Annotated in this window: 58 protein-coding genes and 3 pseudogenes (2 of these 61 cut by a window edge); 35 read left to right on the forward strand and 26 right to left on the reverse strand. The window is 35.5% G+C overall.

Features of this window, described 5'->3' with window-relative positions; translation table 11 throughout:
- The 10 genes and pseudogenes from gltB to BHU68_RS05730 all read left to right on the forward strand — a co-directional run.
- Nucleotides 1-668, forward strand: the end of a protein-coding gene (gltB, locus tag BHU68_RS05695) for a glutamate synthase large subunit (RefSeq protein WP_069470616.1). The gene continues 3,799 nt to the left of window position 1, outside the view; 668 of the gene's 4,467 nt are visible here — the last part of the coding sequence; its start codon lies off the left edge, out of view; the stop codon is at nt 666-668.
- Nucleotides 669-671: 3 nt separating this feature from the next.
- The gene (locus BHU68_RS05700) at nt 672-2,084 is read left to right on the forward strand and encodes a glutamate synthase subunit beta (RefSeq protein ID WP_069470617.1); all 1,413 of its coding nucleotides are present in this window, start codon (nt 672-674) and stop codon (nt 2,082-2,084) included.
- A gap of 80 nt (nt 2,085-2,164) precedes the next feature.
- Nucleotides 2,165-3,205 (forward strand): ParA family protein, encoded by a 1,041-nt coding sequence (locus tag BHU68_RS05705; protein ID WP_069470618.1) that lies wholly within the window; start codon nt 2,165-2,167, stop codon nt 3,203-3,205.
- Between the two features lie 657 nt (nt 3,206-3,862).
- On the forward strand, nt 3,863-4,771 hold the full coding sequence (locus BHU68_RS05710) for an AAA family ATPase (protein WP_069470619.1): 909 nt from the start codon (nt 3,863-3,865) through the stop codon (nt 4,769-4,771).
- Nucleotides 4,772-4,801: 30 nt separating this feature from the next.
- A pseudogene (locus BHU68_RS18275) lies at nt 4,802-5,116 on the forward strand (hypothetical protein); the annotation flags it as partial.
- A gap of 520 nt (nt 5,117-5,636) precedes the next feature.
- The gene (locus BHU68_RS17530; protein ID WP_069470620.1) at nt 5,637-7,202 is read left to right on the forward strand and encodes an NACHT domain-containing protein; all 1,566 of its coding nucleotides are present in this window, start codon (nt 5,637-5,639) and stop codon (nt 7,200-7,202) included.
- A gap of 326 nt (nt 7,203-7,528) precedes the next feature.
- Nucleotides 7,529-7,753 (forward strand): annotated as a pseudogene (locus BHU68_RS18280) (HEAT repeat domain-containing protein); the annotation flags it as partial.
- Between the two features lie 443 nt (nt 7,754-8,196).
- Nucleotides 8,197-12,024, forward strand: coding sequence for an ATP-dependent RNA helicase HrpA (gene hrpA / locus BHU68_RS05720; RefSeq protein ID WP_216092869.1), 3,828 nt, complete (start codon nt 8,197-8,199; stop codon nt 12,022-12,024).
- Between the two features lie 21 nt (nt 12,025-12,045).
- Entirely contained in the window at nt 12,046-13,224 is a 1,179-nt protein-coding gene (locus BHU68_RS05725; RefSeq protein WP_069470622.1) for an AAA family ATPase, read from the forward strand.
- Nucleotides 13,217-13,954, forward strand: coding sequence for a hypothetical protein (locus BHU68_RS05730; RefSeq protein ID WP_069470623.1), 738 nt, complete (start codon nt 13,217-13,219; stop codon nt 13,952-13,954). The genes BHU68_RS05725 and BHU68_RS05730 overlap by 8 nt, the downstream gene beginning before the upstream one ends.
- A 104-nt stretch (nt 13,955-14,058) precedes the next feature.
- Here the strand turns inward: BHU68_RS05730 and BHU68_RS18285 are convergent, their stop codons facing one another.
- The 6 genes and pseudogenes from BHU68_RS18285 to BHU68_RS05755 form a co-directional block, all read right to left on the reverse strand.
- Entirely contained in the window at nt 14,059-14,202 is a 144-nt protein-coding gene (locus BHU68_RS18285; protein WP_445082168.1) for a DUF3394 domain-containing protein, read from the reverse strand.
- The gene (locus tag BHU68_RS17165) at nt 14,160-14,837 is read right to left on the reverse strand and encodes a DUF3394 domain-containing protein (protein WP_216092871.1); all 678 of its coding nucleotides are present in this window, start codon (nt 14,835-14,837) and stop codon (nt 14,160-14,162) included. Before BHU68_RS17165 ends, BHU68_RS18285 begins: the two co-directional genes overlap by 43 nt.
- Nucleotides 14,838-15,021: 184 nt before the next feature.
- Entirely contained in the window at nt 15,022-15,894 is an 873-nt protein-coding gene (locus tag BHU68_RS17170; RefSeq protein ID WP_069470625.1) for a TRAP transporter permease, read from the reverse strand.
- Nucleotides 15,887-16,465, reverse strand: a pseudogene (locus BHU68_RS17860) (TAXI family TRAP transporter solute-binding subunit); the annotation flags it as partial. The pseudogene BHU68_RS17860 and the gene BHU68_RS17170, both read right to left, overlap by 8 nt.
- 185 nt (nt 16,466-16,650) lie before the next feature.
- On the reverse strand, nt 16,651-17,772 hold the full coding sequence (locus BHU68_RS05750) for a TAXI family TRAP transporter solute-binding subunit (protein WP_069470626.1): 1,122 nt from the start codon (nt 17,770-17,772) through the stop codon (nt 16,651-16,653).
- 5 nt (nt 17,773-17,777) lie between these two features.
- Nucleotides 17,778-18,023 (reverse strand): hypothetical protein, encoded by a 246-nt coding sequence (locus BHU68_RS05755; protein WP_069470627.1) that lies wholly within the window; start codon nt 18,021-18,023, stop codon nt 17,778-17,780.
- Nucleotides 18,024-18,201: 178 nt separating this feature from the next.
- Here BHU68_RS05755 and BHU68_RS05760 point away from each other — a divergent pair, with 178 nt between their 5' ends.
- The 3 genes from BHU68_RS05760 to BHU68_RS05765 all read left to right on the forward strand — a co-directional run bounded on the left by BHU68_RS05760 (nt 18,202) and on the right by BHU68_RS05765 (nt 19,480).
- A complete protein-coding gene (locus tag BHU68_RS05760) occupies nt 18,202-18,489 on the forward strand; it encodes a DUF3418 domain-containing protein (RefSeq protein ID WP_069470628.1) in 288 nt (95 codons plus the stop codon).
- A gap of 5 nt (nt 18,490-18,494) precedes the next feature.
- On the forward strand, nt 18,495-18,587 hold the full coding sequence (locus tag BHU68_RS18290; RefSeq protein WP_141699471.1) for a hypothetical protein: 93 nt from the start codon (nt 18,495-18,497) through the stop codon (nt 18,585-18,587).
- Between the two features lie 68 nt (nt 18,588-18,655).
- The gene (locus tag BHU68_RS05765) at nt 18,656-19,480 is read left to right on the forward strand and encodes an Rpn family recombination-promoting nuclease/putative transposase (protein ID WP_069470629.1); all 825 of its coding nucleotides are present in this window, start codon (nt 18,656-18,658) and stop codon (nt 19,478-19,480) included.
- A gap of 24 nt (nt 19,481-19,504) precedes the next feature.
- Here BHU68_RS05765 and BHU68_RS05770 read toward each other — a convergent pair whose 3' ends face one another.
- A complete protein-coding gene (locus BHU68_RS05770; RefSeq protein ID WP_069470630.1) occupies nt 19,505-20,785 on the reverse strand; it encodes a TRAP transporter large permease in 1,281 nt (426 codons plus the stop codon).
- Nucleotides 20,786-20,950: 165 nt separating this feature from the next.
- On the opposite strand from BHU68_RS05770, the gene BHU68_RS05775 reads away from it, so the two are divergent.
- The 5 genes from BHU68_RS05775 (at nt 20,951) to BHU68_RS05785 (ending at nt 22,301) form a co-directional block, all read left to right on the forward strand.
- Nucleotides 20,951-21,202, forward strand: a complete 252-nt coding sequence (locus BHU68_RS05775; protein ID WP_069470631.1) for a type II toxin-antitoxin system Phd/YefM family antitoxin — start codon at nt 20,951-20,953, stop codon at nt 21,200-21,202.
- The gene (locus BHU68_RS05780; RefSeq protein ID WP_069470632.1) at nt 21,192-21,485 is read left to right on the forward strand and encodes a type II toxin-antitoxin system RelE family toxin; all 294 of its coding nucleotides are present in this window, start codon (nt 21,192-21,194) and stop codon (nt 21,483-21,485) included. The genes BHU68_RS05775 and BHU68_RS05780 overlap by 11 nt, the downstream gene beginning before the upstream one ends.
- A 6-nt stretch (nt 21,486-21,491) precedes the next feature.
- Complete coding sequence (locus BHU68_RS17175; protein WP_171899613.1) at nt 21,492-21,635, forward strand: hypothetical protein; 144 nt, start codon at nt 21,492-21,494, stop codon at nt 21,633-21,635.
- Between the two features lie 6 nt (nt 21,636-21,641).
- Nucleotides 21,642-21,725 (forward strand): ATPase, T2SS/T4P/T4SS family, encoded by an 84-nt coding sequence (locus BHU68_RS17865; protein ID WP_253181148.1) that lies wholly within the window; start codon nt 21,642-21,644, stop codon nt 21,723-21,725.
- A 180-nt stretch (nt 21,726-21,905) separates the two neighbouring features.
- Nucleotides 21,906-22,301, forward strand: coding sequence for a helix-turn-helix domain-containing protein (locus tag BHU68_RS05785; protein ID WP_083234941.1), 396 nt, complete (start codon nt 21,906-21,908; stop codon nt 22,299-22,301).
- Nucleotides 22,302-22,325: 24 nt separating this feature from the next.
- Here BHU68_RS05785 and BHU68_RS05790 read toward each other — a convergent pair whose 3' ends face one another.
- The 13 genes from BHU68_RS05790 to BHU68_RS05850 all read right to left on the reverse strand — a co-directional run bounded on the left by BHU68_RS05790 (nt 22,326) and on the right by BHU68_RS05850 (nt 36,339).
- A complete protein-coding gene (locus tag BHU68_RS05790; RefSeq protein ID WP_216092872.1) occupies nt 22,326-23,219 on the reverse strand; it encodes a sulfite exporter TauE/SafE family protein in 894 nt (297 codons plus the stop codon).
- Between the two features lie 90 nt (nt 23,220-23,309).
- Nucleotides 23,310-24,563, reverse strand: a complete 1,254-nt coding sequence (locus tag BHU68_RS05795) for an ATP-grasp domain-containing protein (RefSeq protein ID WP_069470633.1) — start codon at nt 24,561-24,563, stop codon at nt 23,310-23,312.
- Between the two features lie 17 nt (nt 24,564-24,580).
- The gene (locus BHU68_RS05800; RefSeq protein ID WP_069470634.1) at nt 24,581-25,462 is read right to left on the reverse strand and encodes a radical SAM protein; all 882 of its coding nucleotides are present in this window, start codon (nt 25,460-25,462) and stop codon (nt 24,581-24,583) included.
- Between the two features lie 14 nt (nt 25,463-25,476).
- Nucleotides 25,477-25,872 (reverse strand): amidohydrolase family protein, encoded by a 396-nt coding sequence (locus BHU68_RS16300; RefSeq protein ID WP_083234942.1) that lies wholly within the window; start codon nt 25,870-25,872, stop codon nt 25,477-25,479.
- Nucleotides 25,775-26,263, reverse strand: a complete 489-nt coding sequence (locus tag BHU68_RS05810) for an amidohydrolase family protein (RefSeq protein WP_069470636.1) — start codon at nt 26,261-26,263, stop codon at nt 25,775-25,777. The genes BHU68_RS16300 and BHU68_RS05810 overlap by 98 nt, the downstream gene beginning before the upstream one ends.
- A 3-nt stretch (nt 26,264-26,266) precedes the next feature.
- Nucleotides 26,267-27,874, reverse strand: coding sequence for an NAD(P)-binding domain-containing protein (locus BHU68_RS05815; RefSeq protein ID WP_171899614.1), 1,608 nt, complete (start codon nt 27,872-27,874; stop codon nt 26,267-26,269).
- 25 nt (nt 27,875-27,899) lie between these two features.
- A complete protein-coding gene (locus BHU68_RS05820; RefSeq protein ID WP_069470638.1) occupies nt 27,900-28,910 on the reverse strand; it encodes a methyltransferase in 1,011 nt (336 codons plus the stop codon).
- A complete protein-coding gene (locus BHU68_RS05825; RefSeq protein ID WP_069470639.1) occupies nt 28,900-30,312 on the reverse strand; it encodes a pyridoxal phosphate-dependent decarboxylase family protein in 1,413 nt (470 codons plus the stop codon). Before BHU68_RS05825 ends, BHU68_RS05820 begins: the two co-directional genes overlap by 11 nt.
- A complete protein-coding gene (locus tag BHU68_RS05830) occupies nt 30,305-31,429 on the reverse strand; it encodes a DNA alkylation repair protein (protein ID WP_069470640.1) in 1,125 nt (374 codons plus the stop codon). The genes BHU68_RS05825 and BHU68_RS05830 overlap by 8 nt, the downstream gene beginning before the upstream one ends.
- An 18-nt stretch (nt 31,430-31,447) precedes the next feature.
- Entirely contained in the window at nt 31,448-32,224 is a 777-nt protein-coding gene (locus BHU68_RS05835) for an outer membrane lipoprotein-sorting protein (RefSeq protein ID WP_069470641.1), read from the reverse strand.
- Nucleotides 32,221-34,503 (reverse strand): efflux RND transporter permease subunit, encoded by a 2,283-nt coding sequence (locus tag BHU68_RS05840; protein WP_069470642.1) that lies wholly within the window; start codon nt 34,501-34,503, stop codon nt 32,221-32,223. Before BHU68_RS05840 ends, BHU68_RS05835 begins: the two co-directional genes overlap by 4 nt.
- 13 nt (nt 34,504-34,516) lie before the next feature.
- The gene (locus BHU68_RS05845) at nt 34,517-35,848 is read right to left on the reverse strand and encodes a cytochrome P450 (RefSeq protein WP_069470643.1); all 1,332 of its coding nucleotides are present in this window, start codon (nt 35,846-35,848) and stop codon (nt 34,517-34,519) included.
- A gap of 137 nt (nt 35,849-35,985) precedes the next feature.
- Nucleotides 35,986-36,339 (reverse strand): hypothetical protein, encoded by a 354-nt coding sequence (locus tag BHU68_RS05850; protein ID WP_069470644.1) that lies wholly within the window; start codon nt 36,337-36,339, stop codon nt 35,986-35,988.
- A 408-nt stretch (nt 36,340-36,747) separates the two neighbouring features.
- On the opposite strand from BHU68_RS05850, the gene BHU68_RS17180 reads away from it, so the two are divergent.
- The 9 genes from BHU68_RS17180 to BHU68_RS05895 all read left to right on the forward strand — a co-directional run bounded on the left by BHU68_RS17180 (nt 36,748) and on the right by BHU68_RS05895 (nt 45,684).
- Entirely contained in the window at nt 36,748-36,984 is a 237-nt protein-coding gene (locus tag BHU68_RS17180) for a helix-turn-helix domain-containing protein (RefSeq protein WP_069470645.1), read from the forward strand.
- Between the two features lie 197 nt (nt 36,985-37,181).
- Nucleotides 37,182-38,846 carry a GspE/PulE family protein gene (locus BHU68_RS05860; RefSeq protein WP_069470646.1) on the forward strand — a complete coding sequence of 555 codons (1,665 nt, stop codon included), beginning with the start codon at nt 37,182-37,184 and terminating at the stop codon, nt 38,844-38,846.
- 67 nt (nt 38,847-38,913) lie between these two features.
- Nucleotides 38,914-39,741 carry an archaetidylserine decarboxylase gene (gene asd, locus BHU68_RS05865; RefSeq protein ID WP_069470647.1) on the forward strand — a complete coding sequence of 276 codons (828 nt, stop codon included), beginning with the start codon at nt 38,914-38,916 and terminating at the stop codon, nt 39,739-39,741.
- 7 nt (nt 39,742-39,748) lie between these two features.
- Entirely contained in the window at nt 39,749-41,671 is a 1,923-nt protein-coding gene (locus BHU68_RS05870; RefSeq protein WP_069470648.1) for a LysM peptidoglycan-binding domain-containing protein, read from the forward strand.
- A gap of 58 nt (nt 41,672-41,729) precedes the next feature.
- Complete coding sequence (locus BHU68_RS05875; protein WP_069470649.1) at nt 41,730-42,794, forward strand: DUF262 domain-containing protein; 1,065 nt, start codon at nt 41,730-41,732, stop codon at nt 42,792-42,794.
- On the forward strand, nt 42,791-43,798 hold the full coding sequence (locus tag BHU68_RS05880; RefSeq protein ID WP_069470650.1) for an AAA family ATPase: 1,008 nt from the start codon (nt 42,791-42,793) through the stop codon (nt 43,796-43,798). The genes BHU68_RS05875 and BHU68_RS05880 overlap by 4 nt, the downstream gene beginning before the upstream one ends.
- Before the next feature lie 4 nt (nt 43,799-43,802).
- Nucleotides 43,803-44,495, forward strand: coding sequence for a hypothetical protein (locus BHU68_RS05885; RefSeq protein WP_083234180.1), 693 nt, complete (start codon nt 43,803-43,805; stop codon nt 44,493-44,495).
- 32 nt (nt 44,496-44,527) lie between these two features.
- A complete protein-coding gene (locus BHU68_RS05890; RefSeq protein ID WP_069470652.1) occupies nt 44,528-45,232 on the forward strand; it encodes an esterase/lipase family protein in 705 nt (234 codons plus the stop codon).
- 59 nt (nt 45,233-45,291) lie between these two features.
- Complete coding sequence (locus tag BHU68_RS05895; protein ID WP_069470653.1) at nt 45,292-45,684, forward strand: AAA family ATPase; 393 nt, start codon at nt 45,292-45,294, stop codon at nt 45,682-45,684.
- A 568-nt stretch (nt 45,685-46,252) separates the two neighbouring features.
- Here BHU68_RS05895 and BHU68_RS16305 read toward each other — a convergent pair.
- Nucleotides 46,253-47,383 carry a formylglycine-generating enzyme family protein gene (locus BHU68_RS16305; RefSeq protein ID WP_083234181.1) on the reverse strand — a complete coding sequence of 377 codons (1,131 nt, stop codon included), beginning with the start codon at nt 47,381-47,383 and terminating at the stop codon, nt 46,253-46,255.
- 79 nt (nt 47,384-47,462) lie between these two features.
- Here BHU68_RS16305 and BHU68_RS05905 point away from each other — a divergent pair, with 79 nt between their 5' ends.
- From BHU68_RS05905 to fba, 8 genes are read left to right on the forward strand one after another with little or no spacing between them, the layout of a single operon-like run.
- On the forward strand, nt 47,463-47,798 hold the full coding sequence (locus BHU68_RS05905; RefSeq protein WP_083234182.1) for a hypothetical protein: 336 nt from the start codon (nt 47,463-47,465) through the stop codon (nt 47,796-47,798).
- Complete coding sequence (locus BHU68_RS05910) at nt 47,791-48,156, forward strand: 4a-hydroxytetrahydrobiopterin dehydratase (RefSeq protein ID WP_069470654.1); 366 nt, start codon at nt 47,791-47,793, stop codon at nt 48,154-48,156. The genes BHU68_RS05905 and BHU68_RS05910 overlap by 8 nt, the downstream gene beginning before the upstream one ends.
- Nucleotides 48,153-49,277 (forward strand): 5-(carboxyamino)imidazole ribonucleotide synthase, encoded by a 1,125-nt coding sequence (locus BHU68_RS05915; protein ID WP_069470655.1) that lies wholly within the window; start codon nt 48,153-48,155, stop codon nt 49,275-49,277. The genes BHU68_RS05910 and BHU68_RS05915 overlap by 4 nt, the downstream gene beginning before the upstream one ends.
- Nucleotides 49,274-49,777, forward strand: coding sequence for a 5-(carboxyamino)imidazole ribonucleotide mutase (gene purE / locus BHU68_RS05920; protein WP_069470656.1), 504 nt, complete (start codon nt 49,274-49,276; stop codon nt 49,775-49,777). The genes BHU68_RS05915 and purE overlap by 4 nt, the downstream gene beginning before the upstream one ends.
- Nucleotides 49,778-49,823: 46 nt before the next feature.
- Nucleotides 49,824-49,979, forward strand: coding sequence for a 50S ribosomal protein L33 (rpmG, locus tag BHU68_RS05925; protein WP_069470657.1), 156 nt, complete (start codon nt 49,824-49,826; stop codon nt 49,977-49,979).
- Nucleotides 49,980-50,001: 22 nt separating this feature from the next.
- Nucleotides 50,002-51,186 (forward strand): phosphoglycerate kinase, encoded by a 1,185-nt coding sequence (locus BHU68_RS05930; protein WP_069470658.1) that lies wholly within the window; start codon nt 50,002-50,004, stop codon nt 51,184-51,186.
- Nucleotides 51,186-52,619: a pyruvate kinase gene (gene pyk / locus BHU68_RS05935; protein ID WP_069470659.1), complete on the forward strand. Its 1,434-nt coding sequence runs from the start codon at nt 51,186-51,188 to the stop codon at nt 52,617-52,619. The genes BHU68_RS05930 and pyk overlap by 1 nt, the downstream gene beginning before the upstream one ends.
- A gap of 18 nt (nt 52,620-52,637) precedes the next feature.
- Nucleotides 52,638-53,699, forward strand: a complete 1,062-nt coding sequence (gene fba, locus BHU68_RS05940; protein ID WP_069470660.1) for a class II fructose-bisphosphate aldolase — start codon at nt 52,638-52,640, stop codon at nt 53,697-53,699.
- Nucleotides 53,700-53,753: 54 nt separating this feature from the next.
- On the opposite strand, the gene BHU68_RS05945 is transcribed toward fba, so the two are convergent.
- From BHU68_RS05945 to BHU68_RS05965, 5 genes are all read right to left on the reverse strand, one after another.
- Nucleotides 53,754-54,506 (reverse strand): cytochrome b/b6 domain-containing protein, encoded by a 753-nt coding sequence (locus BHU68_RS05945; protein ID WP_069470661.1) that lies wholly within the window; start codon nt 54,504-54,506, stop codon nt 53,754-53,756.
- Between the two features lie 96 nt (nt 54,507-54,602).
- Nucleotides 54,603-55,961, reverse strand: coding sequence for an ATP-binding protein (locus tag BHU68_RS05950; protein ID WP_069470662.1), 1,359 nt, complete (start codon nt 55,959-55,961; stop codon nt 54,603-54,605).
- A gap of 200 nt (nt 55,962-56,161) precedes the next feature.
- On the reverse strand, nt 56,162-57,133 hold the full coding sequence (gene moeA, locus BHU68_RS05955; protein WP_069470663.1) for a molybdopterin molybdotransferase MoeA: 972 nt from the start codon (nt 57,131-57,133) through the stop codon (nt 56,162-56,164).
- Nucleotides 57,134-57,157: 24 nt separating this feature from the next.
- Complete coding sequence (locus BHU68_RS16875; protein ID WP_141699473.1) at nt 57,158-57,403, reverse strand: hypothetical protein; 246 nt, start codon at nt 57,401-57,403, stop codon at nt 57,158-57,160.
- A 208-nt stretch (nt 57,404-57,611) separates the two neighbouring features.
- On the reverse strand, nt 57,612-57,671 hold the 3' portion of the coding sequence (locus BHU68_RS05965; RefSeq protein WP_069470665.1) for an AAA family ATPase. The gene runs 939 nt beyond the window's last position; the window shows 60 of its 999 coding nt (coding positions 940-999); its start codon lies off the right edge, out of view; the stop codon is at nt 57,612-57,614.

Here is a 57,671-nt window from a genome sequence, read left to right on the forward strand (position 1 = left end):
CTGGTGAAGTAGCCAAACGTTATGGACATGCTGGCTTAGCAGAAGATAGCATTTATATTAAAGCAACAGGTTGTTCTGGACAAAGTTTTGGAGCATTTGTAGCGCATGGTGTCACCATAGAATTGATTGGTGAAGGTAATGACTATGTTGGTAAAGGATTAAGTGGCGGACGTTTAGTTATTTATCCTCCTAAAGAATCTCCCATTATTCCAGAAGAAAATATCATAGTTGGTAACACTGTACTATATGGCGCGATTAGCGGCGAATGTTATTTCAGAGGAATTGCTGGTGAACGTTTTGCAGTAAGAAACTCTGGAGCAACTGCTGTTGTTGAAGGCGTAGGCGATCATGGTTGTGAATATATGACCGGTGGACGTGTAGTAGTACTTGGTTCAACTGGACGTAACTTTGCTGCTGGCATGAGTGGTGGTATAGCTTATGTACTTGATGAAGCTGGTGATTTTGATAAACGTTGTAATATGTCAATGGTCGAATTAGAAGCAGTTGATGAAGCAGAATTCCTAAAAGGTTTGATTCAAAAACACTTAGATTATACCAATAGTAGTCGCGCCCAAGCGATATTAGATAATTGGAACGACTATTTGCCACGTTTTATAAAAGTCATGCCTACAGATTATAAACGAGCCTTATTACAACAAAAGGGGTAAAATATGGGAAATACAACCGGCTTTTTAGATATTTCACGCCAAGAGAGAACTTATAAACCAGTTGCGGATCGCGTCAAGCATTATGATGAATTTGTAATAGCATTAACCGATGAAGAAGTGAGCCAACAAGGTGCCCGTTGCATGGATTGTGGCATTCCATATTGTCATAATGGATGCCCAATAAACAACATCATTCCAGATTGGAATGATCTTGTATATCAACAAGATTTTCGTGCAGCCTTGGAAGTATTACATAGTACCAATAACTTCCCAGAATTTACAGGACGTATATGTCCAGCACCTTGCGAAGCCGCTTGTACATTGAATCTGAATGAAGAACCAGTGACAATTAAAAGCATAGAATGTGCAATAGTTGACAAAGGCTGGGAACAAGGTTGGATAGAACCAGAAGTAGCAATTCATCGTACTGGCAAACGAGTAGCAATAGTAGGATCTGGACCAGCAGGATTAGCTTGCGCCCAACAACTAGCTCGTGCTGGACATGAAGTAATAGTATATGAAAAACATGACCGTATAGGTGGTTTACTATGCTACGGCATTCCCAACTTCAAATTTGACAAAAGCCTAATAACTCGCCGTCAAGCCCAAATGCAAGCAGAAGGAGTAGTATTTCGTCCAAATAGTCATATAGGGGTTGATATTCCAGCTCAACAACTATTAGACAAGTATGACGCAGTAGTACTAACAGGAGGATCAGAAAAACCTCGTGACCTACCTGTACCCGGACGCGAATCTAAAGGTGTACACTTTGCAATGGACTTCCTAACTCAACAAACCAAGCGAGTTTTAGGAGACATTGTAGATGGTATTAGTGCTACAGACAAACACGTGGTAGTAATAGGAGGTGGAGATACTGGCTCAGATTGTATAGGAACATCAAAACGTCAAGGGGCGGCATCTATAACCCAATTAGAAATAATGCCCAAGCCACCAGAAAAAGAAGACAAAGGCATGACATGGCCAAATTGGCCCCTAAAACTACGTACTTCATCATCCCAAGAAGAAGGCTGCGAACGTGACTGGAGCGTCTCAACTAAATCAATAGAAGCAGATGAAAATGGCAACATCAAAAAAATAAATTTAGTGCGACTAGACGCAAAAATGCAAGAAATTGCCGGAAGCGAATTTGAACTAAAAGCAGACCTAATGCTACTAGCAATGGGCTTTGTGCATCCAGTACAAGAAGGCATGTTAAATGAACTTGGACTAGATTTAGACCCAAGATCCAACGTAAAAGCAGATACTAATAACTACCAAACATCAATAGAAAAAGTATTTGCAGCAGGCGACATGCGACGCGGACAATCCCTAGTAGTATGGGCGATAAGAGAAGGCAGACAAGCAGCGCGGGCTGTGGATGAATACTTGATGGGACATTCAGAATTGCCTAGATAATTTTAGACCTGACAGGTTTTCAAAACCTGTCAGGTCTTGATTACAGTTTTATAAATTACTTATATAAATTTAAAAACATTATGAAAATAATTTCTATTTTTAATAATAAAGGTGGCGTGGGCAAAACTACACTCACCTATCACTTAGCACATATACTCGCTGAAATGGGTAAAAAAGTCCTAATTTTAGATATGGATTCACAATGTAATATGAGTCTATATGGTATGCAAGAACAAGAATTGGAAAAAATTTGGCGAGATGAAAACTCTGTGATTGATAATGGATTTGATTCAGCTAAAAAACAAATGGATGGTAAGGATTTTGAAAATCTTTTTAAAACCACTCGAACAATGCATTTCCTTTTAAAATCGGTAGAAGAAGGTGTATCAGATTTTGACGAGTTGCCTCCGCCTATTAAGCTGACTAATAATTTAGATTTAATCCCAAGCCGACTAACGCTTTTTAAATATGAAAATAAAATTGCTGATCGTTGGAGCGGTATGTTCTTGGGTGAACCATTATCGATAAGAACCGTTACACGGATAAGAAAACTTGCCGAATTATATTCGGAAAAAAATCATTACGATTTTGTAATTATTGATACTTCCCCTAGCCTAGGTATGTTGAACAAGATTATTATTTCTACCGTAGATGGTTTGATGATTCCTTGTCTTCCAGATATGTTTTCTTTATATGGCATAAAAAATATTGGTGAGGCATTAAAACAATGGCAAAGAGAATTTAATACTTGTTTTCAAATTATTTCAGGGGAAAATCGCAAACGGTTTCCAAAAAATCCGGTTCAATTTTTAGGATATACTATTTACAATGCTAAAAAATACGAATCGAAGAATCGTTGGAATTTAGCACAGGCACATTTAAATTATGCCGAAAAAATTCCTGAAACTATCAAAATACATATTGATAAAGAAGTGAGAAAACATCTTTCAGAAGAAATGGTGGAAACACCTATATGGAAAGTACCTACTTTTAATGGTTTAGAACCAAAAGATAAAAGTACTATAAGTGGTAATAGTGCTAGCTATAAAGCGACACAAAAGAAGTACAAACAATTTGCCGATGACTTTCTAACAAGAGTTGCGACTTTAGATGATGAGTGAGACAATTTGAGAATACCATTACGAAAGCATTAAGTTATTTTAAACAAAGATTAGAACAACAACGCTCCTTTCAAGTTCAAAATAATTGGCTATTGTAATTCCAAAAAAATAAAGGACTTATCTTTAGAGTATGAAAACTTTCATCAGAAATTAAGTGAAAGTGGTAGGAGTTATGAAAAATTTTTATCTGATTGCTTCTATGCCATCTATCTTTTTTTTCCAAAGTATTTAGGTGATAAAATAACAGTTAGCACCCAAGATTTATTTATAGGTGGAGATATAGAGCTATGCAAAAAGAATATAATAGAAATTTACCCATAATAATAGTATTGTCAATAGAGTTTATATAGAACAAATTAAAAAATTTCTAAAAAACGAACCAAAAGATAGCAGATGCTATTATCAGTGATAGCAACAGATTAAAAACACACCATGAAAATATGTAAACTTTCATCAGTATGATGATAATACACAAAGTATTTGCAGCCTGTAGATAAATATTTTATAGTGCATTCATAATTGCCTAGATAATTTATAATATTTACCACGCTAGGCGTGGTACTTAACTGTGAATCTATATTAAATCAATATAGTGCTACACATATTTTATATATAAATGATCTAATTAGGAGTACAAAACATAGTTTTGTACTTAAAATGAATTACATAAAAAAAGTAAAAATAGACAAATTATTTGATGAGTTGGATATTAACTGGAATCTTGATCCCAAAGTTAATATTTTAATTGGCAAAAATGGAAGTGGTAAAAGTACATTATTAAGTTTAATAAAAAATTTTTTTAGATCTGAAGCTCAATCACTTGCACATTTAGATGTAAATTCAATAGATATTGAGATCGAAAATGATGATGTTGAACAGATTAATCTGTGCTACATCAACACATTTGAAATGTATCTTGAAAATTTACAGCAGCTATCAGAAAATTCTCAAGCTAAAAATGATTTAAAGACTGAACTTGATGTTATTTTAGAACATTTAATAAACGATTGGAAAAATTACTTACTAAAACGGAAAAATCTAGCTGAAACAGTAACAATTGCTTTTGATCAAAAAATTAGAGAAATCTCATCTAAGGAAACAGGCAATGAACATGATTTTCAAGAATTAAAAAAATTATTAAATGAAAAAACTAAGCAGATAAATGATATTTATTATTATAGGGATAATTTTATAGAACAAATAAATCATTTATTTTCTGATTCAAACAAACGGATAGATTTTGATGAAAATAACGCGATTATTTTTAAAAATAACAATAACAAATCACTTTCCGTCTATGAACTTTCATCCGGTGAAAAACAAATACTAATTATCCTGTTAAATGTACTAATTCAAGAAAATAAACCTACTGTAATTTTGATGGATGAACCAGAAGTTTCCTTGCATTTAGCTTGGCAATTAGACTTGATAGATATGATTCAAAATCTTAATCAAAACTGTCAAATCATCATAGTTACACATTCAGCAGGTGTATTTAATAAAGGATGGAAAGATAAAATTACTAAAATCGAAAATATTACTAGCCAATCAGAATCACATGACTGATATTGATATTGAAAATTTTTTCATACATATACTTATTCAATTGAAAATCACAAGATTTCACCAGAAGCTTTAGCGCGTATTGTAGAAAAATCATCATATCCAGATGCAACTATATCCACTTTTTCTTTCATTAAATTCATTAAAGAGTATTCAAAAGCTAGTTATCCACTATTACCTTATATTTTGTATTTTGAAAAGAAAAAGTTTGAACGAATGGTTTCTGAGCCACTTATTTCAAAAAAGAATTTAAAATCAGTATTTTGTATTGAACCAAATGAAATTTATCTCAATGATAATGCTAATAATGTGATTATTAGATTAAAAAATCGTGTCTTTGATAGATAAAATCAAACAAAAACAAAAATAATATAATAATCATATCAGAAAGATTGATTGGAAAACACTTATGTATGATGGACATATATATTGTTTAAGCTCTTTAAATAAATGCCCTTCAATTCAAAAGATAAAGCAGGATATCAACAATACATATCACAACAAAAATACATGAAAATTCTCCTTTATAAAAGGAAAGTTAGAGAAGGGAATTTGATTATTTATCAGCATTAATCGTAACTGATGAGCATCACATCAGCAGATGCTGGTATCAAAGTTTCATATTTACTGGAAGAGCAGAACATGTAGTCAACTACCTCATATTTGTAACTTGGCTGCGAATATATGAGTGGTGGTATAGCTTATGTACTTGATGAAGCAGAATTCCTAAAAGATTTGATTCAAAAACACTTAGATTATACATGAAGTAGTAGTATATGAAAAAAATGACCGTATAGGTGGTTTACTATGCTACGGGATTCCCAACTTCAAATTTGACAAAAGCCTAATAACTCGCCGTCAAGCCCAAATGCAAGCAGAAGGAGTAGTATTTCGTCCAAATACTCATATAGTTATTAAAAATCATTTTGATGATTGGAAGGAACAAAAACACCATCTTAAAGTAGCAATAAGTAATGCTTTTGAGGAGTGGATTACTGCTATACTTAAAAATTTGCAAGCGCAAGAATATGAAGATAGCGAATTACAGCAATTTTTCGCTAATTATAAGCAAGATATAGAAATTTTTCTTAAAGATTCTGATGTTGTTAATGAATTACTTAAACCATTTTCTGCTACCACCACTGAATATAAAATTGATCATAAGTTATTAATGCAGCGCTGGGCTGCTTTAAAATTGCGTGAGTTGCCAGAAGAATTTGATGCTGCCAGTGTCAGTCGTGCTTATTTGCGTCGTGTTAAAAAGGCTGGCATTGTAACTTCTGAGTTACGAGAATTATTCTTAGCACAATTGGCTCAAGAGCAGACTGATCATCTTAAATCTATTCGCGGTGTTTGGCCGGATTTTGATTTGGATAATTATGCTAAACGTGTCAAAACTCGTTATAAAGTCTTAGATTTATCTGCGCTTACGCCGCCGTCACGGGATGATGTCGATGATGGCAGCATTTTATTGAAGGATGTTTTTGTTCCTCAGATGGTGCGAGCAAGTCGTCCGCCGCGTGAGTTGCCCAAGGATATTGTTAAGAAGTTGCATGAGAAAGGGGAATTTCATAGTGATGCAGATTTGCAGAATCGTTGGATGCAGACTAAACCAGAGTCAGTATTAACTGTGGTGGAGAAACCAGAACATAATCGTTTGATTTTATTGGGTGATCCGGGTTCTGGCAAATCTACCTTCACGCGGTATTTATTGTTGACTTTGTTGGATGAAACTTCTGATCTTTTTGCTGGGCATTTGCCGTTGTTGGTTGAATTACGCAATTATATGGGTGAGAATTGTGATGGGTTTTTGGAATATTTTCATTATTTGGGTAAAACCCAAGGTTATACTCTCAATCATTCAGAACTCAAAGAACAACTTAAAACTCGCCCCTGTTTGATAATTTTTGATGGTTTAGATGAAATTTTTGATCCAAGATCACGAGAGAAAGTAACACAGGAAATTATTGGTTTTGCTGGTGAATATCCTAAAACACGGATATTAGTTACTTCTCGAATTATTGGCTATAAACCTGAAGCCTTAGAAGCTGCCGATTTCCGTGAATATACTTTCTTGGATTTTAATCCAAAACAAATCAAGACTTTTGCGCAGGGTTGGTTTAATTCTCAGGAATTGCCAAGAGAACGAGTTAAATTGTATGAACATGCGACTAAGGTTTTGTGTCATCATTGGGATGTGACTGGGCATAAAATTCCCGTAGCAGAAACACCGGCTGATTTTATGAAGGAAGATGAGAAGTTGAAATTATTGCGACGCATTGCGTGGCGAATGCAAACTAATGGTTTGACATTTTGTGTTTGTATGGTCCGAAGTTATATGGGTTTGTACATCGGACTTTTTTGGAATATTTTTGTGCTGCTGATATTGTTTATCGGTTTGAAAAACAACAGACGCTTTCTCTTGATGAATTGAAAAAAGGTATATTTTTAGCTCATTTTAGGGATGAAACTTGGCATGAAGTGTTGCGATTGATTTGTGGGATGATAGATTCTAAGTTTACCGGTAAATTGGTGAATTTTATTGTCTCACATGCCAAAATAGGAACACTTAATAACAATAAAATAACAATATAATCATACAATTACGATAAAATTTATTTTTATAATAGATTACAAGACTGGTTATTTGCTCAAACATGTTTAAATGAGGCAAACAAACAGATAGAATCATCTGTCAAACTTTTGTACTCAAAATTTCAAGATTTTGCAGGTCATGAAGATTGATCAGTTCGCAAAGCAGCTATTGAATCCTTAGCTGAACACTACAAAGACCATCCAGAAACTTATTCACTGCTACAACAGGTTATTCAGAACGATGAAGCAAGTGAGGTTCGTAATACTGCTGTGGCTGGATTAGCAAAATTTTATTATGAAGATACTTGGAAGAAGCTGCTTTTAAAAGACTTAAAAAAGTCAAATTTTATGATTTATATCATTGAATTTATTCCATTTATTTTTTACTAAATACTATATTCCAAAGCCATCATTGATGAAAAACGAGTAGAGGAAGCAGCAAAGGAACTTGAACTCCCCACTGAAACCATCCGACAACATTATGAAGGCATTGCCAAAGATATACCATTTCAATTGTCTTGGAAATAGGTTTGAACAAGATTGTCACTGACTAAGTGATGTTACGCACAAATCCTCTTTTATCTGTGATATATCCTGTAGGTTGGGCTGACGGCAGGAAGCCCAACAAAGCCCAACAAAGCCCAACAATTTTTCCGCGATTCGTTGGGCTTCCTGTCGTCAGCCCAACCTACAATGCGTAACATGATGATTGAATATAATCATAGATTATAATAGACATAATAATATATTATCCATGCTTATATACAATCCCTGTAGTTTTCTAAATAACAGGTATAATACCAATCAAATTTAACGATCAAATTATACCGAACATGAATCAAGAACCCCTAAAAACTCTATCGACATTATGCACCGATGTCATGCGCTGCGATCAGTTTCGTTTTCAAAAGCGTATTCGTAATCTCAAATCTCGAAAGGATGATATTACTAAGCCTTTTGAAAAATTAATGGCTGATATTGAAAAATCTTTGAAATTGCGTCAGCGTCGTTTTGCTAATTTACCTCAGCCACAATTTCCTGATGATTTACCTGTAAGTTCTCAGCGTGAAAATATTTCTGATCTTATTGCTCAGCATCAAGTTGTTATTGTTGCTGGTGAAACCGGTTCAGGTAAAACTACTCAGTTGCCTAAAATTTGTTTATCACTTGAGCGCGGTGTTACTGGCATGATTGCTTGTACACAACCGCGTCGTATTGCGGCTCGCGCTGTTGCTAGTCGAGTTGCTAGTGAGCTTGATACATCATTAGGCAATGCAGTAGGTTATAAAGTACGTTTCAGTGATCGCTTAAGTGCTGATACTTATATTAAATTTATGACTGATGGTATTTTATTGGCTGAAACTCAAGGCGATAGATTTTTAGACGCTTATGACACCATCATTATTGATGAAGCCCATGAACGTAGCTTAAACATTGACTTCTTATTAGGCTATTTAAAAAAATTATTACCTAAAAGACCTGACTTAAAAGTCATTATTACTTCTGCGACAATTGATACTAAGCGTTTTTCCAAGCATTTCAATAATGCCCCTGTTATTGAAGTCTCAGGGCGCACTTATCCAGTAGAAGTACGTTATCATCAACGAGATGAAGAAGATGATGACATGGCACAAGCTATCATTGAGGCAGTAGATGAAATAACTTTACGCGATAAACTAGCTGATATTTTAATTTTCTTAGCTGGTGAGCGTGAAATTCGTGAAACTGCTGATGCTTTAGCTAAACATCATTTAGTAAATACCGAAGTTGTAGCCTTATATGCTCGTCTCTCAGCGGCAGAACAAAATCGAGTTTTTAATCCCAATCATCAGCGGCGTATTATTTTAGCAACTAATGTTGCTGAAACTTCTTTGACAGTTCCCAGAATTAAAGCGGTTATTGATACCGGTTTCGCGCGAATTAGTCGTTATAGTATTCGCAATAAAGTTCAGCGGCTACCAATAGAAAAAATTTCACGCTCAAGTGCTGATCAACGTAAAGGGCGATGTGGGCGAATTGCTCCCGGTTTATGTATTCGCCTCTATTCTGCCGAAGATTATGATTTACGCCCCCAATTTACTGATCCAGAAATTCTCAGAACTTCATTAGCCTCAGTTATTTTACAGATGTTAGCTTTAGGTTTAGGTGATGTCACTAAATTTCCATTTATTGATCCGCCTAGCTCTAAAATTATTAATGATGGTTTTACTCTATTATTAGAATTAGGCGCGGTAGATGAACAGCGGCGTTTAACTCAAATTGGGCGACAAGTTGCTAAATTACCAATTGATCCTAGAATTGCGCGTATGATTTTAGCGGCGACACAGAAAACTTGTTTAAAAGAAATTCTGATTATTGCCAGTGCATTAAGCATTCAAGATCCTCGTGAACGCCCAATGGATGCCCAACAAGCCGCTGATGTAGCTCAAGAACAATTTAGACACGAGATATCTGATTTTCTAAGTTATTTAAACCTTTGGGATTTTTACCATGAGCAATCTAAACACCTATCAAAAAATAAATTAAGACATTTATGCCGTAAACATTTTTTATCCCATACCAGAATGCGCGAATGGATAGATATACACAAACAATTAAACTTATTAATCAAAGAATCAGGCTGTAAAATCAATCAAGCTGACGCTGGTTATAATGAAATTCATGAAGCCTTATTGACAGGATTATTAGGCAATATTGCCTGTAAAGCTGATTCGGATTATTTAGGCGCACGTCAGATTAAATTAAATATACATCCAAGTTCCAGCTTATTTAAAAAGCAGCCTAAATGGATTATGGCAAGTGAATTAGTAGAAACTAGCCGCTTATATGCACGTTCAGTCGCAAAAATTAATCCAGAATGGATAGAACCGATAGCACAACATTTGTGTCAAACTCAGTATTTTGAAGCCCATTGGCAAAAACGCCCTGCCCAAGTTGGAGCTTTTGAAAAAGTCACTTTATATGGTTTAACCATTATAGCAAAACGTAAAATCAACTATGGTCCAATTGACCCAAAATATTCACGGGAAATTTTTATTCGTGGAGCCTTAGTTGAAGCAGAATATAATACTAGAGCGGCTTTTTTCAAACACAATCAAGAATTAATCGCCGATATTGAACGCTTAGAACATAAATCGCGCCGTCAAGATATCCTAGTTGATTCCGAAGACGTTTATGCCTTTTACAATAAACATATACCAGAAGGAATTTATAATGGTAAAGCATTTGAAACATGGTTAGCTAAAGCCAATAATCCTAAATTGCTATTTTTAACTCGCGAAGATTTAATGCAACATACGGCTGATAATATAACAGCTCATGTATTTCCTGATTATATTCATATAAATAGCATGACATTGCCGCTAAATTATCATTTTGAACCTAAACATGAAAAAGATGGAGTAACAGTAACAATTCCCCTTGCCTTATTAAATCAACTAAATCCAGCATTTTTTGAATGGTTAGTACCCGGATTATTAGAAGAAAAAATCATAGCCTTACTGCGTAGCCTACCAAAACAATTAAGAAAATCATTTGTACCAGTGCCAGATGTAGCCAAAGATGCAGTAGATGAATTAAAACTACCAACAGTAAGTTTTCGCGAAGGTGGCAGCTATTTAGAATATCCCAAACAATCGCTAATAGAAGCCCTAACCAGATACTGTCACCGCCGGCTTGGCAAACCAGTGGAACAGAATATTTGGAACCTAGAAACCCTGCCAACACATTTATTAATGAACTTTCAAATAGTAGAAAACGCAGAAGTGGCAATGGGGCGTGATTTAGTAGAATTACAACAAAAATGGGGAACTCATGCCACCGAAAATTCACAACAACAAATAGCAGATACCAGTGGTTTAGAACGCGACAAACTAACAAAATGGGATTTTGGCGACTTACCAGAACAAGTAACATTACCACTTGAAGGAATAACAGTACAAGGCTATCCAACCCTAATAGATCAAGAAACACATGTAGCCCTGCGAGTATTAGACAACCCAAACAAAGCGAAACAAGAATTTAGCAACGGCTTACGACGTTTATTCATGTTAAATCTACCGACAAAAAAACTACAAAGACAAATGCCGATAGACCATAAATTATGCTTACAATACATGAAAATAGGCAAAAACTGCGAACAATTCAAACAAGACATGCTGATAACAATAATAGACTCACTATTCCTAACAGAACCATTAGCAAGAACATCAACAGAATTTGAACAACGCCTAGTAACTGGTAAATCAAAAGTAATGCAACTAGCCAGCGAATACGCCCAACACCTAGAAAAAGTACTAGAAGAATACCACCAACTAACCCAAAAGCTAAACAAAAGCAAACACCCAAGCACAACAGAAATAAAACAACACCTAAAACACCTAATCTACGATGGCTTTATAAAAGACATCCCATTAAGCCAACTAAAACATATTCCCCGCTACCTAAAAGCCATCCAAATACGCCTAACAAGACTAGAACATGATCCCCAAAAAGATGCTAGAAAAGCGGCAGAAATAGACAATTTATGGAAAAAATATATCAAATCACCAAAAGTTGAGGTGAAATGGATGCTGGAAGAACTTAGAGTTTCATTGTTTGCGCCAGAGTTGAAGACGGCTTATCCGGTTTCGGTGCAGAGAGTTGAGAGGATGTTTGGGTGAAAAAAAATTATAGGTATAAAAATGCTAAAAAAAATTAGAATCCGCTCTTTTAAATCCATAGTGAATCAAGAAATTTCCTTGGGAATGGTAAATGTATTTATTGGCGCAAATGGAAGTGGCAAAAGTAATATTCTTGAAGCCATAGGCGTTCTATCTGCCGCTGCCGCTGGCAGAGTAGATGATGAAGCCCTACAAAGACGTGGTATTCGCCTTGGTACGCCAAGATTATATAAATCAGCATTTGAAGAAAAGATACCAGCTAATATCTTTTTTGAAGCTCAAACGGATACCGCCAAATATTCTGTTTCTTTAAACAATCCTTTAGAAAACCCCAAACCTGCTTGGCAATATCAAACTGAAGAATTGATTTGTAATAATGAAAAAATTGTCAGTAGAGATAGTAATCGTATAAAAAATAAGGAACAAGGAGTTGCAGCTTTAAAACTGGTAGAATCAGAAGAAAATTCTCCAGCGGCTGTTTTAATTAACCTATTACGCAATTTTGCCGTCTATACGCCCAATACTCCAATATTACGAGGAATTATTCAAGATCAGCAAACTAGGGAACCCGTTGGTCTTTCAGGAGGAAGGCTTGCCGACGCAGTTAAAGAATTACAAACTATCATTTCCACAAACGAATTTATTGAAGATGCCTTTGATGATATTCTTTCTTTGATTGACTGGATTAATTCTTTTGATACCACTTCAAATGTCAACGAAATTCTTTCTTCATCTATTGCGAGACCGAAAAATGTTATTCGTTTTAATGACCGGTTTATGAAAGGCAATAATAATCATCTTACTGCTTATGATGCGAGCGAAGGTGTACTTTATGTCCTGTTCTGTGCTGTACTCGCACTATCACCTAATTCACCGCACTGCCTTGCTATAGATAATTTAGATCAAACACTCAATCCTAGATTGGTTCTAAATTTGACTCGTTTCTTATGTAAATGGATTACTGAAGGCGAGGATCAACGTCAGATATTTGTTACTGCACATAATCCAGCGGTACTAGATGGACTCAGTTTGCAAGATGACAGAATCAGATTATTCACAGTTGATAGAAATAATCTAGGACATACAGAAATAAATCGAGTCAATATTACACCAGAACTATTAGAATTAAGTAATAAAAAAGGGTGGCCACTGTCAAGACTATGGGTTATGGGACATATTGGAGGAGTTCCCAATGTCTGATTATAACATTGGAATTGTCGTCGAAGGTACAACGGATCGTATTGTCATAGAATCTGCTCTTAATAAGATATTAGCGGATCACACTTATATACTAACACAATTACAACCCGAATATCGTGATGGGTTAAAGAATGGAGGTTTTGGTTATACTGGTAGCGGCTGGGGTGGCGTTTATCAATGGTTCCGGCAAATTGTTAGCATGGATATAACATGGGAGGATAATCTATTTTTACAAAAATTTGATTTTATAATCATTCATTTGGATGCAGATGTAGCAGAGAAAAACTATCAAAGTGCCAATATAGAAAATCCGGTCAAAAATGACCTACCATGTTTACAACCATGCCCTCCTGCAAGTAATACTATAGAGGTACTTGAACAAGTTGTATTAGGATGGCTAAATTTAACAGAACAACATTCTCATCCATTCATAATGTGTATCCCTTCAAAATGCACAGAAGCTTGGGTAGCTATTGCCCTTTATGGGCAAGGCGATAAAAACCTATTGATTGATATAGAATGTAATTCTAAAATCGAGAATTACCTAGCTCAAAAACCAGCCAAAGAAAGATTAATCCGCAACAGAAGTGGTAAAATGAAAAAGATCACTCAAAAATACTCGGAAAAATCTGGACAAATAACAAATCAATGGGATTATACTACCCAAAACTGTAATCAGGCTGATATATTTACATTGAGGGTGTACTACAAAATAAAAACAAATATTTAAAAACAGCTTATCCAGTATCAGTGCAACGAGTGGATAGGATGTTTGGCTGAAAAGTTTTGAACTGTGATTTAACATTAATCACAGTTCAAAATACTAATTTATAGTTAAGTACTAGACTTGCGTCTATTTACTTGAATATACCCAATAAATATTAATAACAGAATAGCTGGAATAAACATCCATTGTTTAGCTGGTCTTTGAATTTCTAATTCAATTCTAATAATTTCCCAGTTAAAATCCAATCCCACCAGAAACCCGGACGAAAAAGTGTAAATGCAATTAGCAATAAAGCCAAAGATTCCCACAATTTACTTTTTATCAACCAATATCCTTGAGTTACAGCAGCAAATAATAACATCGCACTAACAGCACTAAATATGACCAGTAATAGTTCAAACCAGTTCTCAATATCAATTAACAACAATTGCGTATTGAAAATAAATAAAAACGGCAAAATCGCAGTACGGATATCGTAAATAAAACCTTGAATGCCGGTTTTAATAGGATCACTCTTAGCAATAGCTGATGCTGCAAAAGCGGCTAAACCTACAGGTGGTGTATCATCAGCCAGAATTCCAAAATAGAAAACAAACATATGTACAGCTATAAGCGGTACAATAAGACCATTACTTGCTCCAAGATTGACAATCACTGGTGCCATTAGAGTAGAAACAACAATATAGTTTGCGGTAGTCGGTAAACCCATACCTAGTATTAGGCAGATAAATGCTGTAAAAATTAGCATTATCATAAGGTTGCCACCTGACATCAATTCGACAAAATCTGTCATTACCAAGCCAAGACCAGTTAATGTGACTGCACCAACAATAATACCAGCGGTAGCCGTAGCTACTCCGATACCAACCATGTTTTTTGCGCCCATGATCATGCCATCTATAAAATCATCAAAACCTATTTTTATTTCCTGTGTGATATTTGTTTTTCTTTCTTTTTTGAAGAAGACTATTAAGGGTTTGTGAGTAATAACAATAAAAAATATAAACCTGATTTGACAGTTGATCCTAACTCAGGTAATTTTGTTATTTCTTCCAGAACAATCTCATTATCTAAATCAAAGTCATGTAAGCTAACAAAACTTCTGAGATAGAATATCCAGCACGCCTTGGCAATCCTTGCATATTGGCTTTTAAGGCTTCTAAATGAACGATATAAATCAGTGCAATATAAGAAATAAGTGCTGGTAAAATAGCATGTTTAATAACTTCCATATAGGAAATACCAACATATTCTACCATGAGAAAAGCAGCCGCTTTAGCAGGACCACCACGCATATGTCCTACTAGGGCAAACGACACTTTTATAAAATAATTACCAGCACCCGCTTTTTCTAAAAAAGCTCCAAACAGTACAAACAAAAATACAAAGCTAGTAGAAACGCCTAGAGCCACCCCAAAAACACCTTCTGTACTTAACCATTGGTGGCTCATAAGTTTGCTTACACTTGCACCTTTGTGAGATATAACTTCTGGCATATAAGGTCCAGCAAAAATATAAGTAAGAAAAACTATTGCCACAATCATTAGTGGCAAGCCTAGACTTCTTCTAGTAGCTTCAAGCAATAATAACAATCCAGATACTGCAAGTATTAAATCATAAGTAGTTGGTGCGCCTGATCTATTTGACAATTCCTCATAAAACAAAAACAGATAGGCTGCACTAAAAGAAGCTAATAAGGCAAAAAACCAATCTTGTAGAGGAATAAAACCTTGAGGCGAAGTTTTTAATGCAGGAAAAAAAGTAAATGCCAGAAAAACAGCAAAAGCTAAATGGATAGAACGAGCTTCAGTGTCATTTAAAACAGCAAAACCAAAATAATAAGGAAGAGGAGAAGCATACCATAGTTGGAATAAAGACCAACAAAACGCCACTCCAATAATTACTTTTGCTAATACTCCATCAAAAGTACGGATATTATTCATGGTTGTTATTTATTAAGGATAGAAAAAGCAGGATGTAATTTTTTGATGTCTGGATATCTTTTTCATTACCTTGATACATACCACCCGGAATTGTTGCTGCACGGTAGTAATCAGCATCAACTTTGTTATCACAAAGAGCTTGAGATTGTTCAGCTGATTTTAGCTCTGATACAAATGTAAAATCGTTTTTATTCCAACCTTGTGCTTTCATCACTACTTCCATCGTTCCGCGTTGACCTGATCCGGGATTACCTATATTTACCCGTTTACCTTTCAGATCCTCAAGTTTCTTGATTCCAGAATCAGCACGGGCAATGATTGTGAAAGGCTCTGGATGAACAGAAAATACAGCTCGTCAATCCTTGAATGGTCCATATTTACTAAATTTGCTAGTACCATTGTACGCATGGTATTGCCAATCAGATTGCACTACACCAAAATCTAATTCTCCAGCGCGGAGAGTATTCAAATTATAAATTGAACCTCCTGTACTTTCAACTGAACAACGTATATTGTGTTTATCACGACCTTTATTCATTAAACGGCAAATAGCACCTCCAGTCGGATAATAAACACCAGTTACACCCCAGTTCCAATAGTGATATGCTGAGTTTTATCACCACCGCAAGAAGATACAAACAAGGACGATATAAATACAACACCTGCAATATGTTTTAATGGTAATTTCATAATATATTATGTAATTATTTTAAGTAAGTGAAGTAAAAAAAAACTATTAATATCTATTATGTCTAGTTACTGACATAACCCAAGAATTTTTTCTGTCATGGAACAACTCCTTTTATTATTTATAATAGGAGGCTGATGACTTGTACTTGCTTGTAAATTACAATCAGCCGTTTGAAAAGCCTCTTTAACATCATCTGAATATTCCCAACCGCCGGGTAATTTAGAATATTCCAATTTTACTTGTTTCCATTTTGGATGTCCTTTTGATTGTAAAATGTCAAAATTTTTACAGAGTGATCTTGTAAAATTTTTAATTCGTTTTTTTGTCCAACTATTTGTATATTTCTGTGTGATTAGAAAGGCTTTAACTGCTATGGTAGGTACATCTTGATTCAACAACTTGTAACTCTCTTTATTAATCAAAGCTTTATAGTATGGACCTTTCAAAATACGCTTGTCTTGATGATTACTATCATCATATTTTAACAATTTTAGATATTGTTTTGCTTCAGCTTTTAACTGACTAAAGCGCGTTGCGGGTTGCCCTACTACCATAATCCAAGCATCAGCGGTTTTATCAATAGCAATGGCGCGTAGTGCATCATCAAAGGATGAAAAATAAACGTTTTGTGGTGTAATCTCTTCACCAAACATATAATTATATAAAGCAATTCCCGTCATTGCTGAGCCACCGTTTGCTGATCCAAGCGCAATTCTTTTTCCCTTGAGATCATGAAAATATTCCATATCTGAGTCTGCATGTGCCAAAATATGCACTTCTTCATTATACAATGGTAGTATCACTCGCAGTGGGCTAATTAAATCAGTTGCATGTTTATCCCCTTTTTTCGCTTTTCCCTTATAGTACTCCAGTACATCTGACTGGACTATGGAAAACTTTATGCCGTATTGCCAACGCATTTTTTTGACATTTATGATGGAACCACCTTCCACTGACATAAGATTTATTCCAGCGTCGGGTGCTACATATTTGGCAAGGCTTTTACCAATCTTATAGTAAGTAAATTTTTTATTACCAGTGGCAATACAATATCCCCTTGGATGGTTTTCACAACTGCAAGGTATCTTGGCTGGGTTTGGACAAACTGCATAGCTAGATTGTGGAAGTCCTATAATTCCTAAAAGGACAATAACTAGTATAATTTGCTTCTTTAATTTATGTATCATAGATGTTACTCCTTATTTATATGCGATATATCACTACAATTATTAAATAGAACACATTCAGCATTTTGCTTTGGTTTATCTTCATCTTCAAAAATAGATATAATGTCTTTTAACAAAAAGTACGAACTAATAATTGTCATTAGCGAAGCCAAAACAATCATAAATTTATGCTTTTGAAAAAACTCTGAAAAGACCGCACCACCTGTTATTATAAAAATAAGAGCTAAAATAATGAGTTTTAATTCCGTCATGTTTTTTTAATTACCTATAATCAGTTTTTTGCCCAAGCTGTTGTCAATTTCAAACTACATCTCCGTTAGATAAGTAATACTACATTAATTAAACGGTATCTTTCAAATCATTTTTGATTATTTAACTATAGATTATATTTATTAATTATTTGAAATAGTAGAAAACGCAGAAGTGGCAATGGGGCGTGATTTAGTAGAATTCAAAAATGGGGAACTCATGCCACTGACAAAAGAATTTAGCAACGGCTTACGACGTTTATTCATGTTAAATCTACCGACAAAAAAACTACAAAGACAAATGCCGATAGACCATAAATTATGCTTACAATACATGAAAATAGGCAAAAACTGCGAACAATTCAAACAAGACATCCCCCTAAGTCAACTAAAACACATGCCACGCTACCTAAAAGCAATCCAAATCCGCCTAACAAGACTAGAACATGATCACCAAAAGTTGAGGTGAAATGGATGCTGGAAGAACTTATTAGTGCATTTTTTGTTCCAAAATTAAAGACGGCTTATCCGGTTTCGGTGCAGAGGGTTGAGAGGATGTTTGGGTGAAAAGTTTTGAACTTTTATTTTTATGATAAAATAACATTAATCACAATCCAAAAAAGAAACTAAATACCATGAAACAAGTAGCACCATTACGTTATGATGTAATTTTTAAAAAGGCTTTTTCTGTACCAGAAGTTTTCAATGCCTTTGTTCGTGATTTTTTAAATATAGAATTTGAGATTGATACTGTAGAAACTGATAAAACTTATACACCGCCTATTGGTAATGTTGCCGCTAAATTTGATCTTTATGCTCAAGATAAGAAAAATCGCGTAATTGTTGATATGCAGCATGTTCGTTATCCTGATCATTATCATAGATTTTTACATTATCATTGTGCCGCTTTATTAGAACAAACCGTGCAATCAAGAGATTATCGCCCAAAGTTAAAAGTCTTTACAATAGTTATTTTAACTTCAGGTGATAAATATAAAAAGGATATATGTATCATAGATTTTGATCCAAAGGATTTACAAGGTAATCCTATCGGTGAAATAGATCACAAAATAATTTATATTTGTCCAAAATATCTCAATAAAAAACTAACACCTAGGAAATATCATCAATGGATGGAAGCGATTGAAGATACTTTAGATGAAGAAGTTGAAGAATCTAAATATACTTTACCTGCAATTCAACGTGTATTCAAAATAATTGAAAAAGATCAAGTTACTCCAGAAGAACGTGCAAGAATGTTTGATGAATATGGTGAAGAAGAAATTAAAAAACAGGGATTTAAAGATGGTTTAAAACAAGGCATAGAAAATGGTAAAACTGCGACAATACATGACACAGTGTTACGTATGCATAAAAAGGGATTAGATATAAAAATGATTGCTGAAATTGCTGGAATCACGGAACAGGAAGTGGATGATATTTTGAGTAGGTTGGGCTGACAAAAGAAAGCCCAACAATTCCATCTACCCAAAAACCAAATTAGGCAAAAATAAACTAACAGCAGGCACATAAGTAATAATCATTAAAAATACCAATAGGATTAATAACCAAGGCAATACCGCTTTTATCACTGCCATCACATTCATATCAGTAATACCAGTTAGCACAAAAATATTTAATCCTACTGGTGGAGTTATCATTCCAATCTCCATATTTACTACCATAATTATGCCTAAATGAATCGGATCAATTCCTAGTTTTATTGCCACAGGAAAGAAAATCGGTGCCGCTATTAATAACAATCCCGCAGGTTCCATAAAACTTCCACCTATCAATAACAATACATTAATCGTTATTAAAAATAACCAAGGTTCCATACCAGCATTACTAATAAAATCAGCAATTTGTTGAGGAATTTGTTCCGTAGTTAAAACATGTGCAAATAGCATTGCATTACTGATTATAAACATTAATACAATAGTAACTTTAGCAGCATCTGTAACTACATTTGGCACTTCACGCCATTTCAAATCGCGATAAAAGAAAATTGCAATAATAAAAGCATAAACTGCCGCTACTGCTGCCGCTTCTGTTGGAGTAAATTTACCACTATAAATACCACCTAAAACAATAAATACCAACAATAAACCGCCACTAGCTTTTAAAGCTGAAGTTAAAATTTCACGCGATGATGCTGGCTCCATTTTAGGCAAATTTCTTTTACGTGCTAACACATAAATGCCAAGCATTAACATCAAACCAGCCAAAATACCCGGAATAACGCCTGCCATAAATAAACGCCCAACTGAAACCTCAGTAATAGCCGCATATATTACCATCACGATAGAAGGTGGTATCAAAATACCTAAACTACCCGCACTGCCAACCACTCCAGCAGCAAATTCTTTAGTATAACCACTAGCCACCATAGCTCCAATAACAATTGAACCAATCGCAACTACTGTAGCTGGTGATGAACCTGAAATAGCAGCAAATAACATACAAGCTAAAACCGAAGCCATAGCCATACCACCACGCAAAGAACCAACACAAGCAATAGCAAACCTAGTCATACGCTGTGCTACTCCACCAGTAGATAAAAAACCAGCAGAAAGGATAAAAAAAGGAATAGCCAGTAAAGTATAATGCTCCATACTTTGAAATAGCTTCAAAGATAAAGAAGCCAAAGAATCATTAGAAAAAAATAAAATAGTTAAGATGCTAGACAGCCCTAAAGAAATGGCTACAGGTACACCCACAATTAAAAATATAAATAATAAACTAAATAGAAAAATACTTGTCATAATTAATAATTAACCAGTTTGGGTTATTACAAAAGGCAGGTGCAGAATAAATATTTTTCATTATATGTTAAATCAATTATTGAAGTCAAGATTATTTAGTTAATCACTTCAAAAAATTATGATATAATCTTATTAATTTTGGATTAAAAACTAGGGAGACACTTTATGCAAGCAGTATTTGCCGACTATATGACTAATATTACTGATTTTAAAAAAAATACTGAAAATGTTTTAGAACAAGCTCAAACAGCTACAGTGGTTATTTTAGCTAAAAATAAACCTTCTGCTTATATAATTCCAGCCACGGAATATGAGGATTTGTTAGAACGTTTGGAAGATTATGAATTGGGTTTATTAGTGAAAGAAAGAGCGGCTGAAAAACCAAAAGCGGTTGAGGTGTCAATTGATGACTTATAGTCTTAAATTTTTACCTAGTGCCTTGGAGGAATGGGAAAATATTAATAACAGTATTAAGCCATTATTTAAGAAAAAGTTACAAGAACGCCTTAACAATCCCCATGCTCCTGCTAGTCGTTTACGTGGTTTTGAAAATCACTATAAGATAAAATTGAAAAAAGCTGGATTTCGTTTAGTTTATGAAGTTTTAGATGATGAAAACAGTGTATTAGTGATAGCAGTAGGGAAAAGAGAAGATAATCTGGTTTATCGGCAAGCACAAAAACGCTCAAAGAGTAATTAGTAGAATGTGCTAAGGAAATTAGGTTTTGTATCAGAAGCAGTGATACAAGATATTATCGGTCAAACTTTAGGATTATCCCGTCAAGATCTCTCTAATTTAGTAGCCGATAATGAAGCTATTAAATTAATTCCTAAACAGTTTGCAATTTAAAAACGCATGGTGTTTAATCCACAAGGGATAATATTAATCACCGGACCAACAGGCAGTGGTAAAACTACCAGTAACAAGTTAGCATTATGACGCTGGAAGATCCAGTAGAATATATTTTAAGCATAGTACGACAAACTGCTATCAATGAAGCGGTGAAACTTTGCTACGTGACTGCGTATACGGAATAAACATATTTTTTAATCAATTCAAAAGAATTATGATATAATATTGATTATTATCAAATAAATTTTGCATTATGAACTTGGAATAATGGAATTACCTAAAAATCTTAAAACAATTCGCAAACTAAGGAATTTAACCCAAGAAACAATGGCAGAAAAATTGGGAGTTTCGACTTATTCATACGCGAAGATAGAGCGAGGTGAGACTGATGTTAATATTTCTCGACTTCAGCAAATTGCTAAAATAATGGAAATAGAATTGTCACAGTTGTTTTGTTTGGATGAAAAAAAGATATTTCAGTTAGGAACTAACAATAACACACAAGGTGACAATTGGTATGTCAATTCTTCTGCGCAGACAGAATGCAAACAGGAATTAGAAAAAGCACATTTCATTAATAAACAGCAAAAAACAGAAATTGATTATTTAAAACAACAGACAAGTTACTTGAAAGAGATAATTGATTTACTGAAAAGAAAGTGAGGCTTTAGCCTCACAATATTTATGCTATTTATTATAAACTTGTACATGGTACATCCAGTAATAAAGGTAAGAGAACACAACTAAGGCGAACAAACTAGAGTAAACTACAATGGGTCTCAAACTCATTATTAGCAAAGAAGTTATAAGTTCTGTTATAATTAACAAAATTAATATATGAGCTATAGTATCACGATCAAACCTGTTACACAAAATAGCACCTAGAGGGGCACCTACCACAACAACAGGGATAGCTGCTAGCCAATAACTACGCATTTCTTCAGTAAAATTTTGGAAAACAAATATTTGCAATAAAAATCCGATAACAGCATTGAAGGCCATCAAGATAACAGAAGTAGGAGTAGCTATCTTTTCACTTATGCGGAATAAAATAACCATCACAGAAAAGGCAACAATATCAATACCAGAACCAACTAATCCACTCATAAGTCCTCCGCATATTCCAGTAACAAATAAAATGCTTTTTTCTCGAAAACTCCAAGTGGGTATGGAAAAATGACATTTCCTCATTCCCCGATTCAAGGCAAATAAAGCAACACCAAAGCTAGTGAGCATTATTGTGAAAGACATTTTAATAACATCAGGAGGTAGTATGGGGGCTAAAAAACCTAATCCCACAAAAATACCAACTAACCCACCCAAGCTCCCCCAGCGGATTACTCGCCATTCCACTTTGATGCCAGTCAACCAAATTGTTAATGAGGCAGCACTCATGCCAACACTTTGAATGGCAAGTGAAAATACCTTTGCATCATAAGGTGTAATATGTAACACTTTGGTGAAAACTGGAAACGCAATGACCCCACCTCCCATACTTGTCCCACCAGCAACCATAGAGCCAAAACTCATGGTTAAGGCAATTTCCCAATTGCTAGTGATAGACTCAAACGCACCACCCAAACCAAGGTAAGCTAACCATGTGATCCAGATGGTGATACTTATCAGTATAATTGAAATTTGTTTAGAAACAGACAGTGGAATACCCCCTAGTTAAGCAATATTCAATTTAACCTTTTCTTGAATATAGGCATGAGATTGTAAAACGTTTTCCCGAGAAGAATCTTGTAGTAAATAGTAGGCAAAATGTGGTTGGGCAGCTTCAGGTGCTGTCACCACATAATCCCCTACTTTGTTAAGATAAATAACATCCAAGAGTCCCGAAAGTCCTGTTAAGAATTCAAGGCCATTAACACTCTTGATATATCCTGATTTGTGGTAAACAATGCCACCATATAACGCTGCCCTGCCATTGGATATTGGTTCAGGTAGCTCTCCACCACTCAGAATATCAGCAAGTGCTGTATAAGTATTAATGCCCATAAGGTATTCTATGGCCATCACTGTGTAGGCTCCACCGGGACGAAGTCCTGCTTCTAAAACCTTTGGACCATCATCCGCATAGCGTATCTCCACATGAGCCACACCCAGTTTGTGACCAATAGCTGCCACCGCTTGAGTTGCTATTTCTGCAAGTTCATGCTCCACTTTTTTTCCAAGTGAAGTCGGCGAAACCGACATTGTTTCTATAAAATATGGCCCCGCTGATGCTGCCTTTTCATAGATACCTGTTACCAGAGTTTTACCCTTAGTTATTATTAAATCTACACCTACTTCAACACCTTTACAAAATGATTGAGCCATAAAGCTTACTTTCGACTTTCCATAAGCGATTCTATTACGATCCAAAGCAGAATTGTAATGCAAAGGTCTGGATAACAAGGTGTTGAGTTGTTTCAATGCCAAAGAATAACTCTTATGATCATCTACTTTGATAACACCTTGGCTGTTCATTGAGTCTGTTAGTTTTATTACTGCCGGTAAACCAATATATTTTTGGATTGCTTCCCAACCAGTGGCTTCATCTAAAATGGGTACAGTCTTAGGAACTGGTACATCTTGCTTTGACCATTTTTGATAAGCAAGGTATTTATTCCTGCTAGCTTCTGCTGCCTCCACAGTTGTACCTTTTAAACTTAATGCATGAGCAATCTTAGCGGTTAGAATTGTGGCACCCTCATAAATAGGCAGTATAATATCAATAGGACGTTTTTTGTGATAGTTATGAATGATTTCCAAACTCTGCTCAAAATCATGGATGGGAATCTCAACTGCACTTTCGATTTTTGAAAGTTCAACAACATTGCTTTTTGGTCCAAAGTAAACAATCTTATAGCCCTTTTTTATTAAAACATCAAATAAATAATTACTGGGATAAGAATGAATAATCGCTATTCTTTTAGACATTCAATTAATCCTTGTAGTTAAAAGCTTCCTGTCCTAGTACCTGCTTTAAGGGCAAGAGACTCTGCTGATTGAAGAGCTTTTTTATGTTGAAGAGGTTCAAAAGCATCTACCATCATGTTAGTAGTCCAACTTTTACCTTTTTGGCTGAGATACCACGTGCCATCTATTTCAAAAGCTAAACCATTCTTGACCCATAAGTTGAGGATATTTTCAGGAATAGTTTTTATAACTTGTGCGTATTTTTTATTGAGTTGATAAAATTTAGGAAAAAAAACAGCAGCGCGGTTTTCTGGTTTTTCTAGGGGTGTTGAGATTTTCTCAAACACAAATTTATTTTCTTCTACAAGTTTGAGGTATTTGTTAGTATTACCATAGTTCATATAGGAAAATCCATTGATATATCCTCTTGCGGATGCTCCAATTGCTATGGTTTCTGCCGTGTGATCACCGTACCCACCTCCCCAAAGCAATCTAAAATATTCACATACTTGAGATTCTTTAGTGAATATTTGATCTGCAACATGGTTATAGCCCATATCTATTAGGCGGGCACTGAGTTGTTCGCCAAGGATAAAGTGCATTTTCTCGGAAGGTTTAGACATATCAACCTTCATTTTATCAGGAAAAGCATAATAGTGAAGGTTATAATAATCAATACTATCAAAATCATGCTCAGCTAAGTGCTTTAAGTCATATTCTAAGTCAGTCAGTGTCTGATTGGGTAGATCATACATCATATCTACGTTGATTTCGTGGAAATTCCTGTCCCTCGCATTTCGGGTAACATTGTCAATATCATCCAAAGTTGCCACAATATTAAACAATTCACGTATTTTTGGCTTGTAGGTTTGTACACCAAAACTGATGCGCTTAACATTAAAATCCTTTAATAGATCCAACTTTGCTGGTTCACCTAAAGTACGGGGTTCACCTTCAAAGGTGATTTCAGCGTCAGTTTTGAGGTTGAAACAACGTTATAACTTCCGCATACTGGCAAGTCTGAACCAAATAATATTTTATGACCAGTTTTTTCCAAATTAGGAAACACAGTTTCCCAATTTTTAGGATCAACCAAACCTGTATCTACATAAACATTTTCAAATTTAGTAATCATATCCACGGCTTCAGTGTGCCAATGAGGCTTACCACCATGAGCCAAAATTAAAACAAGATCAGGGTTTTCTTCCGCTATTTCCTCAAATATTAGGGGTCTAATAAACTTCTGTTCTGTATCTTTTTGAGCGGTGAGTCCTGTATGGAAGACAACAGGCAGATGAAATTTTTCGCAAAGTTGGTAAACTTCCTTCATAACCTTGGTATGGGGGGTCAAAAGAATGATCAGCAGGATAGAATTTGAAACCTTTCACTCCCATTTTCATACTTTTCCAAAACTCATCAATGACATCATTGTGAAAGTTTGGATTAATGTTCCCAAAAGGGATCAGCATTTTGTGGTTTTTACAAAAATTGGCAACCAATTCACTATCAATGGAAAAGTTGGTACCCGGACCACATTCAGCAAACACTATGCCTACTTCTACACCATAAGGTTTTATATATTTTGCTAAATGCTTAGGATCAGATAATACTAAAGTGATATCCACACCTAGTTCCATGGGCCTTCTGGTGAGCAGTTCTTGAATATCTTCTCGTAAACGATAAAAGTCCCCTGCGTGTGTATGAAAATCTATTATTTTCATGTTTTATTTTTCCTTTAATTGTTTTGCAAAAAAGTCATATAATGGACGTTCATGTTCTTCATAATGATATTGCTTCAAATGACGACCAGATATAGACTGACGAATATCAGCTATTCCTTCATAACAATACATTCCAAACAAATCTTCAAGAACATGATGAGTTGCAATCAACTCTCCTCCAGTATAGCGGCGCACAATAGGATGTAAGAAGACATTGGTATAAGATTTGTCATGACTAGGGTGACGATCAATCGCAAAAACGTCTCCATCCCAATCCCCCCATTCAAAAGTAATAATATAGTAATGCTCACTTTTACCAAAGGGGCTATCATGGATATAATCCACAGGGAGTTCAGGATAGTATTGTGCTTGTTTATTCTGTTCATCTACAACAATAAGGTCACACAAGAAGCCAAATTGGGCCCATAGCGCGGAGGTACGACAAATCCGCGCCATTGTAGCTTTTTGCAAGTTTGCGCTGCTTGCCTCAACTAAATTGTTAGGTAATTGTTGCTGATGATATTTTGATTCTATGAAGTGATAAAGTGTTCTAATGTTGTACCTAAATCCATCAATAAAAGCAGATGATGACTTCTTAAAATCTCTTGCCTGCATATGTGTCCCAGCAAAAAATAAGCCCGGAACATTGGAAGATTCCCACATACTTGTCATTGCTGGCAATCTCCCATTTAGGATAAGTTTGGGACAACACGTATCATCAAAAATGGAGTCATCAAACTTAAATCCAGTACACCTGATAACTCGATCATACGCCAATTCTTCAACTTCACTATTAGCATGTGTATAGTTTATAGTGACCACAAAGGTTTTATTCCTTCGTTCAATTTTTTCAATAGTCCCATCAAGCGCACCATTCAAAAGTTTCAACTGATAGGTATCCAGAATTCTAGTGTAATCAGCACGTAGATGCCCCGGATGTCTTGTTTGCCATGCTAGCTCAACTGACTCTGGGCTGGCGAGATGAACAAGTGAAGCAGTTTCCAGAATATTATCCGCAATTTCAAACCCAGAGTTAGCTTTACCAATGATCAGCACCTTTTGTCCAAGAAAATCTTCTGGGTTCATTGAAACATTTTCGTAGCCTTCTTCTACTGTTTCAATACCGGGTATTTCAGGAATATAAGGTTTGGAAAACCCAGTAGCCACTATCAAACAACGGCAAATATACACAGAGTTATTCTGATCAACTAAACAAAAAAAACCGTTATTGTCTTTTGAAACCTGAACAATTTTAGTTCTCTGTTGTATTTTGAGAGAATACCGTGTTGCAAAATCCTTGAGATAGCTCAACATTTCGTTGGAATGTGGATAAAGTCGTTTGCTGTAATCTCTGAACAAAAAATCATAGTCATCAGTTAAAAGAGAATTCCAATCCCATCGTAATTGGATTTCAGGATCGTCATAGATGGAATGAACTTTATTGAATGAAATTAATTTATTGTTTTTGGGATATTTCGTAAAAAATGATCCCACTTCCTTGGCATCAAGGATCAAATAATTATGTCCAGCCTTTTCAAGAAAGTATCCTAATTGCAGCCCCGCTGGACCAGCTCCAATAACTACATAATCATATGTGCTATTTTTATCCATAAATGATTCCGCCATTGTAAAAAAACTATTTCACTCCAACAATAAGATGTTTATCGCCGTTGGAAGTGACTACCTTAAATTCTTTAAATCCCACTTCTTCAAGCCAAGATGTATATTCTTCTGCGGAGCTGTGTTTCCCCCAAGTTTCAAGGAACATAGCAAGATTCATCATGGCTGTAGGCAATGGGCCTGTTTTATCATCGTTGAATAACTTTTCTAAAATGAAAATTTTGCCACCTTCAGGGAGTTGACAGTAAATTTTATTAATAAGTTCAGTCCCCACCTCTCTTGTCCAATCAGATAATATATAGCCGATAGAATACGCATCTCCCTTGGGAAGTTCGCCTTTAAAGAAGTCACCCGCCCTGAACGACAATCGCTCCTCAAGATTAAATTCACGTTTCTTGTCTTCTAAGAAAGGTTGAATTTTGGGCAGATCGAACACAATGGCATTTAATTCTGGATTATTTTCCAATGCTGCAATGGCAAATGATCCGCTACAACCTCCTATATCAATCAAAGTCTTAATGCCATTCATGGGGAATTTATGCGTTAATTCGCGAGCAGGTGTAATACCCATAGCCCACATACTCTCTACGAATTTTTTTAAACTTTCCTGATCAGCATAAATATCATCAAAAATGTTTGGCTTAACTTCTGTGCCAAATACTTTGCTCCATTGAGGTTTAGCCTCAAATAGCCCATTTTTTAAAAAACGGAAAATATCCATCGTCAGTGTTTGGTAATGAGAAAAAATATTTCCCAAGTAATTTGGCGACGATTTTTGGAGAAAACTTTGCAGCGTATCTGGCACTTGAAAAATTTGCCCCTTTTTTTCAAGCAAACCTGCTGCTGTTGCGGCAAGTAAGAGCCTTTCCATGCCATCAAGACTAGTTTTGCTCCAATTAGCTAGGTTTTCTGCTGTATCTCCTTTATTTAAAATAATGCGATCAAACACACCTAATTCGTCACCAACGTAAAGAACGTGGGATGACATGAAGCCATACATTGCGTTATTGAGTACATTAGGTATCATAATTAGTATCCAAGTATGTCAAGATAGTTTGTACAAGTTCATATACATGACTGGACTCTGTGGCAAAATTGCTGATAGCTGCACGCAGATAATGATGCCCCCGCCAATCAAGGAGAGTTACATAATGGTTAGAAGCAACAAGAAAACGTTGTATTGCCATTGTTACTGTGTCCGGTGACTTTATTTGACCTACGCGAAAACAACAGACCGGTAAAACTGGTTTATGAAGCAGTTCTAATACATCTGTGGCAATAACAGTAGCTGCTAAGTCGTGGGTAACTTTTAAGTTATGGCTTAATATACGTTTATAACCTTGCTCGCCTAAATGACGAAACGCAAGCCATAGCCCAAGCGTGCGCCACTGTCGGGTGCCGGAAAAGCTCATCTGAAAAATGTCAAGTTCATCTGTTTCTTCCCAATAATGGCCAGTTGCATAGAAACTTTTGCGTAATTCTTCACCATTCTTGACCAATAAGCAGCCTATACCAAAGGATACAAAGAACCATTTACAGGGATCTAATGTTACTGAATCTGCTCTTTCAATACCTGTGAAAAATTGACGAGTCTCTGCCAAATTAGCATAGGCTCCGCCGGCGGCGCCGTCCACATGAAACCACATATTATGATGAGCTGCCACATCTGCTAATGTATCTAGGGCATCCACAGCACCTGTGGCACTTGTTCCAGCCACACCTATTAGGCAAATTGGTTGATATCCTTGGCGCAAATCGCGTTGAATTGTATCCTCAAGAGCGTTTAAATCAATACAACCTTGTTCATCAATTTCTATAAGTCGCAGAGATTCTCGGCCTAGCCCAAGAAAATCAAGAGATTTCCATACAGAAAAGTGTCCTTCTCTTGACATGTATATGGTGGGCTTATTAGCACTCCTCACGCCTTTGCTTTGCACTTCTCGTCCCAATAAAGTATCCCGTGCGAGCTTGAGGGCACTTGCGTTTGCCATAGTGCCACCATTAGTGACTATGCCATTGGGCAGATTTCCAGACGGTGTATGGTATCCTATGAATTCGGATAACCAGTGTAATGTTTCCGTCTCAATGGCAGTTGCGGCAGGCCCTGCACGCCATGCCCCCGGGGTTTGGTTTAGCCCCATAGCAAGTAAGTCGCCAAGAACCGATACAGGCAGTGGTCTTGGGGATATATAGCCATAATATTGAGGATGCGAAACATTACAGTAGCCACTAAAAATGGTCTGGATTGCTTCTGCAACAGTTTCATCCATATTTTGTCCGTCGAATGGTAATGGCTCAGGTTTTGTTACACGGTGATACAATTCATCGTTCCAAGATAGTACTTTATAATTCTCAGGATGAGAGTATGCAGCAGCAAGGGTTTTTAGAATGGTAACACCAGCCTGTATAAAGTTATCAGTATCATCCATTTTCAGTATCAACTGTAAGAATAAATGCCTGTTGTCCATACGGCTGCCCGTTGATCAACACTTCAAAAATATGTTCCCCTGTATAATATCGGCGCGTCGTAATGACACGAAACTTATGCTTGCGCGTTAATGACAGTGATTGTCGATGTTTAAGAGTCTGTGTAGTCCATTTAAATACCTTGGGTAACAATTTGCCATTTGCTTTGCGATGGTGGATATTATAATCAATAACAATACGTTGTGTATCGTCTGTCAAGGAGCGCAGTTTCAACGATACCTCCAATGCCTCACCCATGCAAATCGAAGAACAGGCAATAGTGATATTTTCTATCTCCACTAGGGGATTAGCTGTAAATCCTATCACTTCAAACACTCCCGGATGCCCTTGTTTTATTAGTGTCCTACAGGCATGTCGAATCAGTTTACGCATTTCGTTGCTGGTATCTTTTGACCATTTTATGACAGTTTCGACAACTTTGTCAGGGTGATCTTTGGCTATGTCGTTGAGATTATTAGCTACGGAACGGCGCACCACAGGATCAGGATCGGTACGCAGTTTCCAAAGCAGTTCCAATAGCTGTGACGGATCGCTCTGAAAGGCAGGAAGTCGCCCCGCCCAAGGTAATCGCGGGCGTGTGCCTTCAGATACTAACCGTCGCACATGCGGATTTGGATCACTTGACCACCGATCTAGGTACTGCAAAGTTAGCTCTGGATATTGGTTTAAGAATGGTCTGATAGCGAACTCAGCAGTGAACAAAGGAGTCAGGTGATAAAGCGCATCAAGTGACTCTTCAAAATATTCTAAGCCAAACGTCTCAACAAAATGACACAATGGCCACACTTCAAAGCCGCTCATTGGTGCTAAATCGCTATCAACACCAGCCACCTGTTTGATTTGCTCCACTGCCCTAGGATAGTAGGGATCAAGATTTTTATGCAAGGCCGATGCTATGTGTCGCACACGATCTTTCATCTGCAAATCTTCAAGCCCCATTGTTGTCTCTTTGATAAAGTTCTCCGTCCGAAATTTGGGTACTACATGGGCACATCGGTGCGCTAGAGATTTAACAGTAGCAAGATTGTAATATTGCTTGAACGATGCTTCATTGGCCATTGTCTGTTTTTCTCCATACTATCGAATTCTTTTCAACCGATTTTTATCAAAATCTCGATTGGTAAAGCCATTGCGGAACTTATAATCCTTCCATACCACCTCTGCTTTTTTGCCAGTTTGGTGGTTAATCATATTCTGAAGCTTAGCACGCCAATAATGACCTAGATAAAGTTGATAATTGTCATATGTCAACGTCTTGAGTGGAGAATTCTTGCGGTCATAAAAGACTTGCTTAATAAATCGGTAGTGTTCCTTATCTATCCAGACTTGCAAGCGCGTATAACCTGAATACTTATATCTAGGATACATATCCACCACATAGGTATCAAGATCACCTAGTTTCTCATCTCGCTGGTACTTATAGCGGTATTTACCAACTTCAAATGAGCTAAGATCTTCGTATGCAAACTCGCTTCCCATAAAGCGACCTGACTTGTTTACAGAACTTATGCGCTTAACTCGTCTAAGCTGTGGCAAGTACAACCATTGATAGTCTGACCGTAGAACATGAGAAAATACTAAAAAAGCTGTTCCCTTAATATCTCTAGGTTGATCAAAGACAGTCAAACTTTTATCACCATCATTTTGAACTTCCATTGTGTTGATACGCATGTAACGTACACTCTTATCACCGTTTCGGTTATACAGCGTCATTGTTAGTTTTGCGCTCATGTCTTGCCAATCTCTATCATGGTGATCCACCTGCTTTGCGATTTCTAAGCCGCGTTGTTCACTTGCTAGGGCATTTAATGTAAATAAATTTAGCAATGCTATTGTCAATAATCGTCTTTTCATTTGGATATAGCCTCCAATTTCATTATAATAAGGGGTAATAAAAATAAATCTACAATAAGTGCAATGCCAATGGCTAGTCCAGCAGTTAAGCCCATGTCACTGTTTAGTTTGAATGTAGAAAGAGTTAAAACTAGAAAACCTGCCATTAAAGTTAAGGAAGTTATGACCAATGCTACGCCTACACTGGAAAATGCATAGCGCACTGCTTCTTCAGATGACAGATTGCGCTCACGACGGGCACGAAGGTATTTGCTGAGGAAATGAACTGTATCATCTACCACAATTCCCAAAATCATACCTCCCATCATCGCTAACGATAGGCCAACTTCTCCAACAAACAGCCCCCATACACCAAGTGTTACTGCTATGGGTACCAAGTTTGAAACCAAGCTCAACATACCCACTTTGAAGGAGCGTAAAACCAAAATCAGCAATACACTAATCAGAACCAAAGCTGCGACTGTACCACCAATCATGCTGCGAATGTTACGGTCTCCTATATGAGAAAACATCAGAGTGGTACTCGCACCTACCGCTGTGATATTCTGAGCGTTATCTGTCAACCAATTCGCTATCCGCTTTTCTAAGACTAACATACCATTTGTAGACATGTTTTTCAACGTCACCACTAGCCTAGTAGCTGACTTGTCGATGTTTATTTGATTGGTGATATCCAATCCATAAGGTAAAGAAAGTTCGTAAAGTAATAGATACTGAGCTGTCAATTCACGATTTTCAGGCAAACGGTACCATTCCTCTTTGTCTTCATGCATGTTCTTATTGATACGTTTAATGACATCAGTGATGGTAGCAACATGTAGCACTTCTGGTTGTGTGCGTAACCAATGTGAGAATTTTTCTACTGTGGCGAGAAAAGAAGGTTCACTGATTCCACCAGATTCGGCAGCCTTCAACGAATATTCAATATTGAATAAGCCAGTAAGGTTTTCAGTTGTAAAATCGTTGGCTTGACGGAATGTAATGGATTCATCAAACCATTCAGGGTATTTGTCATTTAATTCATTCCGTGGAATCATGGCTATAAATACTAATATAATAAGAGACAAGCTTGTTAACAAAAGGATACGCTTATGTATAACAAAATTTGCTAAAGCAAGCATCATTTTTTCGTAGCGATCACCTGAAACCTTCACACGCAAAGGCAATACTGCAATCAAAGCAGGCAAGAATGTTATTGAAAGCAGAAAAGCCATACCTACGCCCAAGGCGACAATGTTGCCTAAATCACGGAATGGCGGTACCTCACTAAAATTCATACTCAAAAAACCCACTGCTGTAGTAAGGCTAGTAATGAATACAGGCGACAAGTTAATGCGTAAACTCTCCTCCACAGCCTCATGCCGATTACGCCCTTCGCGCATGGCATGTAAAAAACTAACCAGTACATGCACCCCATAAGCCACAGAAACAGTGAGAATTATGGTAGGCGCAATTGTGGAAAGCGTCGTCAGGTTAGTACCCAACCAACCTGATATCCCCAAGCCACTGTACATGGACATAAATATAGTAAGTACTGCTGCCACTGTGGCAAGAAAACTGCGAAGTAACAACAATAAAACCAGAGCAATTACCACGTACATAAGCGGTATTAAGGTTTCGTTATCCGCCATCGCTGATTCCATGAATGCATTGTTATACATAACCATACCAGTTAGATGTATCGTCAGATTTGGATAATCCGTTTGTAGGCGAGTTGCCAAGTCTCGCACAAACATCACGATCTCATAGTTCTCCATTGGAGAAACACCGGGTAGTTGTACAGTCACGTTCACACCAGCAACATGTGCTTGTGGGGATACTAATTTACCCACTAGAGTTGGTTCAGACAAAGCAATAGCTTTAACCTGTTTAAGTTGTTTGTCATCTAGGTTTTGGGCATCACGCACCAAATCACCAACAACCACTTCATCACCTATAGCATAGCTATACTGGAAATTAGTGATGGATTCCACCCGTGTGGAATAGGGGGTTTTCCATGCTTCTCTTGTGAGTTGCTCAATGGCAGCCAAATTCTTTTGACTGAAAATTTGACCATCTTTAGGGGCAATCACAAACAAAATATTGTCTGCTTTTTCATAAGTATTCTGTAGTTCTTCAAAAGCGCGTAGTTCAGGGTTGTCTTCTGAAAAATACACCCGATAATCGGTGGAAAATCCTAACCATTTTCCACCGAACGCTGCCGCACCCGCAAACGCGAGCGAAACAAGTAAGATGATCCAGCGCCACCGAACCACTGCTTTCGCAAATAAGTCAATCATAGTTTAGATAACCTTAATAATTTAAATGTGTTAACCGCATCCATAGACCCTCTTTTGACCGTAGCACAAAAAGGCAATCAATCTCAACGGGATGCAATGCGGACAGTTCTATGCGATAACGCTTCAGAATTTCACCGATTATTATCTGTGCCTCAAGCTTAGTTAAACCAATACCAATACATCTCATATGACCACCACCAAAAGGAAAATAAGCGTATTTTTCTCGCTCCTCAGTGTGTTCAAAACGTGCAGGATTAAATACCGCAGGATTATCCCAAAAGCGAGAGTCACGGTGAGTAACATAGGGACTCAGGATAATGTTTGAGTTCGGGGGGATATGATAACCACCTAATTCAGTTTCTGTAGAAGATTTGCGATCCACTAACCAAAGTGGTGGGCGTAAACGAATTGCCTCTGAGAATACATTATCGAAATATGGTAGGTTAGCAAATCCTAAGTGTCCCTCTTTTGTTTCTTTTAAAGTAGTCAACATTTCCTGCCGAACCTGTGTCTGTATATCAGGATAGCGAGCTAGATAATAAAGTGTCCATACCATTGCGATGGCAACGGTGTCAAATCCTGCCAAAAATATTCCCATTATTTCATGAAGAATTTCCTGATCCTTAAGTTCGCTGTCCTGATCACGATTATGAAGCAATGTGGACAGAAAAGATCCACTATCATCAGGTGTTTTACGCTGCTGTGCAATGATGTCAAGTATGATCTTGCTAATTTCGTTTGCAGCAGAGCGCAGGTGGCGGTTATTCCGCGTTGGCACCCAAAGAGGTAGTGGAAGTGCTTCGGACATGCGATAATTCATGCTTTTAAGACTCATAGACCAAGCCTTAGCAACCGCTACCAACATTTTGTTATCCAGTCCACTACCAAAAAGGAAGTGGGTGATAACTTTCATGGCATAGCCAACCATAGCTTCTTGGACATCTATCAAATGTCCTGCTTGTTGCTCTGTTTCCCATTGTTCAACTATCTCCACAGCGTTTTTGTGTATCTGTGGTGCTAGCATAGCTAGACGATTCTTGTTAAAGGCAGGTGCCACCCTATGCCGTTGGCGCAACCACTGCTCACCGTCGGCAATGATCATGCTGCCACCAGCCAGCGGCTCAAACAATGCGGAAAAATCGCTGCGACCAAAAGATTTGTCATCAAATACGCGGACAATATCTTGCGGATTAAATACCAAATACACACTAAACGGCCCCAACCGAAGCTTCACCACATCACCATACTCACACCGACATTGGAGTAAAAGTTGCAAAGGTCTGTTTCTAAACGCTCTAAGATTGCCAAGCAATCTGTCGCCATGCGGACCTGGTACAGTGTTCATAATATCCATCACCTCAAAAGTAAACTAACCATAGCAAAGTCTTTGTCGAATATGGCCGCAGTGTCGCTCACGTTTTCAGTATAGTCAGTGTCTTGCATAAGTTCAGCAACACTATCTGGTCGCGGAAATTGTATGATTTATACCCCATCAAAATCCCAGTCTATCCCTCGTTCATTCGTCGCGCTCAATAACACTTTACCTCCGTGCTTAGCTAACGCAGGTGCTCGCGCTTTTAAATAATGTTCAAGACCCGCAGCGTCACCACCGTCGATAAAGGTAAAAGCTATGAAGATTGTAGTTTTATCAGGAGCGACTTCGTTTAGACATTCCAGAACTGGTTTGATCGCTACTGAACCATCTTGCAAGGGTTCCTGAGAAACACAAATATTTTGCACCGGAAAATTGCCATAGATTGACTTTTCCACTCTGCCCATGAGCGCAGTCTGTGTTCTGGTAACGAAAGTTGTTCCGGTTGATACTGTTAGATACATGCTTCTATTTCCATTTGTTTAACTGTGAATTATTTAATTCAAATCACTAACATGCCATATACTTCTTATAAAGATAAGGCTAATCTAATCCATATATTTATATTTATTATTTATATAATAAATAATGTATTGTATAAAACATTGCTAAATGTGTTACACTTACTACTAGTGTCCATATAATAATATTTATTCCTAAATTAAAACAGCAACTAAAAGTTGTTAATTGCATTTTAATATAAATTAAAATTAAACTTATTGAAAATCATGCTTTTATTTTTATTTTTTAAGTAAATCTACAACTAAAAGTTGTTAATTGCTTGACTGATAGTATCTATTTATGGAATTACCTAAAAATCTTAAAACAATTCGCAAACTAAGGAATTTAACCCAAGAAACAATGGCAGAATTGTGGGAGTTTCGACTTATTCATACGCGAAGATAGAGCGAGGTGAGACTGATGTTAATATTTCTCGACTTCAGCAAATTGCTAAAATAATGGAAATAGAATTGTCACAGTTGTTTTGTTTGGATGAAAAAAAGATATTTCACTTAACAGGAACTCATAACACGCAAGGTGACAATTCCAATTGGCATGTCAATTCTTCTGCGCAAACAGGAATTAAAAACCGCAAAAAAATAAATTGATTATTTAAAACAACAGGTAAGTGACTTGAAATAGATAATTGAATTACTGAAAAATAAGGATAGGAAGTGAGGCTTTACAACAATTTAGATAAACTACAACCATCTTGAACTACCAAATTTAATAAATATTAATTGGTTGATTAAAAAAAATCCGAATAAACGGATTTTTTTGTAAACAACAGCTACAAAAGGCTGGTATGAAATATAAAAATATTATAGACACTCTGGTAGAACAACAAATTATTAGCAAAGATCAATTACAAATCGCTTTAATTGAACAGAAAAAAAAGTCCGATAAATTAGAATCAATTTTAATTAAATTAGGTTTTGTATCTGAAACAGTGATACAAAATATTATTGGTCAAACTTTAGGATTATCCTGTCAAGATCTCTCTAATGTAGTAGCCGATAATGAAGCTATTAAATTAATTCCTAAACAGTTTGCCATTAATAATAAAATTTTACCTCTTAATTTTAATCCAGATAATAATACATTATCAGTTGCAATAGCTGATATTTTTAACATATTTATAATTGATAAATTAAATAATTTATTAGATAATTCCATCAAAATTGAACCGGTTTTAGCTAGTCAAACCGATATTATTTCTGCGATTGATTATTGCTATGGTTTTGAATTATCCATAGATGGAATTCTGCATGAAATTGAAACAGGTATCTTAGAATTTCAAAATAACGATTATCAGCAACCCTTAATACGTTTAGTAGATGCTTTACTTGCTAACGCTGTTAAACATGGAGCCTCAGACATTCATCTTGAACCCGAACAAGGCTTTTTACGAATACGTTATCGTATTGATGGAGTATTGCAACAAATTCGTAGTTTGCATAAGAAATATTGGTCAGCCATAGTAGTACGTATCAAAGTTATAGCAAAATTAAATATAGCCAACACGCGCATACCACAAGATGGAAGATTTTCCTTAAACTTATCTGGAAAAGCAGTTGATTTCAGAGTCTCAGTACATCCCACTATTAATGGTGAAAATATTGTATTACGCATATTAGATCATAAGAAAGCAGTTATAACAATTGAACAATTAGATTTATTAGAACCGAGCTTAATAATTTTAAAACGCATGGTGTTTAATCCACAAGGGATAATATTAATCACCGGACCAACAGGCAGTGGTAAAACCACCAGTTTATATTCTCTACTTCAATATTTAAATACTGAACAAGTTAGCATTATGACACTGGAAGATCCAGTAGAATATATTTTAGGCATAGTACGACAAACTGCTATCAATGAAGCGGTGAAACTTGACTTTGAAAATGGACTAAGATCAATATTACGTCAAGATCCAGATATTATTCTACTTGGAGAAATTCGTGATAAAGCCACAGCTGAAATGGCATTTTGGGCATCTATGACTGGGCATAAAGTCTATTCAACCTTACATACAAACTCTGCGATTAGCGCGATTCCACGTTTATTAGATCTTGGCGTTGTAGCTGATGTAATTGCCGAAAATATGGTAGGAGTTGTTTATCAACGTTTAGTGCGTAAACTTTGTCCAAATTGCAAACAGGCTTACTCTCCCAATGATGAAGAACGTAAACTATTAAAACTATCCAAAACCCAAGATATTACTTTATACTCAGCAGTTGGTTGCGAACAATGTTTTCAATATGGCTATAAAGGTCGTATTGCATTAATGGAATTTTTATATATTGACAACCAATTACAAAAAATGATTGCCAATAAAGCAGCCACATATAAAATAAAACAATATGCTCAAGACAATGGTTTTATAACTTTAGCACAAGAAGCAAAACGTCGTTTGCTTGCAGGTATAACTAGCTTAGATGAAATCTGGCGAGTGGTTGGAATTGATTAAGATTCACACAAAAATCAACGGAGATATGATAAAATCATGCATGAATTTATCAACATTTTTGCAATAAATGATTTTACTACAATATATTATCCCGCAACACATACTCTCACGACTGGTTTTAAAATTTACCCGTTTAAAATTAGGAGGTTTTACTCATTGGCTAATAAAACGTTTTATTAACTTATATAAGGTAAATATGAATATTGCTGAGTCACCTAATATCAGTGATTACAATAGTTTTAATCAATTTTTTACTCGTAGTCTAAAAGCAACTGCCCGCCCATTAGCGGCAACTGATATTATTAGTCCTGTTGATGCACAAATAAGTCAAATTGGTAAAATTAATAATGGCAGTTTAATACAAGCAAAGGGACGCTATTTTCAGCTAGATGACTTGCTAGCTGGGCAAACTGATATGGTGAATTTGTTTAAACAGGGTTTATTTACTACTTTGTATCTAGCCCCTAAAGATTACCACAGAATCCATATGCCTATAACAGGACGCTTAAAAGATATGGTATATGTACCCGGACGTTTATTTAGCGTCAATCAACGCACTAGTCGAGCAGTACCTAATTTATTTGCACGTAATGAGCGCGTTATTTGTTTATTTGAAACCGAATTAGGACCAATGGCCATGATTTTAGTAGGCGCACTTTTCGTCGGTAGCATAGATACTGTTTGGGCAGGTACAGTCGCACCTAGCCGTTTATCTAGCATTAAACGTTGGAACTATTCAGAACCGGTGTTAGAAAAAGGAGCGGAAATGGGACGTTTTAATATGGGATCTACCGTAATTATATTGCATGATGCTCAACATGTTGCATGGTTATCAGAACTAAAACCACAACAAAATCTAAACATGGGCGAAGGATTGGCGCAAGCTTTGCGATAAGAAAATTATGAATATTAAACATATATATATATTATTAATTAGCCTAAGTCTTTTGGCTTGCAATGAAAGTAAACATGCTGATTCTTCAGCATTTGTAAAACCAGTTATTTTTGTAGTTTCCAAAAATGATAATGGAGTATTTTCATATACTTATACTCTGGATAATTCAACTAGGGTACAAGAACCTGTAAAACCTGTCATTAAATCAACAGTTGTGACTACAAGCACTCAAACTGTAGTTGAAGAACAACTTCCAGAAGTTACTTTATCTGAACCATATAAACCATATTTTTCTGGTAAAAATGATTTATGGGATAGAATACGTAAAGGTTACAAATTACCAGTTTTCTCCAATTCTAAGATACAAGCTCATATTGATCGCCGTGTAAAATATTCAAGATACTTAAAAAGACTGTTAAGTCGTTCACAACCTTATCTTTATGATATAGTCAAACAAATTGAAAAACGCAAAATGCCAATGGAACTAGTCTTGTTGCCTGCCATTGAAAGTTCATTTAGACCATTAGCTCTTTCAAGAGCAAATGCAGCTGGTTTATGGCAAATGATTCCTATGACAGCTAGCGATTATAACTTGCAACAAGATGAATGGTATGATGAACGTTATCATATATTTAAATCGACACGCGCTGCTTTGGGATTCTTGAAAAATCTTAATAGACTATTTGGTGGCGATTGGTTATTAACATTAGCGGCATATAATTATGGTCCGGGTAATTTGAAAAAAGCTATTAATAAAAATTTAGAACAACAATTACCAACAGATTTTTGGTCCTTAGAATTACCAAAAGAAACAACTAATTATATACCTAAACTCCTAGCTTTATCCAGAATAGTAGGTAATCCAAAAGAATTTAAGGTTCAAATACCTTCGATTAAGAATGAACCATATTTAACAAGGGTTAAAGTAGATCGTCAAATTGATATGACTTTTGCTGCACAATTTTCTGGTTTATCATTAAAACAAATGAAAACTTTAAATGGTAACTATATACGAGAAGCTACAGCTCCAAAAGGCAGACACTATTTAACATTACCAGTAAATAGAGTTAGTAGATTTAAGAGACGTATAGCTCAAACGCCACCTGAGATTTTATTATCGATTAATATTTTAGAACCTCCGCAACCGAAAGAAACACAAGTGGCTGCTATTGATCCTCATAAGGTAGGTGCTGGTGAAAGTTTATGGAAAATCGCTAAAAAATATGCAACTACAATTTCTGAACTGACTAAATGGAATGATTTAGAATCTAAATCAGTGAAAGTAGGGCAAAAATTAGTTGTATCAGCTCCTCCTGAACCAGTTAAACCAGAAACAAAGCCAGCTGTGAAACATAAAGTTGAAAGTGGTCAAACCTTATGGAATATTGCAAGACGCTATAATATTAAAGTGGCGGAACTGAAACAGTGGAATAAGTTGGGAAATAAATCAATCAAAGCAGGGCAAGAATTGATTCTATCAGCTCCAATAATAGAACCATTGGTAGTAGAAAAACCAATCTTAGCAGCAGTAGCACCAATCAATGAAACTGTTCCAATAGTAGAAGAAGAAAAAAAGCAAATTATTCTAACGCATAAGGTAAAAAATGGTGAAACTTTATGGAGAATTGCAAGACGCTACAATGTCAAGACGACAAAAATCCAGCAATGGAATAAATTACAAGGAAAAACAGTACGTGTTGGTCAACAATTACTAATATCAGAACCTCCTACACCACCACAGACTGTAAAACTACCAACAATAGTAAAACATAAAGTGAAAAAAGGCGAAAGTTTATGGACAATAGCTCAACGCTATAAAATTACAGTGACTCAACTAAAACAACTGAATAGTCTGGAAAATAAATCAGTATTTGTTGGACAATCCTTGTTAATTGCCTCAAGAGAAACTATATTAGATAATACTAATTAATTATAAAAATTGAAACCACCGCCTTTTAAGCGGTGGAAACTAGTGGTAAACTAAAGGTATGCAGGAAGATGAAGAAGATTTAGATGATATTTATCCCGACGCTAGAGTTAAAATATCTAAAGAACAATTTAGTATTTATGATTTAAAAAGACAATATGATAAACGTCAAAAGATCATTATAGCACCTAATTTTCAGAGAAAAGATGTATGGAAACCTAAGCAAAAAAGTGAATTAATTGAATCCGTTTTAATGGGTATTCCTATTCCAATAATGTATTTCTTTGAAGACAAGGATGGTAAAAGACAAGTTGTGGATGGTCGTCAAAGATTAACTACATTTTTTAGTTTTATTGATGGTGGATTTAAATTAAACAATCTAAAGATTTTAAAAGAGCAAAATGGCAAAGGCTTTAAAGATTTAGAACTGGTTCATCAGGCGATGATTGAAGATTATCAATTGTTTATTTATGTAATTCAACCACCTACACCTGAAAATGTCAAGTTTGAGATTTTTGATCGAGTGAATCGTGGTGGCACTCAATTAAAACCTCAAGAAATGAGAAATGCTTTATATCAAGGTAAAGCAACAAAATTATTAGACCGATTAGTCAAATTTGATTGTTTTAAACAGGCTACCAATAATGGCATAAAGGACGAAAGAATGAAAGATAAACATTTCGTTTTAAGGTTTTTGTCTTTTTATATGTTATATGAAAATTGGCTAGACAATATTGAATATAAAAGTGATATTGATGATTTTCTAGCTAAGGCTATGGAATTTTTAAATAAATCAAATGACGACATAATTGAAAAAATAGAACATATATTTAAAACTGCAATGCTTAATAGTTATAAAATTATTGGTGAAAATGGGTTTAGATTCGGAACCAAAGAGGGTAAAGCTACTAAACGAATTACTATGGCATTATTTGAAATAATCGCATATTTATTTAGCAATAAAGATATTGGAAATCTTGATAAAGATTTGGTAAAAAAAGAAGTTGAACATCTAAAATCAGAATTTGAACAAAGCGGAACTTTCTTGAGCAGAATAGACAGTTCAACTAATGTTGCCTACCGTTTTAATAAAATTAAAGAACTCAGAGAAAAATTATTATCATGATAAATCACTTAAAAATTAAACGATTCAAATGTATTGGTGATGAATCTTTTACTTTTAAGAATTTAACCATCCTAACAGGTGTAAATTCTGCGGGTAAATCTTCTGTGATTCAAAGTATTTTATTAATCTCTCATTATTTTGGTGAGAAAAAATTCTTGTCAGAAAATCTGCTTGATTTTACTAATAATAGAAATAAATATTTAAATGCAAAAGAATTTTCAATTGAAATAGATGATACTAGTTTAACTAAAAATATTGATGGTACAAATAAACAAGGTAGTTTACTGAATTTTACGAATGAACAAGATATTTTTTATCTAAGTGCTAATAGATTAGGACCCGAGGAACTTGCTTTATATAGTAGCGAAAATAAAATTGGTAAAAATGGTGAATTTATTTTTAGTTATTATGAACAAAATAAAACTAATGTTATTGAAAAATATTTAATCAAAAGTGCAAATTCAGATACATTACAGAGTAATATTGATTATTGGTTAAGCTATATTTTAGATGCAGAAGTAGAGCTTAGTACAGAAAGAGTTGCCGCTAGTCATGTCAAAGTTAGTTATAAGTTCAATAAACTTCAAGCAATCTCACCTGATGGTTTAGGTGCTGGAACTAGCTATGTGGTTAAAATTTTGATTGTCTGTTTATTAGCTAAAAAAGGTAATATTTTATTACTAGAAAACCCAGAAATTCATTTACATCCCAAAGCTCAAGCCAAACTTGGTGAATTTTTTGCTTTTATTGCAAATAATGGCATTCAAGTTGTTTTAGAAACCCATTGTGAAAATTTAATTGATAGAATTAGATATGAGATCTATAAAAATCACATTAATAATGCTGATGTTGTCATTTACTATAAAGAAGATTCAAATACACCTTTTGAAAAAATAGAAGTTGATGGCACTGGGCATTTCATTCGGGAAAATAAAGAAGCTAATGACAATTTTCCGTCCAGTTTTTTCGGAACCAATTTAACGGAACTGTTGGAAATGGGATAAAATAATGGAATATACGATTGTTTTAAGCGATGAACTGTTAAAAGCGTATTATGACTTTAAAAATGCCAAACATGTTGATCCACAGATAATAACCAATCTTTTAAAGTATTATTCTAGGCATTTAACCAATATTGCCCAATTAAAAAGAATTGCCATAGAGGTGGATAATTCTGTCAGCAAAAAATTATTACGAAAAGGTTATATAAATCAAACATTAGAAGAACTTTGTGAACAAACTAAATATAAACTTATTTTAAACACCGAAAGAAATGATTATCCTTATATAAATATTAATGCTGATAAAATAGAAAGAAATTTTACCGCTACCTATAATAAAAATGAAAGCCGTGATAAAACTATTAAACATATAAAAGCCTTATGTAGAAATGCTAAATATATTTTTATATATGATAAACATATGAATGATAAAGTTATTCAAAAAATATCTCACATTTTACCTCAAAAGAAACTGAATATAATTTATAAAGCTAAACAATTATCTCAAGTACAAATCAGTAGCTTAAAAAAAGAATGTAAGGATTGGAAAATTCAACAAGATAGTAAAAATACCTATCATGATTATCACGATAGATATTTATTGATTGATAATAATATAGAAATTATTTTAACCAGTGGATTTGATTATTTATTTGATGAAAATAAAGATTTTACCTATATTGTAAGAACTCGGTTTTAAAAAATACTAATTAACTATCAGAGGCAAAAAAAATGTCATTACGCATAATCACTTTTTTATTTATTTCATTCTTGAGTGCATCCAGTTATGCCGGAAAAACTGTAGTGCTTGTTCATGGATATTTAGGCGATGCTAGTTCTTGGTACAATCATGGAATTGTAGCTGCTTTGCAAGGCTATGATACATATACTGTTAATTTACCTTCAGAAGCACCATTAGTAGTACAAGCACAATATTTAGATGGTTATTTACGTGATATAAAAGCTAAGCATCCACAAAATTCATTAGTTTTAATAGGACATTCTGCTGGTGGAATAGTGGCACGTTTGGTAATGGTAAGAAGTGGCATAGCAATTCAAGGATTAATTACTATTAGTAGCCCTCACTTAGGAACTGATAAAGCTGAATTAGGTTATAAAATCAGTAATAGCCCACTTGCTTGGGTAGCTCCTTTTTTGGGATTAAATACTATTAATCGTTCCAAAGATTTATATCGAGATTTAAGCAGAGAACATCCTAGTTCATTAATATTCTGGCTAAACCGCCAACCACATCCCCAAGCATTTTATGCTTCAATTGTCAGAGTAAAAGGCGATAAATGGGTAGCACCATATAGTCAAGATTTAAATGATGTGCCTGCACTACATGGATTAGCAACCACAATAACCAGCGTCGGAACACATTTTTTACAACCGGCTGATGGAGCCGTTTTAGTTGATTTGTTGAGAAATATGTAGTCTCTGATATGTTTTAACTATGCTATAATACTAAATATATTCAAAATAGCGTAGTTAAAATGTATTATCAAAGAGAAATAGAAAAAAAGATTAATAAATATATAGATTCTCCTGAAATTATTGCTATCTTTGGTTCAAGGCAAGTTGGAAAGACTACAATTTTAAAGCATATATATCACAATTCTGAAAATGCTCTTTTTTTAACTTTTGATGATATTGAAACTAAAATTTTATTTCAAGAAGATATAAAAAGTTTTATCAAACTCTATATTGAACCATACGATAGAATTTTTATTGATGAATTTCAATATGTCACAGATGGCGGCAAGCATTTAAAAAACTTTAACTCATTAGAAAATAAAGTCGATAAAGCAGCGATTTTAGAAAATTTTGTTTTTAGAGAATTAGTAGATAAAGATGTAAAATACTACAGAAACAAAAATGGTTCATAAATTGATTTTATTATATATTTTTTAGAAAATTATCCTTCAAATATTGGATATATACTGAACTTTAATAAAATTGCAGAAATTTCAATTAATAATTCAATAATAAAATTATTACCACATTTTTTTGCTGGTAACTTGAAAAACATTTTTCAACCCAAAAAATAACCAAATGCCAATATTTTATCAGCTGCCCCTGAAAGGGCGATATATAAGCAATTATTATCATAAATATGGTATTTTTGGATAATTTTAAGAGATTTTCAATATTCACGTATTATGTATCGCCCTTTCAGGGCTAAAATTCTAAATAAATCCTAGGGCGTTGCCCTAGGCTAGTATGTAAGCCCCTTTCAGGGGCAACTTAACAGCCTTAAATATTGAGTACAACGAATAGTAACAACAACGAATATATATCGACAAATTGGAGTTCAAAGCGTAGCTTTGTCAAAATAACTCCAAAAAAAAGCAAGGGGGGATGATAAATATGACTTTGCATAAACTCCCTACACCCCCCCTTGCATCCCCCCATTATTAAAATAATGAAAAGGGTAAAAAGATAAAGTTTAAATGGTTATAGCCTGGATACCCGGAAGCCCACGCTGCCGTCGCGGCCCGTCGGCTTGTACCCGTTGCGGTAAGCCGAGCGCACGAACCACGCGCTGTTGTACCACGAGCCGCCGCGAAGGGACAAACTATCTGCACTTGTAGCACATTGTTTTTCTTTACCATTATATTGGCTGTCATATTCAGAACAGGTCCATTCGGATACGTTACCAGCAGTGTCATGTAAACCAAATGGATTAGCAGAAAAAGAACCTACTGGAGCAGTTTGTTTACTATCCCATTGACTACCACAACCATAACAGTTAGCATTATTGCTACCAATTTCATTACCCCACCAATACTCAGTATCCGTACCTGCTCTAGCCGCATATTCCCATTCAGCCTCCGTTGGCAAACGATAATTTCCTCCTGTTAGTTGACTTAACCATTCTGCATAAGCTGTAGCATCATGCCAATAAACATTCATTACTGGACGATTACCACGCCCCCAACCTTTATCATCAGGTTTATTTCTACCAGTAGATTCAGCAAACTGATCATATTCAGCAAAAGTGATTTCATATTTACCCATATAAAAACTTTTCATTGATACTTTATTATCTCCCATTTTAAATGAACCGGCTGGAATTCTAACCATTTCTGGCTTCAACCAACCAAATTCCCATACTTTTTTATCTCTTATAATTATTGCATTACCAATAATAGAATGATCATCTAACCTATTTACCTGAATAAAAAAAGGCTTTTGTTTACCAGCTTTCCATAAAGTTTCTGCTTCTAAAGGTGCAATATTAATCCATTTTTGTGTCTCATAAGGAAAATCACTAAAAAATTGCTTAACCCATTTAGCTTGCCACTTAATTTCAAAAGAAAGTATTTCTTTATCAGCATCATAATCGGTAAGAGATACAACACCAGCCTGATAAGGTTTATCACCATTTCTTCCAGCTTGATTGAATTTAGCTAAAGACTCATCTAAATATTTCCTAAAATGATTTTGAAAATCAACAGTCTTTTCAAACATAGCTTTTTTTAGTGGAGGATTAAAAATAGCTGCAAACGATGGCGACTCACTAGAATTATCATTACAACTAGTAGTGAATAACAAAAACAATATGATAACCATATAACGATACATATACACACCTAAACTTGAAATAAAAAATTAAACCCAAAAAATAACAATCAAATTATCATATATAAATATACTAAAAAAAATGCCAATATTCCAAGTAACCAAACAAGCAGCCGCTCAAATATTACAAGCCGCTGAACAAGCTGACATGAAAGGCTCCGCCTTACGTCTTGCGCCATTACGTAATGCTGATGGCACTATTGAATATAATAAAATGGGATTTGATAAAATCCAAAATGATGATGTACACATCCATACTGAAGATGTCGATATTATATTCAAATCTGCCTATAAAGAATTATTAGAAGGTGCAGTTATGGATTTTGTTGAGATTGAAAAAGATCAATTTAGCTTTATATTCCTAAATCCTAACGATTCTAATTTCGTACCACCAAAAGAAGATAAACCTCATGAGTGAATTAACAAGCAAACGTTGTAAACCTTGTGAAGGAGGAGTTGATCCTCTTACATTAGAACAATCTCAAGACTTATTAAAAGGCTTAACAGATTGGCAACTCACCGCTGATGGCAAACAAATCAGCCATGATTTCAAATTTAATAATTACTACGAAACAATGGCATTTGTCAACGGCGTAGCATGGATGACACACTTAGAAGATCATCATCCAGACATGGAAGTTGGTTATAATCACTGTTTAATTACTTATACTACTCATGCTATCAATGGATTATCAGAAAACGATTTCATATGCGCTGCCAAAGTGGATGCCTTACTAGCACCAGCAGAAACAGTTTCTCCAACTTGTGAAATATGATTAAAAAACGGATTGGCATAATTGGCGGCGGGCAATTGGCGAGAATGTCAATACAAGCCGCCAAACAAATGGGATTTTTTATTACAATATTAGATCCCACTCCAGAATGCCCAGCCGCACAAATTGCCGATGCACACATTGTCGGCGATTTATATGATGCCGCTAAATTAGAGCAATTAGCAAAAGTTAGTGATGTATTAACATATGATATTGAACACATAGATGTAGAAATACTAAAACAACTACATCAACAAGGTCATATTATTTATCCATCGCCAAACACCTTAGCTTTAATTCAAGACAAACTTTTACAAAAACAAACGCTAGCAGATAATAATATTCCAGTACCGAAATTTGAAACCGCTGAAATAACAACCCAAACCAAATTTCCCATAGTACAAAAAGCCCGCTATGGAGGATATGACGGTAAAGGTGTAGTCATATTAAATAGTATTGATGATATAAATAAAGCTTTATCCAGCCCATCAATGCTAGAAGAGCGTATTGACTTTGAAAAAGAATTAGCCATAATCATAGCTAGAACCGCCAACGGCGAGATTGCAACTTACCCAGTTGTAGAAATGGTATTTGATGAAAAAACCAATATTTGTGATATTGTAGCTGCACCAGCGGCAATTGATCAAACAACCGCCGAACATGCCCGTAAAATAGCCATACAATCAGTAGAAGCATTGGACGGAATAGGTGTATTTGGAGTAGAAATGTTTCTAACTAAATCTGGAGACATTTTAGTCAATGAAATCGCGCCAAGACCACATAATTCAGGGCACTATACAATAGAAGCCTGTATTACTAGTCAATATGAACAACTAATACGTATTATTAGCGGCTTACCACTAGGCTCCACCAAACAACTAAAACCAGCAGTAATGCTAAACCTACTAGGTGAAGAAGGTTACACAGGAACCCCTCAAATTGAAGGATTAACCACCGCCCTAAAAATTCCCGGCTTGTCATATCATTTTTATGACAAATTAAGCACCCACCCCTTTAGAAAAATGGGTCATATTACTATATTGGATAATAGCCTTAACCAAGCTATGACCAAATTAGAACAAATAAAAGACATCCTTAAAATTAAAGGAACAGACACAATATGACTAGGGTAGGAATTATAATGGGCAGTGATTCAGACTTGCCGATTATGAAACAAGCGGCAATAATACTAGAACAACTAGAAGTTGAATATGAATTAACGATAGTCTCAGCTCACCGCACACCAGAACGCTTATTTGATTATGCCAAACAAGCAGAAACCAAATTAGATGTAATTATTGCAGGTGCAGGCGGTGCTGCTCATTTACCCGGAATGGTAGCCTCAATAACAAGCTTACCAGTAATAGGGGTTCCAGTAAAAGCCTCACATTTAGAAGGACTTGATTCCCTACTATCAATAGTACAAATGCCAGCCGGCATTCCGGTTGCAACCGTAGCAATCAACAATGCCAAAAATGCTGGCATCTTAGCGGCACAAATAATAGGCATCAAAAACACCAAAATACGCCAAAATGTCAAAAAATATAAAGCGCAACTAGAAAAAATAGTTACAGAAAAAGCGCGGAAATTAGAAGACATTGGCTATGAAAAATACTTAAGCTAACAAATTTTGTGTTAAAATTAACCTGATTTGAAATGGAGTAAATACAATGCGTGATAAGATAAAATTAGTTTCCTCAGCCGGAACCGGACATTATTATACTACAAGTAAAAACAAGCGTAGTACCACAGAAAAGTTAGTATTTAAAAAGTATGACCCTGTTGTACGTAAACATGTAGAGTATAAAGAAGCTAAAATTAAATAATCAATATATAGGAAGATTGTATATGTCTATTCTTAAAATGACCGATTTAGATCTTAATAATAAACGGGTTCTTATTCGTCAAGATTTAAATGTACCATTAAAAGATGGTAAAGTTGCTAGTGATATACGTATTCAAGCCTCATTACCGACTATCAAACATGCTATTGACGCTGGTGCTAAAGTGATGCTAATGTCTCACTTAGGTCGTCCTACAGAAGGTGAGTTTAATCCAACCGCTTCAATGGCTCCAGTAGCTGAACATTTAGAATCTTTATTAGGCAAACCTGTTAAATTAGTCAAAGATTGGTTAGATGGAATAGAATTAAACGCTGGTGAAGTCGTATTATGTGAAAATGTACGTTTCAATAAAGGCGAAAAGAAAAATGATGATGAGTTGTCCAAAAAAATGGCAACTCTATGTGACATCTATGTAATGGACGCTTTTGGTACTGCTCATCGCGCCCAAGCATCTACACATGGTGTTGCTAAATATGCACCAGTCGCCTGTGCTGGTCCATTATTAGCCGCAGAATTAGACGCTTTAGGTAAAGCTTTAGATAACCCAGCTCGTCCTATGGTTGCTATTGTTGGTGGTTCCAAAGTTTCTACCAAACTCACAGTTTTAGACTCCCTATCCAAAATAGTTGACCAATTAATTGTTGGTGGTGGTATCGCCAATACTTTTGTAGCAGCGGCTGGTCATAATGTTGGTAAATCTTTGTATGAAAAAGATTTAATTGATGAAGCTAAAAAATTAAGTGCTGCTGCTCAAGCAAATGGTGGTGATATTCCAGTTCCTACAGATGTAGTAGTTGGAACTACCAGCCCATTTGAACAAGCAGATGCCCCAGCAACATTAAAAGCAGTGAATGAAGTTGCTGATAATGAAAGTATTTTTGACGTAGGTCCAGAAACTTCTGCCAAATTTGCAGAAATTCTAAAATCTGCTGGAACAATAGTATGGAATGGACCAGTTGGAGTATTTGAATACGATCAATTTGGAGCTGGAACCAAAGCATTAGCAGAAGCTATTGCAGAAAGTAGTGCTTTTTCAATTGCAGGTGGTGGAGATACACTAGCAGCAGTAGATAAATACGGTATTAAAGACAAAATATCATATATATCAACAGGCGGCGGTGCATTCTTAGAATTTTTAGAAGGTAAAAAATTGCCAGCAGTGGCAATCCTTGAAGAGCGTGGGCAGTAATGCTAAGAAGAACAAAGATTATCGCAACATTGGGACCATCAACTGATGATCCTAAAATGTTGGATAAGATCGTCAAAGCTGGTGTTGATGTAGTACGTTTAAATTTTTCACATCAAACCGCTGATATTCATAAAAAACGCTTACAAAAATTACGTGATTGTGCTAAAGCTAATGGACGAACCATTGGGGTAATTGCAGATTTACAAGGTCCTAAAATTCGTACTGAAAGTTTTCGTGATGATAAAATTGAGTTATCTGAAGGTGATACATTTACCTTAGATGCAGCTCATCCAAGTGATGCTGGAGATCAAGAATGTGTAGGTATCACTTACAAACAATTACCTCAAGATGTATTGGCTAATGATACTTTATTATTAGATGATGGGCGGATAGTCTTAAGAGTTAAGAAAGTTGTTGGTACTAAAATCATTTGCAAAGTGATTATTGCTGGAATATTATCCAATAATAAAGGTATTAATCGTCAAGGTGGTGGTTTATCAGCAGAAGCTTTAACTTATAAAGATCGCGCTGATCTTGCGACTGCCGCTTCTATGCAAGTTGATTATATTGCAATATCATTTCCTCGTTCAGCTCAAGATATTCATGAAGCTCGTACTTTATTGCAAGCTGCTGGTGGAAAAGCCGGTATTATTGCTAAAATTGAACGCGCTGAAGCATTAACAAATCATGAAGAAATCATTAAAGCATCAGATGCTATAATGGTAGCACGGGGTGATTTAGGTGTAGAAATTGGTGATGCTAATTTACCCCCGGCTCAAAAACTATTAATTAAAAAAGCTCGCGACTTAAATACAATTGTAATTACAGCAACCCAAATGATGGAATCGATGATTGAAAATGCGATTCCTACTAGGGCTGAAGTTTCAGATGTCGCAAATGCAGTTTTTGATGGTACTGATGCAGTAATGTTATCAGCCGAAACAGCGGCAGGTAAATATCCTGATAAAGCTATTAAAGCTATGGATAGGGTTTGTATTGAAGCTGAAAAACAAGCTATAGTCAGAAAATCTGGGCATCGTCTTGAGCATCAATTTGGACGTATTGACGAAGCAGTGGCTATGGCTGCAATGTACACCGCTAACCATTTAAATATTAAAGCGATTGCAGCATTAACAGAATCAGGCGCAACCACATTATGGATGTCGCGCATCAATTCTGGCATACCGATTTTTGCATTATCGCACTATCAATGTACTCGCACCAAAGTAACTCTTTATAGAGGTGTATATCCAATTGAATTCGATGAAGAAAATCAAGTGGATAGTTTACAAATTAATCAATTCATTGTAAACGAGTTAAAACGGCGCGGTGCAATTAGTGACGGTGATTTATTAATAATTACTAAAGGTGACTTAAAAGGTATTTCCGGCGGAACGAATTCAATGAAAATCGTTTGTGTTGGGGATCAATAACTAAAAAAGGAAAAATTTATGCTAATATCTATGCGTCAATTGCTAGATCACGCTGCGGAAAATTCTTATGGATTACCAGCATTTAATGTCAATAACATGGAACAAGTTCATGCTATTATGCAAGCTGCTGACGCTACTAACAGCCCTGTAATTATGCAAGGCTCTGCTGGCGCACGTAGTTATGCAGGCGAACCATTCTTACGTCATTTGATTTCAGCTGCGATAGAAATGTATCCACATATTCCAGTTGTAATGCACCAAGATCATGGTTCAGAACCAGCTATATGTCTGCGTTCTATCCAAAGTGGCTTTAGTTCAGTCATGATGGATGGCTCATTAATGGCTGACATGAAAACACCTTCTAGTTATGAGTACAATGTAGATGTAACTAAAGAAGTGGCTAAATTGGCTCATGCTGGTGGTGTATCTGTTGAAGGTGAATTAGGTTGTTTAGGTTCATTAGAAACAGGTATGGCAGGCGAAGAAGATGGTTCAGGTGCTGAAGGTAAACTTTCACAAGATCAACTATTAACTGATCCTGAAGAAGCTGCTGATTTTGTAAAGAAAACCAAGGTTGATGCTTTAGCAATTGCTATTGGTACCAGTCACGGAGCTTACAAATTCACTCGCCCACCAACAGGTGATATTTTAGCGATTGAACGTGTGAAGGAAATTCATGCACGTATTCCTGATACACACTTAGTAATGCACGGTTCCTCATCAGTACCACAAGAATGGTTAGCAATAATCAACAACTATGGTGGTGATATGGGTCAAACCTATGGTGTACCAGTAGAAGAAATCGCTGAAGGTATCAAAAATGGTGTACGTAAAGTAAATATTGATACAGATTTACGTATGGCATCAACAGGTTCAGTTCGTAGATTCTTACAAGAAAACCCATCAGTATTTGATCCACGTAAATTCCTAAAAGAAGCAACAAAAGGAATGATGGAAATCTGCAAAGCTCGTTATGAAGTATTTGGTTCAGCAGGAATGGCATCTAAGATAACAGCAATATCTTTAGATAATATGTCTAAACGCTATGCAAGTGGCGATTTAGATCCTAAGATTAATTAAAACAAACCTGACAGGTTTTTAAAACCTGTCAGGTTTATACAGCAAATAAATTTTTTACTTTTCAGCATCAACGGGCTTATTAGGAAAAACTTTCCGCCCCGTGAACATAGCACTAATTAAACCACTCCGTTCCCTTATTTCGGTGATCACAATAGCACTAATATGTAAAACAATAAAAATCAACAAAATATAAAAACAGTAAAGATGAATAGTGATAAATGGTTTACGAAAGTCTCGCATTTCTGCATATTTTTCCTTGTTGATGTTTTCCTTGGAATAAGCTTTTAACACCTCGATCTTGCTTGGATCCTCAACAACCCATTCCTTAATAGTTTGACCAAAAGGCGGATAATAAATATCGGTTCCTGCCAACACTAATCCTGTGATTGCTTGTGTCATCAATGCTAGAAATAGCAGTGTAATCATCACTTTGGCGGCTGGATTATGTCCTTTATAATATTGAAAATTACCACTAGTAAAACCAGCTTTGTATTCACGTAGTGCAGTAAAAAAACCTTTATCACAGGGCAAAATAGCTTTCCAACGAGCATATTTATTGCCAATAAAAGCCCAAATAATTCGCCACGCTAGATTCAAACAAAATACATAACCTATATAAACATGAATTGTCTTGAGCAAGATTTTACCATCAGTGCTAACGCCAAGGGTTTTGGCATATAAAATCACTAAGCCCACTCCGATAAGCCCAATAACAGCCAAGACATTAATCCAATGAAACCAGCGAGTACTACGATCCCAAACGGGATATTCTTTGAGAGTGTTAGATGAAGTATTTTTAGAGTTCATTTTTTTATTCCTTTCAAATTATGCAGTTTCTAACCAATTATTATAACACTTAGAACAACGATTGAAATGTGCAAACCACTAAAAGAACAAAATAATTCATTTATTCACCATCCTAGATAATTCTTCCACCATATACAACGGCAGAGAAAGTAGCCTGAATTTTCCAGAGGCTCTGGGCAAAGATATTGGAATTTCACAGTAAGAAGGTATATCAGCATTAAAGCGAACACCATAATCAAGTTGTTTTTCTTGAATAAAAACATGGAGTGATTTAAGCGTTCCTGTCTTACCTGCCTTGATTTCTACCGGTATTATTTTTGATCCATAATTCAATATATAGTCAATTTCTGCTGATGATTGTCTCTTTTCTCGGCACCAATAAAACAATTCAGGTTCTTCATAAGAAGGTTTGGCATAAAGCAGGTGTTGACCAATAAATTGTTCACACATTGAACCTGAATTAATCAATGTCACTTCATCAGCTGCTTCAATCTCTGCATAGTTGACTCCACAAGCTTTGGTAAGTAATCCTACATCTAAAAACAAAGGCTTTTGTATCTTTTCATTGGTTTGCGCTCTCAGTGGAATACCATTAGCGGCAGTATGATAAACTGGATAGTAAATTTTCGCTAATTCAAGCAAATGCAAGGCATTTTTTAAATAAGAACTTTTTTCATTTGAGTCTAAATTGACATATTTTAATTTTTGACCGATCTGAAAAGGTAATTTTTTAAAAACTTTTTGTATTATACTATGTTTAAAACGGCGACCATATTTACTAAAATCATCGCGATAGCTTAATAATATTGATTGCTTTATCATGTCAACTTCTAGTAGTGAGCCGGTATCTTTATAAACTTGGATGGCTTCAGGCATACCGCCAATGGCAAGATAAAGTTTGAACATTTTGATTAATTCATCATGAATCACACAAAAAAATGGCGTACTAGAATCATATTGTTCAATAAATTCCCCAAGTTGTTCTTTTCCAATAGCTTTTAAAAAATCCTTGAACTTTAATGGTCCCAAGTGCATGTATTCAATTCTGCCAACCGGCATTGAAAATGAATGCTCTTCCAGAATAAAATCTAGTAAAGAGCCAGCGGCAATGATATGAAGTTGGGGCAAGATTTCATAAAAATAACGTAAACTAGCGAGTACTTGTGGAGCAGTCTGAATTTCATCTAAAAAAATCAGTGTTTTGCCGGGAATGATTTTCTGCGAGGCTTTAAGTTCTAGCAAAACAATAATCTGCTTTGGATCTTTTGACTGAAAACAGGCAATATAGTCGTCATTCAATTCAAAGTTGATTTCTAAAATATCTAAGGCATAGATTTGGGCAAACTGGCGAACCAGATATGATTTACCAACTTGTCTTGCTCCTCGAATTACTAAGGGCTTTCGTGTATTTTTATCCTTCCACTGTTCCAGATAACTTAGCTCAGATCTTTTCATACTATTTATAATGTTTAAACTTACCCCTTAATATATACATATTAAGGAATTTTGTAAAGGTACATTTAGTCATATAAAGTAATTTTGTAAGGGTTATTTTATTTTTATAGACTTTATAATCAACAAAAATAAGCCCTGAAGGGGCGACATAATATAAGGTAATTATTTCGCCCCTTCAGGGCTAAAATCTTTCCTATGCTTCAAATCAACCCATCAAACGGTTCCACCAAAACTTCATCACCTGCCGCTACATTGCCACTATCTTTCGGCAAGATAATAAAACAATTCGCCTGACTCATAGAGCTTAAAATTCCAGAACCTTGTCGCCCTGTGCTTTTTACTACTAATTGCCCTTGTTCGTTTGTTTCTATGATGCCGCGTTGAAAATCTACACGCCCGGGAGGTTTTTTGAATGCTGTTAGGGATGGTACGGTGAATCTTATTGGTGTTTGCTTAGTTTGCCCCATCATTAGACGTAATGCTGGTTGTACAAATTGGTAAAATGTTGCCATTACTGATACTGGGTTGCCGGGTAAGCCAAAAAATACAGCATTTTTCACCGTACCAAAAGCTAAAGGTTTGCCCGGTTTCATCGCAATTTTCCAGAAATTAATTTTACCGACGCGGCGTAAGCAATCGGTTACATAATCGGCATCACCTACTGATACTCCACCTGATGTAATAATCGCGTCATTGCCATTAGCGGCTTCTATAAAGGCTGCTTCAATAGCTTCAGGCTGATCTGGTATGACTCCCATATCAAGAAATTCTATACCTAAACTACTCAACATTGCATATATGGTATAGCGATTACTATCATAGATTTGCCCAGCTTGTGGTATTTCACCCAAGGAACATAATTCATCACCAGTTGAAAAAAATGCTACCCGTAAGCGGCGTTTAACTTTAAGTTCTGGAATACCTAAAGAAGCTAATAAACCAATATCAGCAGCTAGTAAAGATTTACCAGCTTTTAATACTACATCACCAACTTGAATATCTTCACCAGCTAAACGTATATTTTGTCCAGCTTTATGCCCAACTTCAATATGAATTATATCTGCATTACGCTCAACATCTTCCTGCATAATTACACAATCACAATCGCTAGGAATTACAGCACCAGTATAGATTCTGATACATTCTCCAGCATTAACAATTTGAATTGTCACAAGTATTCATAATATGAAAGAATTTTATTTGAAATAAGCTTCATTAATTTTAATCTGATTAGTGCCTTTTTTTAATATACCAGCGTATTGTTTTTTAAATTGCTTTTTTAATTTCATAAATTTTTGATTAGCGGCGTTTGGTACACTAGTTGATACAATAAAACCATAAATTTTTTCCATTTTTATCTGATGACTTTTAAAATATTCTATTGTTTCGCAAATTTGTTTAAAAGCATGTTCTAAGTTTGTACCTTTTAATTCAACAAACATAAAATATGCAGTATCACATTTGACGAAAACATAATCACATTTTATTTGTGATATCGAAATCAGGCACGAATCTACTTTTATTCGACAATAGTTAGATCTATTTTTGGTTTCAATACTAAATCGTTTCTTATTTTCACTAGCCGCTGTAGATATTTCAAAACAGTTTAATTTATAATTAAATATACTTTGTAGCTTGTCACAACAGGGGCTATTCATCATATTCTAGATCTAAAAGTTGTTCAAATTCTTCTCCTAATTTTTCTGACAC

Origin of the sequence: Candidatus Marithrix sp. Canyon 246, from assembly GCF_001723685.1 — a bacterium.
GTDB lineage: Bacteria > Pseudomonadota > Gammaproteobacteria > Beggiatoales > Beggiatoaceae > Marithrix.

Coding starts and splice junctions, on each gene's coding strand:
- BHU68_RS05700 (WP_069470617.1), top strand. CDS start 672: ATGGGAAATACAACCGGCTTTTTAGATATTTCACGCCAAGAGAGAACT.
- BHU68_RS05705 (WP_069470618.1), top strand. CDS start 2,165: ATGAAAATAATTTCTATTTTTAATAATAAAGGTGGCGTGGGCAAAACT.
- BHU68_RS05710 (WP_069470619.1), top strand. CDS start 3,863: ATGAATTACATAAAAAAAGTAAAAATAGACAAATTATTTGATGAGTTG.
- BHU68_RS17530 (WP_069470620.1), top strand. CDS start 5,637: ATGCAAGCAGAAGGAGTAGTATTTCGTCCAAATACTCATATAGTTATT.
- hrpA (WP_216092869.1), top strand. CDS start 8,197: ATGAATCAAGAACCCCTAAAAACTCTATCGACATTATGCACCGATGTC.
- BHU68_RS05725 (WP_069470622.1), top strand. CDS start 12,046: ATGCTAAAAAAAATTAGAATCCGCTCTTTTAAATCCATAGTGAATCAA.
- BHU68_RS05730 (WP_069470623.1), top strand. CDS start 13,217: ATGTCTGATTATAACATTGGAATTGTCGTCGAAGGTACAACGGATCGT.
- BHU68_RS17165 (WP_216092871.1), bottom strand. CDS start 14,837: ATGGGCGCAAAAAACATGGTTGGTATCGGAGTAGCTACGGCTACCGCT.
- BHU68_RS17170 (WP_069470625.1), bottom strand. CDS start 15,894: ATGAATAATATCCGTACTTTTGATGGAGTATTAGCAAAAGTAATTATT.
- BHU68_RS05750 (WP_069470626.1), bottom strand. CDS start 17,772: ATGATACATAAATTAAAGAAGCAAATTATACTAGTTATTGTCCTTTTA.
- BHU68_RS05755 (WP_069470627.1), bottom strand. CDS start 18,023: ATGACGGAATTAAAACTCATTATTTTAGCTCTTATTTTTATAATAACA.
- BHU68_RS05760 (WP_069470628.1), top strand. CDS start 18,202: ATGGGGCGTGATTTAGTAGAATTCAAAAATGGGGAACTCATGCCACTG.
- BHU68_RS18290 (WP_141699471.1), top strand. CDS start 18,495: ATGCTGGAAGAACTTATTAGTGCATTTTTTGTTCCAAAATTAAAGACG.
- BHU68_RS05765 (WP_069470629.1), top strand. CDS start 18,656: ATGAAACAAGTAGCACCATTACGTTATGATGTAATTTTTAAAAAGGCT.
- BHU68_RS05770 (WP_069470630.1), bottom strand. CDS start 20,785: ATGACAAGTATTTTTCTATTTAGTTTATTATTTATATTTTTAATTGTG.
- BHU68_RS05775 (WP_069470631.1), top strand. CDS start 20,951: ATGCAAGCAGTATTTGCCGACTATATGACTAATATTACTGATTTTAAA.
- BHU68_RS05780 (WP_069470632.1), top strand. CDS start 21,192: ATGACTTATAGTCTTAAATTTTTACCTAGTGCCTTGGAGGAATGGGAA.
- BHU68_RS17865 (WP_253181148.1), top strand. CDS start 21,642: ATGGTGTTTAATCCACAAGGGATAATATTAATCACCGGACCAACAGGC.
- BHU68_RS05785 (WP_083234941.1), top strand. CDS start 21,906: ATGGAATTACCTAAAAATCTTAAAACAATTCGCAAACTAAGGAATTTA.
- BHU68_RS05795 (WP_069470633.1), bottom strand. CDS start 24,563: ATGTCTAAAAGAATAGCGATTATTCATTCTTATCCCAGTAATTATTTA.
- BHU68_RS16300 (WP_083234942.1), bottom strand. CDS start 25,872: ATGAAGGAAGTTTACCAACTTTGCGAAAAATTTCATCTGCCTGTTGTC.
- BHU68_RS05810 (WP_069470636.1), bottom strand. CDS start 26,263: ATGAAAATAATAGATTTTCATACACACGCAGGGGACTTTTATCGTTTA.
- BHU68_RS05815 (WP_171899614.1), bottom strand. CDS start 27,874: ATGGATAAAAATAGCACATATGATTATGTAGTTATTGGAGCTGGTCCA.
- BHU68_RS05820 (WP_069470638.1), bottom strand. CDS start 28,910: ATGATACCTAATGTACTCAATAACGCAATGTATGGCTTCATGTCATCC.
- BHU68_RS05825 (WP_069470639.1), bottom strand. CDS start 30,312: ATGGATGATACTGATAACTTTATACAGGCTGGTGTTACCATTCTAAAA.
- BHU68_RS05830 (WP_069470640.1), bottom strand. CDS start 31,429: ATGGCCAATGAAGCATCGTTCAAGCAATATTACAATCTTGCTACTGTT.
- BHU68_RS05835 (WP_069470641.1), bottom strand. CDS start 32,224: ATGAAAAGACGATTATTGACAATAGCATTGCTAAATTTATTTACATTA.
- BHU68_RS05840 (WP_069470642.1), bottom strand. CDS start 34,503: ATGATTGACTTATTTGCGAAAGCAGTGGTTCGGTGGCGCTGGATCATC.
- BHU68_RS05845 (WP_069470643.1), bottom strand. CDS start 35,848: ATGAACACTGTACCAGGTCCGCATGGCGACAGATTGCTTGGCAATCTT.
- BHU68_RS05850 (WP_069470644.1), bottom strand. CDS start 36,339: ATGTATCTAACAGTATCAACCGGAACAACTTTCGTTACCAGAACACAG.
- BHU68_RS05860 (WP_069470646.1), top strand. CDS start 37,182: ATGAAATATAAAAATATTATAGACACTCTGGTAGAACAACAAATTATT.
- asd (WP_069470647.1), top strand. CDS start 38,914: ATGATTTTACTACAATATATTATCCCGCAACACATACTCTCACGACTG.
- BHU68_RS05870 (WP_069470648.1), top strand. CDS start 39,749: ATGAATATTAAACATATATATATATTATTAATTAGCCTAAGTCTTTTG.
- BHU68_RS05875 (WP_069470649.1), top strand. CDS start 41,730: ATGCAGGAAGATGAAGAAGATTTAGATGATATTTATCCCGACGCTAGA.
- BHU68_RS05880 (WP_069470650.1), top strand. CDS start 42,791: ATGATAAATCACTTAAAAATTAAACGATTCAAATGTATTGGTGATGAA.
- BHU68_RS05885 (WP_083234180.1), top strand. CDS start 43,803: ATGGAATATACGATTGTTTTAAGCGATGAACTGTTAAAAGCGTATTAT.
- BHU68_RS05890 (WP_069470652.1), top strand. CDS start 44,528: ATGTCATTACGCATAATCACTTTTTTATTTATTTCATTCTTGAGTGCA.
- BHU68_RS05895 (WP_069470653.1), top strand. CDS start 45,292: ATGTATTATCAAAGAGAAATAGAAAAAAAGATTAATAAATATATAGAT.
- BHU68_RS16305 (WP_083234181.1), bottom strand. CDS start 47,383: ATGTATCGTTATATGGTTATCATATTGTTTTTGTTATTCACTACTAGT.
- BHU68_RS05905 (WP_083234182.1), top strand. CDS start 47,463: ATGCCAATATTCCAAGTAACCAAACAAGCAGCCGCTCAAATATTACAA.
- BHU68_RS05910 (WP_069470654.1), top strand. CDS start 47,791: ATGAGTGAATTAACAAGCAAACGTTGTAAACCTTGTGAAGGAGGAGTT.
- BHU68_RS05915 (WP_069470655.1), top strand. CDS start 48,153: ATGATTAAAAAACGGATTGGCATAATTGGCGGCGGGCAATTGGCGAGA.
- purE (WP_069470656.1), top strand. CDS start 49,274: ATGACTAGGGTAGGAATTATAATGGGCAGTGATTCAGACTTGCCGATT.
- rpmG (WP_069470657.1), top strand. CDS start 49,824: ATGCGTGATAAGATAAAATTAGTTTCCTCAGCCGGAACCGGACATTAT.
- BHU68_RS05930 (WP_069470658.1), top strand. CDS start 50,002: ATGTCTATTCTTAAAATGACCGATTTAGATCTTAATAATAAACGGGTT.
- pyk (WP_069470659.1), top strand. CDS start 51,186: ATGCTAAGAAGAACAAAGATTATCGCAACATTGGGACCATCAACTGAT.
- fba (WP_069470660.1), top strand. CDS start 52,638: ATGCTAATATCTATGCGTCAATTGCTAGATCACGCTGCGGAAAATTCT.
- BHU68_RS05945 (WP_069470661.1), bottom strand. CDS start 54,506: ATGAACTCTAAAAATACTTCATCTAACACTCTCAAAGAATATCCCGTT.
- BHU68_RS05950 (WP_069470662.1), bottom strand. CDS start 55,961: ATGAAAAGATCTGAGCTAAGTTATCTGGAACAGTGGAAGGATAAAAAT.
- BHU68_RS16875 (WP_141699473.1), bottom strand. CDS start 57,403: ATGTTTGTTGAATTAAAAGGTACAAACTTAGAACATGCTTTTAAACAA.